We start from the raw sequence: 57,671 nt of genomic DNA on the forward strand, positions 1-57,671 counted from the left end.
TCCAAATAAGACTAGCTACCCACTTTTTTCCTAAAATACTTGATAAAGCTTCCACTGGGCAATGATATTCAATATCCTCTACAATAAACATAATTCCTCCTTTTTTTGGATTCTACTTTACACTTCTTTCATAAAAGCAGGTGTAAATAATTCATTTAAGGCTTCTGTCATTGTAGGATGAGTATAAATATTATCTCTTAAATATCTATAATCAGCTCCCATATCCATTGCTACTTTTATTAAGTTAATTAATTCGCTTGATCCTTCACTTAAAATACTAGCGCCAATTATCTTATCTGTTTCTTTATCAATAATAACCTTAATGAATCCATCTGTAGCTCCAATTTGTTTTGCTCTTGGTATTGCTGCTACTGGCATTTTAGCAACAATTATATTATACCCCTCTTTTTTAGCTTTGGCTACATTTAATCCAATTCTTGAGAAAGTAGGATCTATAAATATTGATGTTGGTATATTTTTTCTATCGCTTACTTTTCTTTTCTTTTCATTATAAAGGTTATCTATAATTATTCTATAATCATCTAAGGAAATATAAGTAAATTGCATTCCTCCATTAACATCACCTAATGCCCATATATTATCTACTGATGTTTTTAATGTATCTGAAACTTCTATAAATCCTCTATTATTCACTTTTACATTTGCTGCTTCTAAATTTAAATTACTTGTATTTGGCATTCTTCCAGTAGAAAGAAGTACTGCATCAGCCTCAAATTTTAAGTTTTCAGAAGTTTCTATTACTACTTTATCTCCTTTATTATAAAATTTATTTATATTAACATTATTAACTATTTCTATTTCTTTAGTATTATATAATTTAACTATTTCTTCTACATCATCATCGTCTTCTCCAACTAATATATCTTTATTATTATTTAATAAAGTTACCTTACTTCCAAAACCACTATATATAGAAGCAAATTCTTGACCAATAAAACCAGCACCTACTATAACTAATTTTTTAGGGAGAACAGTTAAATCCATAAGAGTTTCACTTGTATATATATTTTTTGTTTCTTTAATTCCATCTATACTAGGTATAAATGGAACTGTTCCTGTATTTATAAATATCTTATCTCCATTTATAACTTTTACTTCTTTACTATCTTCCATTATGATTTTAACTGTATTTTTATCCTCAAAAGATGCTTCACCAGTAAATATTGTTATATTCTCATTGGAATTTAATTTGTCAAAGTTTGCTTTTCTTAGAGCTGTAGTTAATTTATCTTTTTTAGCTATTGCATTTTTATATTCTAAATCTAACTCAGAATAGCTATTTAAATTTCTTTTTTTAATTTGTGATGATGAATTTTCTAAACTCTTTGTAGGAATACATGCTACATTTATGCAAGTTCCACCATATCTTAAAGAACTTTTTTCAATTAAAGCTACTTTTAAACCTTTATTAGCCATAAATCCAGCAAGAGTTTTTCCGCCTTTTCCAAATCCTATTATAATACTATCAAATTTTTGTTCCATAAATAAATTCCCCTTTATATAAATATTTTCATTACTGTTCTTTTTTAACTTTATTATACTTTCATACATATAAAAAACAATTAGGAACTTATTAGTAACCTATTTTATAGCTATCTCTATAGCTATTTATTTTTTATTAATTACTTTTACTTGTAATGATTCCATTACTTCTAAAGCTTTTTCATGTAATGATTCATCAAAACTTGCACATAAATCTCCATCTACAAATATTTCTGCATTAGGAAATTGTGATTGAAAAATTATTGAATTACTAATAACGCAAATGTTAGTTACCACCCCTGCTAATTCAATTTTATCTGGTATATAATCTAGTTCATTACTTATTTCTAGCATATCCTTAGGTGATAATCCAAAAGCTTCTTTTTTATAGTGTATAGTATTTTTATTATTTTTAAATTCATTTAATTTACCATATAAATTATGACCATCTGTATTTATTATACAATGTTTTATTGGTAAATTTTCCCCTTCTCTAGTGTCTAGGTAATTTTCAAAATGAGTGTCATAAGTAAATATAACCTTTTCCCCATCATTTAAGTATGACTTAACCTTTGAATATATTCTCCCTTCAAGCTCTTCGGCCTTTTTAAATCCAAGTGCTCCATTTACAAAATCATTTTGATAATCAATTACTACTAATAGTCTTCTCATTTTTCCTCCTTTTAACCTTTTAAATTTAATTTATAGTTTTATATTTTACTAAAGCCTCTAGATACCTAGAGGCTTTAGATAATATTATTTATTATTTTATTTATCCTTTAACATAAGGCTAATTTCTTTTACTATTTCATCCTCTGAATTTAATTTTTTTGCAATTTCAAGATGTAGTTTTGCTTCTTCATAATTATTTAAATTTATATAACACATAATTATATTTGTACATACTTCAATATCTTTCGTTGCTTCAAAAGCTTTCTTAAAATATTTTATAGCTGTTTCATAATCATTTATACAAGCATAATTTAATCCTAATTCTACTATAACTTCTAATATACCACTTTCTTTTGATATACTTTCATTTAAATAATAAATAGCCTTTTCATAATTTTCTAATTTTCTATATGCAACACCTAAATAGTAATAAATAAGAGGGTTTTTTTCAAATTTATCAGTTAAATTTAATAATATTCCAATTGACTTTGCTGGATCATTTTTTAAATATTCTATTGCCACTTCATAGTCTGATATATTACTTATATCCTCCAGTATTATTTTTACATCATTTGTTATAGCTCCACCTTTATTTACATACTCATTTATTGCAACCTTAGCTCCATTAAAGTTACCTTCATCTTTAAGTATTAGTGTTTTATAAAGATACGCATCTGGTATTTTTAATAATTTTTCTTCGCAGTAAGATATATCTTCCATTAATATATCTTTAAATCCACTATCTTTTTCTCTTATACTTTCCCCAACTAATAAAAGCTTCTTCATTATATCTAAGTCCTTTGAATAGCGATAAAAACCCTTTAATAACAAATAAGCATCTATAAGTTTATCATCTTTTATTTTTTTAGATATTAAGCTTTTAATACAATTTTCTGTATCTTTTATATATGTTAATATAGTTTCATAATCATCATTAAACCTTAAATTCTTATCTGCCCCCATAGCAAAAAACATTCCCTCAATAAAATAATATATAGGCAAATTTTTTATTTTTATTTCATCATTTATATTTGAAGTAATATGTTCCGGTGAAATAGGCATATACAAATCTTTATTTTTAAACTCAACATATGATGGAATTCCAATACTACTTTTAAAACCTTCCTTTTTCATTTCTAAAAATAGCATTTTGCCAAGCTTTTCTTTAAATACTGAATTATAATCCAATATAATCCCTCCTTACATAGGTTTCATTATTGATTTTATATTACTTAAAGTTAATTTTCAATATAATTTTCATACTTCTATTTTTAATTTATCCGTATAGTGTATCTTATATTTTAAAAATAAGTATCCTATCTATATAGTATACTAAAAAAATTACCTTTAAGATTGACTTTCAATTAATCTTAAAGGTAATTGGTAAAAATTTTGTAATATTTTAAGCTTTTTAATCGGATTCTATCTCTTCTTTTATATAGTCTTCATTAGATAAATTTTTATTATCGTCGTTTTTCATATTCTTTACTAAATCTATAATATCAATACCCGTTAATGAATTTATAACTTCTGGTATTTCAGATATTATATTTGTAATATTTTTAGTTACCTTTGAAGCACCACCATGCCCTCCATTATCTATAATAACCATTTTTTCAGTCTTTCCAATTGGTTCTGAAACATATTTAGCAACCTCCGGTAATTTATCAGCTAGCATTTGAACTACAGCTGCTTCTCCATACATTTTATATGCTTCTGCCTTTTCCTTCATAGCTTTGGCTTCTGCTTTCATTGCATCTGCTGTAGCCTCACCCTTAAGTCTAATAGCATCTGCTTCTGCCATACCTTTTATTCTAATTGATTCTGCTTCTGCCTCTGCTTGTTTTATAAGCTTATACCTTTCTGCATCAGCTTCTTGTTCTTCTTTATATTTATCTGCTTCTGCAACCTTCTTAATTGTTGCTTCAAGTTCTCTTTCTTTTTTTATAGCTTGTTGCTTTGCTATTTCTGTTTGTCTTTGTTCTTCAAATAATTCAGCATTTTTAAGTGCTTCAATTACTTGCTTCTGAACAATATTCTTTTCAACCTCATATGCAAAATCAGCCTTTGCTTGAGCTTTCTTCTCCTCTTCCTTATATGACTGTACCTTTAATTCTTTTTCCTTAGTAGCTCTAGCTATTTCAGTTTCTGCCTTTATTTGAGCTTCTGTTCCCAATCTCTTTGCTTCAGCAGTTTTTTGCATTTCTTCCCTTTTCGCCTCTGCTTCTGCTATTGCTGCATTCTTTTTAACTTCAGCTATTTGCCTAGCTCCAAGTGCCGTTAAATATCCTTTAGTATCATCTATATCTCTAATTGTAAATGTCTTTATTTCAAGTCCCATTTTTTCAAGGTCTGACTTTGCTACATCTTCAACTTGATTTGCAAACATCTCTCTATCTTGATAAATCTCTTCAATAGACATTTTTGATACTATTTCCCTAAGTTTACCTTCAAGTACATCTTGAACAGTTCCTCTGATTACTTCAATTGTACCCCTTTCTTTACCTGTATTAAATTGTTCCATTGCTAATAGTACACCATCATGAGATGATTTTACTTTTATAATTGCAACGCCATCTGTATCTATTGGGACTCCATTTTTATCTAAAGATTCATGAGTTTTTACTTCAACCTTCATATTTTCTAGTGATATTCTATCGCACTGTTCAAAAAACGGAATTACTATACTACCTCGTCCACTTATCACTCTTCTTTTTAGCCCTGTTACTACTATTGCTTTATCTTGTGGAGCCTTTTTCCACATTGTTAAAATTAAAACTAAAACAATAATAATAGGAACTCCAATTGTAATTGCTTTTGACAAAATTTCATCCATTATTATCTCCCCCTTTAAATTTATATATTTATTATACAATATTTAACTTTTATATAATATAATGTATTTATATTTCTATAAATTTATTTTAAATTAATTTAGAAATATTCTATTATTATAAAAAGAGGTTGTTTAATGAATAATTTAATTGATTTACACACTCACTCATTTATATCAGATGGATCATGTAGTCCATCTAATTTAATAAAGGCAGCATACAAAAATAATATAAAAGCTATAGCCTTAACTGACCATGATAGTATAAAAGGCATAAAAGAAGCTTCTATCATGGCAAAAAATCACAATATTGAATTAATTTCTGGAATTGAAATCAGTGCAGTATATAGAGATAATAGAATATTACATATTTTAGGTTTAGGCATTGATTTAACTAATGAAATATTTTTAGAATCTTACTATAAAATGAAAAAAGCTAGAGAATCTAGCATTCCTAATATACTTAAATATATAAAGGAAAATCAAAATTTAGATATTGATGTTGATATTTTAAGAGAAAGAAAATTAGATGAATATTTATCTAGATATGATATTTATAGATATATTATAGATAATAAAATTTGTACTGATGGGCAAAAAATTTGGAATATATACTTAGATCCGATTCCCTATGGTCCAAATGAATTAATTTCAATAAATGAAACTCTTAAAATTATTAATAAAGCTAACGGACTCTCTTTCTTAGCTCACTATAATAAAAAAATTGGATTAAAGGGATTTAATAAGTTTGAAATTGAAGAACATATTAAATATTTAATTTCTCTAGGACTAAATGGAGTTGAAAGATATTATCCATCATTTTCAAATGATGATCATAATTTTTTAGATTATTTAATAGATAAATATAATTTGATTTCTTGTGGTGGAAGCGATTATCATGGTTCTAATAGACGTAATCTAGATATTGGAATTGCTGACGGTAACTTTTCTGTTCCTTATGAGTTGTATTTTAATATTATTAAAACCTTAAATTCTATGAATAAGTATTAATATCTCTTTAATTTATTTCTATAAAATATATTATTAATAATAATTATATAAAAATATAAAAGTAGGACTTATAAAAATCTTTAAAAGTCCTACTTTTATTATTAAGCTAGTTTTTCATTAATTATTTCTATAACTTTATTTTTAAAGCTTTCTAGTGATATATCGGCATCTTCTAAGCTAGACCCTTTTATAGCAACATAAGCTTTCATTTTAGGTTCTGTTCCTGATGGTCTTACAACAAACCAAGAGCCATTTTCTAATATAAACTTAATAACATTTGATTTAGGAAGTTTTATTTCATTCTTTTCACCAGTTATTAAATTTTCCTCTGTACTTAATTTATAATCAAGTATTGTATTTACTTTAATACCGTTAACTTCTTCAAGTTTTGAGTTTCTAAATGAGTCAATACAGTTAGATATTTTTTCTTGACCTTCTTTACCTTTTAATTCAAATGAAACTAATGTTTCTTTAAAGAATCCATACTTTTCATATAAGTTAACTATTGCATCAAATAAACTCTTACCTTGTTCTTTATAGTAAAGAGTCATTTCTGCTATAAGCATTGCAGCTATAACAGCATCCTTATCTCTTACAAAATCTCCTGCTAAATATCCATAGCTTTCTTCAAATCCAAATAAGTAAGTCTTGTTTTTAGCTTCTTTAAACTCTCTAATTTTTTCTCCAATGTACTTAAATCCTGTAAGTACATCCATTACTTCAACATTATATGCTTCTGCTATTTTCTTAGCCCCTTCTGATGTTACTATAGTTTTAATAACAACACCATTTTCTGGCAACTTATTTTCTGATTTTAAAGCATCTAATAAATACTCTGTTAATAGTAACCCTGTTTGGTTTCCTGTTAATACTTTATATTCTCCTTGACTATCCTTAACAACTACCCCAATTCTATCTGCATCTGGATCTGTTGCAAATATCACATCTGGTTCTTCTGTTTTAGCCATTTCTAAAGCTAATTTAAATACAGCTGGTTCTTCTGGATTTGGATATGATGCTGTTGGGAAGTTTCCATCTGGAGCCTCTTGTTCCTTTACAACATCTACACCAGTATATCCAAGTTCTTTTAAAACTCTTCTAACTGGAATATTTCCAGAGCCATGAATCGGAGTATATATAACCTTTAAATCAGAAGCTTTCTCTTTTACTAAATCAGCTCTTATAGTTAATCCCTTTACAGAATCAATATAAGCTTTATCAACTTCTTCACCAATATAAACTAAAAGCTCTTTAGCTAAGGCTTCTTCTTCTGATATATTCTTCATTTCATCAAAATCTTTAATACTGTTTACTTCATTTATTATTATGTTAGCCTTTTCATCAGTAACTTGACCACCAAATTCATCATAAACTTTATATCCATTATATTGCTTAGGATTATGTGAAGCTGTTATAACTATACCACCTGTACAATTTAAATGTCTAACAGCAAAAGAAAGCATTGGTGTAGGTCTTAAGTCCTCAAAAAGATATACCTTTACATTATTAGCACAAAGATTTAATGCTGCTGCTTTAGCAAATTCCTTTGACATATTTCTTGAATCATATGCAATTGCTACCGCTGGAGATTCAAATCTTCCATTTAAATAGTTAGCAAAACCTTGTGTTGCTTTTGCTACTGTATAAATATTCATTCTATTACTACCAGCACCTATAACGCCTCTTAGCCCACCTGTTCCAAAATCAAGATCTTTATAGAATCTATCTTCAATTTCTTTTTCATCTTTAATGCTCTTAAGTTCTTCTTTAATATTCTCATCAATAATTCCGGATTCTAACCAGTGATTATATTTTTCTCTGTATAACATTATACCCCTCCTACTAATAATTGTCAGATTATATTATACACTAAAAAAAATATTATTGGAATATAAAAATATAAGGAGAAAGTATGTATTTTTTATACTTCTCCTTATAAGCTACTTATTATATTATTTTTCTGGTTCAACTGCAGCTTCCATATCATCTGAAACTGTCTTTCGTTCAAAGCTTATTGATGCTATTACAGTAGATAAGTCATCTATTATTGATATTTCTGAAGCCACTTCTAAATCACCATATCTATATACTGATCCTACCTGTGAACTCTTAATATCAATGTTTATATATTTGGGTAATGAATCTGCTGAGCACTCTACTCTTACACTATCTTTTTCTTTTTGAATAACTATTCCTCTTTTAGTTAAAATTTCTTCTCCTACATAATGTATAGGAACTGATGATATTATTTTTTGGTTTCCTTGTAATTCCTCTAAATCTAAATGAATTATCTTATGAGAAACTGGATCTCTTTGAACATCTTTAACTAAGGCTTTATGTTCTTCTCCTTCAATATTAAAATTTAGTATTCCATGCTCACCTTGAGCTGATATTTCTCTTCCTAATTCTAATTCTCCTACTTCAAACATTAAAGTGTTTATAGCCTTTCCATACAATATACCTGGTACCTTTCCAGCTCTCCTTGCTTTTTTAGCACTATTTGGTATGCTTTCATTTCTTTTATTTACTTGTAAATTTGACACAGGTAAATCCCTCCTTTTAATCTAAATTAACATTCTCTTCAAATATTCTTATCATATAATTAGAAAATTATTCAATATTTCAAAAGACTCTTTAATTAAATATTATTTAAATAATAGAAATTTTTTTATTGCATACCCCTATCTAATAAAATATAATATTAATGTTTGTATAAAATATAGTTAAATATATACACTAGTAATGAAAGAAGGTGTCCTTATTGTATAAATTAAATCAACAAGAAACTCCCCTTTTTAATGCTCTTAAGGAGTATGTAAATAGAGATACTTTACCATTTCACGTACCAGGTCACAAAAAAGGAGTTGGTATTGATAGTGAATTTAAAAATTTCATCGGAGAAAACCCGTTTAAAATAGATGTTACTGTATTTAAATTGGTTGATAGTTTACACCATCCTACTGGACCAATAAAAAAAGCTCAAGAACTTGTAGCTGATGCATATGGAGCTGATGCATCATTTTTCTCTATTCATGGAACATCTGGCGCCATTCAAGCAATGATAATGTCAGTAGTTAATGATGGAGATAAAATAATAGTCCCTAGAAATGTACATAAATCTATAACTGCAGGAATTATATTAAGTGGTGCAATTCCAGTGTTCATGCAGCCTGAATTAGATAAAAAACTTGGAATTGCTCAAGGGGTTTCCCCTGAAACTGTTGAAAGAACATTAAAAGAAAACCCTGATGCAAAAGCTGTTTTAATTATCAATCCAACATATTATGGTGTTGCAACTGATATAAAGAAAATAGTTGATATTGTTCATAGTTTTGATATTCCTATAATCGTTGATGAAGCTCACGGCCCTCACTTAGCATTTTCTGATAAGTTACCTTTATCTGCTCTAGAAGCTGGTGCTGATATGTGTGCACAAAGCACTCATAAAATTATAGGTTCTTTAACTCAAGGATCATTATTACATTTAAAGAGTAAATATATTAGTGCAAAAAGAGTTCAACAAATTCTTAATTTATTACAAACAACTTCACCATCATATATATTAATGGCTTCTCTTGATTGTGCTAGAAGACAAATAGCCCTTGAGGGAAAAGAATTACTTTCAAAAACAATAGAATTATGTAAATATACTAGAGATGAAATAAATAAAATTCCAGGATTTTATTGTTTTGGTGAAGAGGTTCTCTCTAAACCTGGATCATATTCTTTTGATTCTACAAAACTTACAATTTCATGTAGAGACCTTGGAATTACAGGTTTTGAACTAGATATGATATTATCAAATAAATATCATATACAAATGGAACTATCTGATTTTTATAACGTTCTTGCAGTAGGTTCTTTTGGAGATACAAAAAATGGTATGGATAGATTATTATCTGCACTTAAAGAAATTTCTAAAGATTATTATGGAAAAGGACATAAAATACCAGACTTTTTAGATATTCCATCTATTCCAAAGAAAATTTTAGATCCTAGAAAGGCATTTTATAGTGCTAAATCTTCTACACCTTTAAAAGATAGTATAGGTAAAATTTCAGGTGAATTTCTTCTAGCTTATCCTCCTGGTATCCCACTACTTTGTCCAGGTGAAGAAATAACTGAAGAAATTGTTAATTATGTAAATGACTTAAAAAGGGCAAATCTTTATGTTCAAGGAACTGAAGATCCTACAGTGGAAAATATAAACATAGTAATTAATAAGTAATAAAGAAGGCATTGAAATTTAAATTTCAATGCCTTCTTTTATAATCCTAAATACTCTTCTAATGTTAAATCATTATTAGCAAAGTTTTTGCTATGCTCTTTTCCTATATATCTAAAATGCCATGATTCAAATATAAACCCTGTCTTCCATTCTTTTCCTTCAGGATATCTTAAAATAAATCCATATTTATAAGCATTATCTTTTAACCATTTAGCTTCTATTGTATTTTTAAAAGCATTTTCTGCCCATAAAGATCTATCAGCTCCTCCAATATCAAATGCTAACCCGGTTTGATGTTCACTAAATCCAGCTCTTGCTGAAAAAGTATCTGTAGGTTCCTGTCCATAATTTGATGCATAATTCCAATATAATCTATTTTGACTCCAATAGCTTCTGTAAGTAGAAAATGCATTTAAGTATACTCCTTCACTTGCAGCTTTAGCTTTCATTTCTTCAAAAGCAGCTCTTGCTTCAGCACTTTCTCCTGGTGCAAAGGAGTCTGGTAAACCATATTCTTTATTAACAAGTAAAATTCCATTTATATATTTTGCTTCCCTTTTACTTGCATCTTCACTAGACTTTAAATCATATGTTTTTTTAATTCTTCTTTGATTCGCATCTTTTTTAATATCGTTTATATAACCTTGTAGTTTACTTAAAGTATCTTTTGCACTTTTATAATTTCTCTCTTTATAAAAACCATCATAATCATCTATAAAAGAATTAACTTTTTTAATTTCCTCTTCAGTAAATCCCTCTAGTTTGTCCTCATTTATTTTATTAAAAATTGCTTCTAACTCTACTTCATTTGATGCACTAACTTCACTGACTAATGCTTTTAAATCACTTACAAATTTGTTTAAATTATCTGTAATTCCATTTGAAATCTCATTTGAAATTTCATCTTCTAATTTTTGTATTTCTGCTATTTTTTCATCACTAGTATATATATTTTTTTTATTCTCTTTTAAATTTTTATAATCTTCTACCACACTCATTTGTCCACTAAATCTCTCTGTTGCTTTAGCCTCTAATTGTAAAAGATTTTTATGTTTAATTTTTATTGGAGTATAAATAACTAGTCCAACTACTAATCCTGCTACCGTCATTGCTGTTATTCTTCTTCTTATCATCATTTTTCTTCTTAATTTTTTTCTTTTATCATTCAAATTTATCCCTCCAATACTACATTGAATTATAACAAAAATATCACTAAATTTAAACCTAGTATTTATTAAAATATTATTATTTTTTAATATTTTAAAGTTAATTCCTTTTATATTCTTAAATTTTCTTATTAAATTAAAATGAGAGCTATTTAGCTCCCATTTAACTTTACTTCTTTATTACAGCTCTTACTTTTTCCCTTAAAGCCTTATCTAAGCAATATTCACTTAAATAATAAAGCTTACTATTGATGTCATCATCAGTATTATCTAATGTATAAAATGTTATTGTTGCATTTACTTTTAATTCATCACTAATTTTTCCAATATCAATTATTTTTTTATCATTTTTTTCTATTCCCATTATTTCTTCTAAATTTATTATACTTTTTCCCATAGATAAAGTCTTTAAGAATTTTAAATGTCCTTCTGTAAATCTTTCTGCTGCATTTATTAATTTTATAAGAGTTTGATAACCTTTTACAACATCTCCTTCCTTTACGAAAGTTTTGTAAAAATGTTGAATTACTCCTATAACTTTATTATTTCCCTTTATTTGAGACATAAATCCAAATATTATGATTTTATCCTCATCAGAAAAATTTACCAAATGATTCATAAGCCCCTCTAATACTTTATCTGTTTTAACATCTTCAGAAGCTAATTTACATAATAAATTTATTGCCTTTAATTTTATTTGATTATTTCCATATGCAATTTTCTCCAAATATTCTATAGAATCTTCTTTATAGTTAAAGATAATCATTAAAACTACATTCTCAACAACTATATTCCATTCTCCAAGCTCATCATATTTTCCTCTAAATTTGCTTGGTTTAGATACTTTTCCATGAATAAAATTAGGTAATAGACTTAAATACTCTTTTCCTATATTTTTAGAAGCCTCTTTTGCATAGATTTCCATATCTTTAAAGTTATCATAGTTATCTATAACATTAAGAATTTCTCCTATTATTAACTCTTCTATTTCTTTTTCACTTAGGACTTTTAAATTAACTTTTTCTTCTACAGGCTCATTTTTAATTTCTTCTACCTCTAAATTTATATTAAATTTAATCTCTTCTTGTTTTTTTTCTTCTTTAACTTCTTCTATTTGTTCATCTTCATATTCATTATTATCTATTTCATCATACTTATCTATGTAAGCTTTATTTCTTTTAAAAAGATCTAAAAATCCCATTCCTATAGTCCTCCATATCTATATCACTTATAACTTCTATATTAGCACTTTCTAAAATACTTGTAGTTATTCCTCTACCTTCTATCTTGATTCCATTAAATTTCCCATTATATATAAAGTTTACTCCACAAGATGGACTTCCCTCTTTTAAAATTGCAACTTTAACTTTACTTTCCTTTGCAATATGTAAAGTTTCCTTAGCACCTTTTAAAAATTCATTTGTTACATCTCTTCCATCCTTATTTAAAACTTTATCTTTTCCACTTATTACCCCCTCAGCTGTCCCTAGAATCTCAGCTGGAATTCTTGGAGTACTAAGCCCACCTAATTGCTCAGGACATACTAATATAGCTTTTCCAGCTTTAAGTAACTTAACACAATATTTATTTAGATTATTTCCTCCATTATATTTACAATTAACACCGCATAAACAACTGCTAATTAAATACATTCCATCACCTCATTCTAATACTATTATAACACAAAAGAGACTCTAAAACATGAGTCTCTTTTAATATTACTTTAAAGTTACAACAGTAACTCCATCTCCACCTTCTCCATATACTCCTAATCTATAGGTTTTAACATGTGGATGTCTCTTTAACATATCATTAATTGCTTTTCTTAAAACTCCAGTTCCTTTACCATGAACAATTACTACTTCTCCTAAGTTACTCATATACGCTTCATCTAAATATTTGTCAGTTCTAAAGCAAGCTTCTTCCGAATCCATTCCCCTTAAATCAATTCTACTTTCAACAGAGGCTAAATTTAATTTAAGTTCTCTTTTCTTCTTTTCTTTTTTCACAGGAGTTCCACTTACTTTTCTTAAATCTTTAAGTTTTACGTTAATTTTCATAATACCAGCTTCAACTTGTACTTCTCCCTTTGAATCAGGCATTGAAATAATTATAACTTTTTGATTTAACGATGGAAGAAAAGCATCCATTCCTAAAACAACTTTATCTATAACTTCTCCTTGATTTTCTTTCATCTTGTATATAGCTGCTTCTCTTTCTTCTAGGCTATCTTTTAATTTTTTTCTCTCTTCTTCTAATCTTTTTCTTCCTCCAGATTCTATTCCCATCTTCTCTAATTCTCTCATGGCTTTTAGAATATCATCTGCTTCATCTTTTGCTTTAGATACTATATTCTTTGCTTCTCTTCGTGCATCTTCATATGCTTTATCTCTTACTTCTTCTAAACGGCTAATTTTTTCTTCATATTTTTTTCTTAGTAGTTCAGCTTCTTTTTTTGCTTTACTTGCTTCTCGTGCATCTCTATTAGCTATAATACTTTTTTCTTGAAGATCTCTTATTAAATCTTCAAACTGCAAGTTTTCTTCTGATATATAATTTTTAGCTTTACTAATTACATCATCATTTAGTCCAAGTCTTTTTGATATTTCAAAGGCATTTGATTTACCTGGTATTCCTATTAAAAGTCTATATGTTGGTTTTAATGTTTCAACATCGAACTCAACAGAAGCATTTTCTATTCCTTCAGTCTTTAATGCATATCCTTTTAATTCACTATAATGAGTGGTTGCAATTTGTCTTGCTCCTCTATTTCTTAAAGTGTCTAAAATTGCAACTGCTAATCCAGCACCCTCTACTGGATCTGTCCCCGAACCTAATTCATCAAAAAGAATCAATGAGTTTTCATCTGCTAATTCCATAATTTTAACTATATTAGTCATATGTGAGGAAAATGTAGATAACGATTGTTCAATACTTTGCTCATCACCAATATCTGCAAAAATATTAGTATAAAAACTAATTGTAGATGCATCTTTGGCTGGAATAAGCATACCACTTAATGCCATAAGATGTAATAGCCCTACTGTTTTTAATGTTACTGTTTTACCTCCAGTATTTGGTCCAGTAATCATTAATGTATTAAACTCTCTACCTAAATATATATCACATGGTACAACAATCTTAGGATCTATTAAAGGATGTCTTCCTTGAATAATATCAAAGCTTTTATCTTCATTAACATAAGGACATATGGCATTTAATGATGATGCATATTTACCTTTTGCAAATATAAAATCTAATTCCGATAATATTTTTGAATTATTTTTTACTTCTTCTATATTTTCATACACTTTTAAAGATAGCTCCATTAAAATTCTTTCAATTTCCGCCTTTTCCTTTAATTTAAGCTCTTTTATTTCGTTATTTAAGTTAACTAAGCTCATAGGTTCTATAAAAAGTGTTGCTCCCGTAGAACTTTGATCATGAACTAACCCTGGTACTGCACCTTTATATTCCGCTTTAACAGGAAGTACATATCTATCTCCCCTCATTGTATATAGATTGTCTTGAAGATACTTTGAGTTAGCTCTAACAATTCCATTTATTTTTTCTCTTACTGATGAGTTTTTTTCTTTTAGGCTTCTTCTTATTCCATGTAATGTACTACTAGCTCTATCGCTTATCTCATCTTCTGATACTATTGCTAGTTCAATATCATCTTCTAATTTTTTTATTGGAATCAATAAATATGCTAAATCTTCTAATTTAGGGTATTTTATTTCTTCATCACCTCTAGAAATATATTCCTTAAATCTTCGTGTACATCTTAACATTCCGCCAATTCTAAGAAGTTGCCCTGGAGATAAGACTCCACCTTTTTTAGCTCTTTCAACAGATTCTCTAACATCAAATAATCCTTCAAATGGAGGTGCACCTTTTCTTATTAATAAATCTAAGGCTTCATTACTTTCTTGTAACTTATTTTTAACTTCAAATAATGTCTTATATGGCTCTAAATTTTCTACTAATTCTTTCCCACTTGAAGTTACAGCAAAAAATTTTAATTTTTCTTTAACTTTATCGAATTCTAATACTCTTAGAGCTTTTTCGTCCATAATTACTCCTTTTATCTCAATTAATTATTAAATTTAGTAAAAAGTTTAGAAAAACTAACTTTAAACTTATTATAATTTTTTACAGTCATTAATGCTGCTATTACCACAAATATCTCTGATATTATTGTAATACTTGTTTTAACAAATTCCTTTAAATTATCTTCTACAATAAATAAAATAACTAATAAAGTTATAGAAATAGCTGCCATTATTATTTGGTTTTTCCATAAATTTTTAATCAAAGTTATTCCTTTTATTTTATCTTCTTTTGATGCATTTAATAAACTAGGACTATTTTTTATTTTTATAGTACCTATTATAACCATTATTGTTAATATAAAAGTCCCTATCAATAATAGTTTAATTATGTTAATGCTCATAATCGCTCTCCTATCTACTCTATTCCTCTTCTATAGTGTCCTTTTGTATATTTTGCTGTATTTACAGTTTCTTCTCCATTTATCATTTTTATTACTTTTTTTACTTCCTCATAGCTTTCATCTCTAAATTCTACTCTAAAAGAATTTACTCCAATATCAATTAAATCCTTCTTCTCTTCTATTAAATTTAACGGAACTGGATTTAATATATAACTTCTACAATAAATATCAGTCATTACTCTAAAGCTTTCTTTCATTCTATCAACTAGTTTAAATTCATCTCTTGAACATGCTACATTACATTCTCTGCAAGATGATTTTTCTCCAAATGTACTTCCTATAGGACAATACTCACTAATCATAAGTTCTGTTTTACCATATATAATACTTTGTATATTTCCTTTGTTTTTCTTTAAAATTTCTTTTATTTCTCTACGATTTAACTCTAAGCTTAATGTTGGAATATTTATTTCATTTTGATAGAACTTTAATGATTCTGAATTAACTATATTTAATTTATAGTCACCAATAATATATAATTCATCTTGATACTTTTTTATTATACCTGCATTAACTGTAATTAATCCTTTTATATACGGTTTTAATTCATCTACTACCTTTATAACATTATTAAATTCATTTTTAATTATATTAGGAATTTTAATAAATATATTTATTTTATTGTTATTATTATAAAGTTCCTTAACATCTGCTATTCTTAAAGCATCTTTATCTCTACTAAAAATATCTAAAGCAATATTTTCAAAATTACTTTCAACTAATGCTTTTAATTGCATCTTAGTAATACATTGATATACTATATCTAAAGATTTATTACAGTAATTAATAGGCTTCTCGTTTAATTTTTCCGGACGTTTTCTTCTATATGATTTTGTTATACTTTTTTGTATTCCTTCTAAAGCCTCTCTTCTTAAAGCATTTAAATCTGAAATTCTTAAAAATCCATTTTCATATTCTGTAAATTCTATTTTATCAAATTTAAAAGTACAATCTCCTGATTTTTTTAAAGCTTCTTCTATTCTTTCTTTTTCTAACGGCTTCTTTAAAGCTTTTTCAACTTCTGCCCCACTAAACTTATAATCTTTATTTTTATATCTTACCTCAATAGTCATAGGAAAACCTTGCTTAAATATTACTTTAGCATTTAAATTTATTTTTTTATTATAAGGCTTTATATATTCTTCTAAACTATCAAATAACTTCTTATCTAATGATTTAAAAAGTTCATCTCCTTTTTTATATGCTATTGGAAATAGTTTAACCATTTCACCTTCTTTAGCTTCTTTTACTTCAACTCCATTTAATGTTATTTTATTTACTGCAAAACCCTTGTCTTTAAATCTAAATCCATCTCCTAATGATATATTTTCCTTTAATACTATCTCTCCATTACTTTCTACTCTACCTAATGGTACACCAGTATTTCGTGGATGCTTATAACTCATCATATCTTTTCCAACATTTTTATGTAAGTATGCTTTAGAAAATCCACCTCTATTAAATAATTGTAATAATTCTCTTTTTCCATTATAAACATTATATTTTTTATTAAATAATACCTTATCACAAGCTTTTCTGTAATTATCTACAACTCCTGCTACATACTCTGCTCTTTTCATTCTTCCTTCTATTTTTAGTGATGATGTACCTGAAGCTATTATTTCATCCATATCTTCTATAGTACATGTATCTTTTGGACTAAGTAAGTACGCACTTCTCTCTCCTGAAGTTTTTCCTTTAAGTGTATATTCCATTCTACATGGTTGTGCACACCTTCCTCTATTTCCGCTTCTTCCCCCTATCATTGAGCTCATTAAACATTGCCCTGAATAAGAAATACAAAGGGCCCCATGTACAAATATCTCTGTTTCTATTCCTAAGTCTTTTGATATATATTTTACTTCATCTACTGAAAGCTCTCTTGATAAGACTATTCTATGAAATCCCTTTTCTTTAAAAAATAGAGCTCCTTCACCATTATGTATTGTCATTTGTGTAGATGCATGTATTTCAAAATCATTATAGTCTTCTTTTACTCTTTTAAACAATCCTAAATCTTGTAATATTAGCGCGTCTACGCCTATTTCATATAAAAACCCAACATATCTTACTGCCTCTTCAATTTCATTTTCTTTTAAAATTGTATTTAATGTTACATATACTTTAACCCCATAGCTATGTGCATAATCTATAGCCTTTATCATATTATCATTATCAAAATTTGATGCATATGCTCTAGCTGAAAATTTATTTCCACCTAAGTAAACTGCATCTGCTCCTTTATTAATTGCGGCAAAAAGACTTTCCATACTTCCTGCGGGAGCTAAAATTTCTATTTTATTCATACTGTTTTCTCCTACTGCTTATATATTAATTTTATAATATATATTAAAATAATTTCTTACTAAATATATATATCATAAATTCTAATATTTTTCTATTGTTCTATATAATAGCTATAATATAATTAACTTCACTTTATTTTTCTAAAATTATGTATATTTAACATAATTAATGTATATATTTATGATAAATATATTTTTAAAATAGACTTATTGAGGGAGGTTATTATGAAAAAATTATATTTTATATTTTCAACAAGCCTATTATTTATAATAATACTATCACTAAGCCTTATTAAGGCTAAACCAATTTCTGCTATATCAGAAATTTCATCTAAAATTCAAAAAGAAATTTTAATTGAAGACTTTACTGAGGAAAATATACAAATTAAAGAAATAAATTTAAATGAATTAGTTGATCCTGCATTAATATCTATGATAAATAATAAATCATCCGAAAGAGGTATTTATGGATTTACTATTCAAAATGAAGGTAAAGATTATTTATACTTTAATGGTATTAATAATCCATTTATAAACCATAAATTTGATATTAATGATAATAAATTAATTATTAACTGTGATGCTTCTAAAGATTCTAACGAAAATTTTTCAAAAAAATTATTTCTTATAGAAAAGAAAGATAATTCTTTAATTTCCAATATTCAAATAACTGTAAATGAACTTGAAGATAATACATCTACTATATATGAATTTTAACTTTTAATAAGTAAAGCTAAAGATAGTAACCTTTAGCTTTACTTTTTTATTATTTTAATAATGGATTTTTGCTTTTTCTTTCTTTAGCTAATTCTATTTGTATATCTACTAATTTTTTTTCTAAATCTAATACTTTATATTTACAATTTTGCAATTTAAATCTATCATCCTTATTTTTAGTCTTTAGTAGTTCCTTTTCTTTAGAAATCTTTTTATACTCATCTTCAATTATTGTAATTTGACTTCCAAGCTTAAGTATTTCACTTTTATATTTATCTATTTCTTCTTTATTGCAACTTTCTAATACTTTTTTATTCAACTCTTCAATTTCATTTTTATATTTTCTTTCATTATTTAAAAGTTCCCTATTATCTTCTTCTAATGATGCAATTTTTATATATGAATCTTCTACTGCAACTCTTAAGTCATCACTGCTACTTTTCATTATACTACTTTCTCGTTGTAGTTTTTTTATCTCTTTTTCCATTGTTTCTTTAACATTTATAAATTCTTGTTTTAGTTTATCTAATCTTTCTTTTGAACCTGAATTTTCATTTTCCTTTAATAATATTTCATTTTTTAAAGATTTTATTTCATTATTTAAGTCCTCTACTACCTTTGCTTCTTCTGTTAAAGATTTAACCTTTAGCTCTAGTTCATCTACAGATAAATTTCTATCTTCAAAATATTCTAATTTTCTTTTAAGGTTTTCTATTTCCTTATCTTTTTCACTAACAACATTCTCAAACTCTTCTTTTAATTCATTTAATCTTTCTTTTAATGTTATATTTCTTTCTTCTAATGAAGCTTTCTTTTTCATTAAAGTTTCTATTTCTTCATCAGCCTTAAAAAGTTCATCTGCAATATTAAGTGCTGCTAGTGTAGCTACTGCAGTAGAACTAAGTTTTCTATTGTTTCCCATAATATCTTTTATTTTTCCATCCACATATCCTGATATTCTAACTAAGTATTCTTGATTTTCTCTTCCTTTAAGATTATATTCTATTCCATTTATTTTAATTGTTACCGTATTCATCCCCACACCTCGTTAACATAATAATTATCTTTTATTTCATTTTATCATAAATATTTCAAATAATGTATAGTGATAATCAAATGTAATAATAATTTAAATAAAATAAGCTAAAGTATTAAAAATACTTTAGCTTATTTTATTTAAATTATTTACTTTCATTTTTTCCAATTATATATGCAATTACAAATCCTATTAGTAATGAAATTATTGATATTACTCCACTTACCCCAAATGTAAATCCTGGAAAAATAACAAAGACCGATCCTACTACTAATCCAAAAATTGTGCAATATGCAGTTTGAGGATATTTATTAAATAGACCTTCTATAAGTTTAGTCATTAATAAAAATCCACCTATTACACCAACTCCTATTACAGCCATATTTATAATATCAAAATTTTTAACTACTTCAATTATTGGCTCATATAAACCTATTAAAAGCAATACAAATGATCCACTTATTCCTGGCAAAATCATTGTTGCTGCTGCTATAAAACCAGCTATAAAAAATCCTATCATATTTGGTTTAAATAATGTACTTAAAAAAGCTGTATTTGGATTTGTTTTTTCTAATACACCAAGTCCTGCTACTATTATAAATCCAATTACTAATGCTATATAGTTTCCTTTACTTACTTTTTTCTCAGTAGCTTTCTTATAAAGTAATGGAGCCGTACCTAATATTAATCCAATAAAGAAAAAATTAGTTTGCTCATTATAATTTTTTAAAAGATAATCTATAATATTAGTAAATAATAAAATTCCTGTTATAGCACCAATTCCAAGAGATCCTATAAAAATTATACTCTTTTTTATATCCTTGAAAAAATTATTAACAGTATAAATTATTTTATCATAAATCCCCATTACAACAGCCATAGTTCCTCCACTTACCCCTGGGATAACGTTTGAAACACCTATAATCATACCTTTTAATGCATTCATTAAAAATTCCATATATCTTCTCCTTTTATAAAAAATAAATACGTTTATTATTTTATCATAAGTTAACTTTACTTAATATATGTTTTAGATAATATTTAGAAATTCTTTATTTTTAATAAAAAAATCAAACTCAAGAGAGTTTGATTTTTTTATTATCTTAAAGTAGCTCCTAATTTATATTCTAAGCTTCTTAATATTTTATCGTGTACCTTATTTACATCTTTATCTGTTAATGTTTTTGTTTCATCTCTATATGCAATTGCATAAGCTATACTCTTCTTACCCTCTGGTATTTGTGCTCCCTTATATATATCAAATAGTTTTACAGTTTCAACTAAAGCTCCACCAGTTTTTCTTATAGTATCTTCAATTTCTTGAACTAAAGTTTCGTCATTAACTAATAATGCTATATCTCTAGTTACTGCCGGGAACTTAGGAAGAGCTTTATATTTTTTAGTAACTTCTGCATTATTAAATAATATATCTAAATCTAATTCTGCAATATAACATTCAGCATCTATTCCATATTCCTCTGTAACATCTGGATGAACTTCTCCTAAAACTCCAGCTTTTGATTTTCCAATCATTAATGCTGCTATTTTTCCTGGATGATAACTTGAATTTTCACTTTCTCTTATATATGATTCTTTAGTTATTCCAAGTCCATCTATTACATTTTCAACTATTCCTTTAAGATCTAAATAATCACACTCACCATATATACCTATTGTTAATATATTTTTTTCAGTAGGAAGTTTTGTTTCATCATTATTTGGAATATATATCTTTCCAACTTCAAATAATCTAACATAGTCATTATTTCTTGAATAGTTTCTACCTAAACACTCCATCATTGAATGTATAGTTGTTGTTCTCATTACTGAATAGTCTTCACCTAATGGATTTTTAATCTTAACTACATTTCTAAGAGGACTATCTATAGGTAACTTAATTTTATCAAATACTTTAGGAGATATAAATGAATAACTTATTGATTGATTCACTCCACTACCTATCATTGATTTAATAACATTTTCAGTTAATAATTCATTTTTATATTTAGGCTCTCTTTCTGTAGAAACCTTAAATATAGTTGTTGGTATAATATCATATCCATATATTCTCGCTACTTCTTCAGCAATATCTTCTTTAATTGCAATATCAATTCTAAATGTAGGTATTTTAATATTAAGGATATCTCCATTTATAATAGTATTTAAATCTAAAGAATCTAAGCATTTTTTCATTTCTTCTTTAGATATATCTGTTCCAAGGAAAGTGTTAATCCACTTTGAATCTACTTCTATACTTGACTCTTCTTTCTTTTTATTATAAACATCTATAGTTCCTTCCATTACCTCTCCACAGCCTAATTCACAAATTAAAGAGCAAGCTCTATCTAATGCTAATGCTGCTAAGTTAGGATCTATATCCTTTTCAAATCTTGATGAACTTTCTGTTCTTAAGTTTAACTTCTTAGAATTAACTCTTATATTTGTTCCATCAAAGTTTGCACACTCAAAAATAACTTCTTTTGTATCTTCTTTTATTTCTGAGTTTAATCCCCCCATAATACCAGCTAAAGCTATTGTTTTATCACCATCTTTAATACATAAGAAGTTTGAATCTAATTCTCTTTCTATTTCATCTAATGTAGTAAATTTTTCTCCATCTTTAGCTCTTTCAACAACTATTTTCTTACTTTCTATTTCTCTTGCATCAAAGGCATGCATAGGCTCACCAAGTTCAAGCATTACAAAATTAGTTATATCAACTATATTATTTATAGGTCTAACTCCAGCTTCTAAAAGTCTTTCTTGCATCCAAGCTGGTGATGGAGCTACTTTAACATTTTTAACTCCTCTTGCCATATATCTTCTACATAAATCATCCTTAACTTCAACCTTTAATTCATCATTTATATTAGTACTATTTTTAACTATATAATCTAAACTTGGCATTTTGTAAGTTGATCTTATAGTTGCTGCTGTTTCTCTAGCCATTCCAACTATACTTAAACAATCTGGTCTATTTGAAGTTATTTCGAAATCAAGAATAGCTTTGTTTAACCCTAAATATTCTTTTATATCTATTCCAACTTCAGCATCTTGTGGTAATATCATTAGCCCATGTATTGGCTCATCTTCAGCAATACCTAACTCTTCTTCTGAACAAAACATTCCATTAGATACAATTCCTCTTAATTTACCTTTTTTAATTTCTGTTCCATCTGCAAGAATTGATTTATGTAAGGCTACTGGAACCTTATCCATTTCCTTCATATTGGTAGCAGCTGTAACTATTTGTATAGGCTCCTCTTTTCCAATATTAACTTGACATACCTTTAATTTATCAGCATCTGGATGAGGTGTTATTTCAGTAATTTGACAAGTTACAACATTTTTTATTGTATCCCCTTGTATTATTACCTCTTCAACAGCAGAACCTGATAAGGTTAATCTATCTCCTAATTCTTTTGCGTCTATATTAACTTCTACATAATCTTTCAGCCAATTAAATGGTACTTTCATCCTTTTTACCTCCTACTAAAATTGATTTAAGAATCTCATATCACTTTCGTATAATAATCTGATATCATCTATGCCGTATTTAAGCATTACCATTCTATCTACTCCAAATCCAAATGCAAATCCACTATAAACCTCTGGATCAATTCCACAATTTCTTAAAACTTGAGGGTGAACCATTCCACAACCCAAAAGTTCTATCCATCCGCTACCTTTACATACTCTACAACCTTCTCCTCCACAAACAAAACATGTTGCATCCATTTCTGCTGATGGTTCTGTAAATGGGAAATGATGTGGTCTAAACTTAGTTTTTACTTTATCACCAAACATTTTCTTTGCAAATAATTCTAATGTTCCTTTAAGATCAGCAAATGTAACTCCCTTGTCAATTACAAGACCTTCCATTTGATAGAATATAGGTGAATGAGTAGCATCAACTGCATCTGATCTATAAACTTTTCCTGGAGCAATCATCTTTATAGGTGGTGTTTGATTTTCCATAACTCTTATTTGAACTGGTGAAGTTTGTGTTCTTAGTACTAGATTATCATTTATATAAAATGTATCTTGTTCACTTCTAGCTGGATGATCCTTTGGTATATTTAAAGCTTCAAAGTTATATCTATCAAGTTCAACTTCTGGACCTTCTTCAACAGTAAATCCCATTGAAATAAATATTTCTTTCATACTTTCAAGTGTTAAATCTAAAGGATGTCTTTTACCTATAATTTTCTTCTTACCTGGCATAGAAATATCTATTACTTCAGATGCTAATTTTTCATTTTTCTCTTTTTCTTTTATTCTAGTAGAAATTTCTTCTATCTTATCTTCAACTTCCTTTTTAACTACATTAACTAGTTTTCCTACAACTGGTCTCTCTTCAGCTGATAAAGTTCCCATTCCTCTTAAAATTGTAGTTAATTCACCTTTTTTTCCTAAATACTTTACTCTAATCTCTTCAAGTGCTGCGCTAGTATTTACTGATTCTATTTCAGAAAATGCAGCTTCTTTAATTGCAATTAGCTTTTCTTGCATTTTTACTTCCTCCTTTTAATTAATTAAAAATGGTTTTTGGATATAAAAAAACCCCATCCCTACTAAAAGGGACGGAGTATCCGCGTTACCACCCTAATTGGTTCTAAAATTTTAGAAACCCAACTTAATTTAAATAACGGTTAACCCGCTAGCAACTACTATAATTTCATAGCTAGGACTCCTGAGGGAACTTCAATATAGATTCCTTTAAAATGGCTTTCAGTCTAAGACCATTTCTCCCTGAAAATTTCTCTACATCTACTTTCTCATTCATTGTCTTTACATATTTATTTACAACTTATTATACAAATAAAACCTTTATATTTCAATAGTATTTTAAAGTTATTTGTTATAATTAACCTAAAACAATATTTTTTTCTATTATACTTATTGTTTTTGTCTTACTTTTTCAAATAAAATTATTGAGGTTGCTATGGCTACATTTAAAGATTCAGCTCCACCTGGCATAGGTATTTTAACTTTTTTATCTGCCATACTAAAAACTTCCTTACTAATTCCATTTCCCTCATTTCCAACAGATAATATTACCTTACCACCTAAATCTTCATCAAAAAAATTTTTTGACTCTTTAAGAGATGTTGCAACAAGACTAAATCCATCATTTTTGAGCTTATTTATAAATGTATAATTTTCATCTTCATAGATAATAGGTATATGAAATAATGACCCCATAGTTGACCTTATAGTTTTATCATTATATATATCTACAGTTCCCTTAGTAAGTATTATTCCATTAACTCCTGCTGCATGAGCTGTTCTTATAATGGTGCCTAAATTACCTGGATCTTGAACCTTATCACATAAAAGATAAAAGTCTCCTGTTATTTCTTTAGGAACTTCTATATTTTCCACAACTGCAATTACGCCTTGTGGTGTTTCGGTAGATGTTAACTGTATCAATAAACTTTCGCTTATAGTATATATATTAGTATCTTCATTTAGATAATTCCCTATATATTCATAAACTTTTTCTACTAACTTATCTGAAACCATAATATATTCTATTTTAACTTTTGCTTTAAATGCTTCCTCTATTAACCTAAAACCTTCAATTATATATTTACCTTCTTTTAATCTATTTTTTCTCTCTTTAAGTTTTTTTGTTACCTTAAACAAATTATTCTCTTTACTTTCAATATGAATCAAGTCAACACCTCTTTAGTTTAATTTAACTATCATTCCTTCTAACTTACTTAAGTCATCTGCTGATCCAATAGCGACTATTATATCATTTAATGCAATTTTATCCTCTGCTAATGGTGATAAATTTACATCTTCCCCATTTTTTATAGCCATAACATTTATTCCATACTTACTTCTTAATCTTAATTCACTTAAAGATTTTCCTGCCCATTCATCTAAAGCTTGAATTTCCATTATACTATAATCTGATGATAATTCTATATAATCTAAAATATTAGCAGATACTAAATTATGAGCTACTCTAACTCCCATATCCTTTTCTGGTAAAACAACTCTATCTGCACCTATTTTATATAGTACTTTTGCATGTAAATCACTTTGACCTTTTGCAATTATAAACTTAACACCTAATTCTTTTACTAACAATGTAGCCATTACACTTGATTGTATATTATCACCTATTGTAACCACTGCCACATCAAAATTTCTAATTCCTAAAGATCTTAAGGCATTTTCATCTGTGGCATCTAATTGAACTGCATGAGTTACACTATCTGAAATTTCTTGCACAATATCCTCATTCATATCTATTGCTAAAACATCATTTCCTAATTCATATAAAGTCTTTGCTACTGAATATCCAAATCTTCCTAAACCAATTACAACAAACTGTTTGTTTGCCATTTATTTCATCCCCTAACCTATTAATATTTTTCCTTCTGGATATTTATATCCAGTTTTCTTTCTTTTTCTTGTTAATGCTAAGGCTATTGTTAGTGGTCCAACTCTCCCTAAATACATCATTGTCATTATAAGTATTTTACCTATAGAGCTTAAATTAGGTGTTAATCCAGTAGTTAATCCTACTGTTCCTAAAGCTGAAGTAGTTTCATATAATAAATCTAAAAAACTAGTTCCAGTTTCTGTATAAGATAACATCATTGTTACTATAATCACAAGAGCTCCTCCTATAAAGAACAAAGAAAAAGCTTTATATACCACTTCTTTTGTAAATCTTCTACCAAATACTTCAGTATCCTCTCTTCCTCTTATTACTGATATAACAGTTAAAATAAGTATACCGAAAGTAACTGTTTTAAGTCCTCCAGCTGTTGATCCTGGTGAACCACCTATAAACATTAATATTATAGTTAAAAATTTACCTGCCATAGTCATATCACTAGTAGATATACTATTAAATCCAGCTGTTCTTGGCGAAACAGAAGCAAAAAGTGAATTTAACGCCTTATCTTTAAAAGTCATACTTGCTATTGTACCTGGATTTCTATGTTCAAATAAGAACATTAAAATTGCACCACCTATTATTAATACTGTAGTCACTAATATTACTAATTTTGCATGTATAGATAGCTTTTTTAATCCCTTTAATTGATAGATTTCTATTAAAACAGTAAATCCTAAGCCTCCTATTATAATTAATGCACTTATTACTAATATTACAACAGCATTACTGGAGTATCCTACTAAACTATCTCCAAATAAATCAAATCCAGCATTACAAAAAGCGGAAATTGAATGAAATACACTATAAAATAATCCTTTTTTTAGTCCAAACGCTGGAACAAATTGTGTTGATAATAAAAGTGCTCCAAAAAATTGGATTGAAACTGTGAATATTAAAACATACTTAACCATTTTAACTAAGCCTTGTATAGCAAAAGTATTCATAGCTTCTTGCATTACTAATCTTTCTCTTAATGTTATTTTCTTACCTAATATAATAGCTATCAGTGTTGTAAATGACATAAAGCCAAGTCCACCTATTTCTATTAATAATATAATCACTACTTGCCCAAATGTATTCCAATGAGCACTTGTATTTAAGGTAATTAATCCTGTTACACAAACTGCAGATGTAGCTGTAAATACAGAATCTAAAAAATTAGTTCCTTCTCCACTGGCTGAAGAAATAGGCAATGATAAAATTATGCCCCCTAATAAAATTAGAGATAAAAATCCTAATGCTAAAATTTGTACACCTTTCAATTTTATATTTTTCTTTAAACTAAACTGCATATACTCACCTCAAAGGTATTTCTATTTTATTTTGTTAATATTACTTTAACTATTATACACTAATTTTTCCAAATTATAAGTAATTGCATAAAAAATTTATATAAATATACAAAAAAATGCGACCTAGAGGTCGCATTTAAAATTACTTGCTTAACTGACTTTTAGCTACTTCTACTAAATCTGCAAATGCTTTTGGATCATTTATAGCTATTTCTGATAACATTTTTCTGTTCATATCTATTCCAGCTAATTTGATTCCATTTATAAATTTAGAATATGAAAGACCATTCATTCTTGTTGCAGCATTTATTCTTGCTATCCAAAGTCTTCTGAAATCTCTCTTCTTTAATCTTCTTCCAACATAAGCATTTCTTAAAGCTCTTATTACTGATTCATTAGCAGTTTTAAATAATCTGCTTTTTCCACCGTAATATCCCTTTGCAAGCTTTAAAACTTTTTTATGATTCTTACGGCTATTAACCGCTCTCTTAACTCTTGCCATGTTTCTATCCTCCTAATTATATCTTATAGATATGGTAATAATTTCTTCATTGCTTTTTCTTGAGTTGTTGAAACATAAGCAGCTTTTCTTAAGTTTCTCTTTCTCTTAGCACTTTTCTTTGTTAAGATATGGCTTTTGAAAGCTTTAGCTCTTTTTAGCTTTCCTGTACCTGTCTTTCTAAATCTCTTTGCTGCACCTCTGTGCGTCTTCATTTTTGGCATGATAAAAATCCTCCTCTCAGGTTATGCTTTTTTAGGACCTAAAATCATTGTCATATTTCTTCCTTCTTGTTTTGCATGTTTTTCAACTATACAAATATCCTCTAGTTTTGAAGCAAAGTTATCTAGAATTCTTTTTCCTAAATGACCTAATTCTGCTTCTCTTCCTCTAAATCTAACAGTGATTTTAACTTTATCCCCATCTAATAGGAACTTTCTAGCATTTTTAGCTTTAATAGCTATATCGTGTTCTTCGATATTAAGACTACATCTTACTTCTTTAACACTTGTTACTTTTTGTTTCTTTTTGGCTTCTTTTTCTTTTTTTGATTGCTCATAAATAAACTTTCCTAAGTCCATTACTTTGCATACCGGTGGCTTTGCACCTGGAGAAATCATTACTAAATCTAATTCTTTCTCTTCTGCAATCTTAAGAGCTTCACTAGTAGCTATAACTCCAAGCTGACTTCCATCAGCATCTATAACTCTAATTTCTTTCTCTCTTATATCTTCATTAATAGAATAATTTTTACTAATATTATTCACCTCCGATAAGTTATACCAATGAGAAAACATTATATAATAAAAAGGACGGTATATTACCGTCCTTATTATCCTATCTTAAGCTGAACAACTTTCAGCGATAACTCTAGATAATTACCCTACTAAGCATTGCCGTAAGGTGAGAAACGGTTATGTTCCTTCTTAACAATTGATATTTTATCATCGCATATATTAGTTGTCAACATAATTTTAAAACTTAATTTGTTTAATATTACAAAGTGAACATCCTTTACAAAAATGTACTCTTTCTCCAAACACATTAGTTATAGTTTCTAAAAACTCTTTATTCAAACAATTGTTTTCTCCATGAATTATTACACTTTTAGGTGCATTTGTTATTAATCCACTTATTATAATATCTTCCATTTTAGCATCTGTATCTATTCTACATTCTACAAGTTCCTTCATAAATTCATTGAAAATATCATTACCTAATTTATCTTTTAGTAAATAACTTCCTCCCTCAGAAATTATAATATCAACCTCATCTATTTTACTTTCTTGAATTTCAACAAAATATTTAAGTAGCTTTACGAATTCCTTATATTCTTTTTCTACCATATAATTCTCTACAACTTTATCTATTATATTTTCTATATCTTCTCTAAGTTCTCTCATTCTAAATCTTATAAATCCATTTATGTTTATTTCTGAATTTTCTTCTAGGCAATCCTTTATTTTTTCTACTACTGAATTCATCTTATTCATACAATAAATAAGACTATCACATTTTAAAGCTTCTTCACATAGCAAAACCTTCATTATTTCTTCTTCTACTTCAATTATTTCATCTTGTTTTAAGAAGAAATAATTGTCTATTAAAAAGTCAAACATTTCTTTTTCCTTATATTTATCAATAACAATTTTATATAAAATATTACTTATATATAAATCAATTATATCTTTAACCTTTTCAGTATAACTATCATCATCACATAAAATTTTAACTATATGAGAATCTAACTCAACACTCTCTACCACACCAATTGTTATATTTTTTTTCTTAAGAATAGTTCTTAAATCCTGAATCTCTCTAATAAAATCTAAGTCATCGTTGTATACAAGCTTTAGTACGAGCATGGATTCCACTCCCTTCTTAATAATAGTATGTATTAAAATTTTTACTATATTCAAAAATTATTTTCTACAAATCGACAAAAATAGTTTATTTTAATTTATAATAGAAATTGTTTAAATTTTATAATCATAAGTTAAGGAGTATTTTATGTTTTGTTTTATTGACTATAGAACCACCTTTGAAGAAAAATATAACCTTAGAAAATTAGGGTTTTCATGTATAGAAATACCTAAATCTAAATTCGTATATCCTGCAATTGATGGACACGTAGACATACAGCTAAATATTTTAAATAAAAACTCGAAAAAAGTTATAATACATAGAGATATGCCTAAAAATTTTAAAGAAATATTAGTTAAAAATAAAATATCTTTTATAGAGACCTCCAATTCTCTTTCTTCAAAATATCCAAATGACATAATTATTAATGCTTTAATTTTAGATAATTATTTTATACATAATTTAAAATTTACTGATAATTCCTTACTTAAAACTCAAAACTTAAAAAAAATAATTAATGTTAATCAAGGATATACTAAGTGCTCCTGTCTTCCAGTAAATGAAAATGCTATTATTACAAATGATAAAGGTATTTTTAGTAAACTTATTTTAGAAGGATTTGACGTCTTATATCTTCCTCCTGGAGATATACTTCTTCCTACACTATCTTATGGTTTTATAGGTGGAGTTGGTGGTCTTATTAATTCAAACACTATGGCTTTCTTTGGAAACTTAGATGATTATATATATGGCGAAGAGGTTAAGAAATTTTTAAAAAAATATGATGTAAAACCTGTATATCTTAAGAAAGGAAAGCTTTATGATAGAGGTAGCCTCTTAGTGTTATAATACGTTATTAATTAATAAATGTTGATAATATTTATTTAATAAATATCCCTAAAAATATATCACCTCTATAAATTTAGGGATATTTTTAAAATCTTACTTTTTAAATCTTCATAACTCCTATTTTCTCTTTCTTCTATAAATTCTACTATTTTTATTACTTCTTTTATTGTTTCTTCTTTACTCTCTATATTTTGTTTTCCCCGTCCTAATTTATCACATATAAATAGTAGTATTATATCATTAACATTATTTGTTTCTAGCATTTTATCTACATTTCCAAAAGGTAAATTTTTACTTATATATATATGATGCATATGATATAAAACAAGGTCTACAACCTTATTATTAAACTCTTCATTTGAAGAAACCTTATTTAATAGCTCTTTAACTGCCTTTGAACCTGCTACATCATGATTATAAGCTCTCCATTTTCCTTTTATAAATTTTGTATTTGTAATTTTACCAATATCATGTAATAGTGCTGCCCACATAAATTCTTTTTTGTTATTAGAAAACACTTTAACTCTTGCTGCCATATCAACCACCATCAAAGTATGATTCCATACATTTCCTTCTGGGTGATGTTCCTTTTCTTGTTGTATATTCTCTAATTTATTTAAAATATTAAATGGACTTTCTTTTACTTCCTTGGTTTTTACTATTTTTATTAACTCAATTGATGGTATATCACTTTTAATTAATATACTTTCTATAAGTTCAAAAACATTACTGCTCATAATTTCACTCCTAAAATTCTTTCTAAAAATATTATTTGTATTATTTTGATTTTTTATTAGTTTCTTGTATCAAAAAATTTAATTTTGTATATCATATAAGTATAACATTTGAATTTTAAGGCGCTATAGCCAAGTGGTAAGGCAGAGGTCTGCAAAACCTTTATCCCCAGTTCAAATCTGGGTGGCGCCTCCATATTAATATTTCTCAACACTTACCCCCTAACATTCTCTAGTTATATATAAAAAGAGGTGAAATTTTTAAATTTCACCTCTTTTTATATTAAATATATTTTTCTAACTATTCATTTATATATAACTTAGCTTGCTTAATTTCTTTTACCGTATTATTACATAGCCATTGATAATCTACATCTGGTACAAATATATCAACTTTACATGTATTTTCATCTAGCCATACTATAGCTCCACCAGTATCTACAACTTTAAATTTTCCCATATCTTCAATATCTATATATGATCCATATGGAACATCTTGTGGCATTGCTATAATTTTTTCTCCGTGAGATTTTAATGGAACACCTCTTCTATCATTTTGTCCTCCCTGTAATAAATCATCAAAGTTCGTATAATACGTTATATATACAGTTAAATCCTTATAATTCTTTTTTTGTTCTTTTTTAATTATTTTAACATTACTAGACATTTCAGTTATAACTCTAGGATTTTTGCTTTTAATGTCTTCATAAGAAACATTTTGTTTATTAGGTGTAAAGTTAAATAGAAATAAACCTATGGAAGCTATAGTTAAATATTCTAACATAATAATTCTCTCCTTTTACAATATAAATTTCAAAACTACTTATTGGTTATTATTTCCAATTATTTTATTTCTATACTTTTCTATAACAAAAAAGTAGTGAAACCAATATTTCTATTGATTTCACTACTAAAGCACAATTTTATTTATTTATTTATTTATTCTATTTAACAATTCTCCAATTTCTTTATTAGTAAACTTATATGATGTATTACAAAAATGGCATTTAAGTTCTTCTTCTTTTCCTTCTTTATATATTTCTTCTAACTCTTTTTCTCCAATTGAAATTAAAGCCCCTTCTACTCTTTCTCTTGAACAATTACAAGTGTATTCTGGTGTTACTTCTTCCAATATCTTTAAGTCCATTCCTTCAAAAATAAATTCTAATACTTTTTCTATGGTTTTATGTTCTTGAAGCATAGTTGTAATGGATGGAATTTCCTCTAATCTATATGTAATTAAATCTGCTAGTAATTCATCTGCATCTGGCATCATTTGAATAATAAAACCTCCTGATACCTTTATTGATAAATCTTTATCAACTAAAACACCTAAAGCTACAGCTGATGGTGTTTGCTCTGATACAGTAAAATAATAAGCTAAATCTTCCCCGACTTCTCCTGTATATATTGGAACTTGACCAACATATGGATCTTTCATTCCTAGATCTTTTATTACAATAAAATCACCATTTTTACCTATATATCCGCCTACATCAAGCTTACCTTTTGAGTTTAAAGGTAAATTTCCACTAGGATTTCCTATAAGTCCTTTTACCTTTGCACCTTCATAAGCTGTTACTGTTATTCCTTTAGCTTCTCCACCACCATTTATTTTTAAAGACATTACTTCTTTTTCAGACTTTAAAGTAATTCCCATTAAGGCTCCTGCTGTTAACATTCTACCAAGTGCCGCGCTAGCTACTGGAGTACATTCATGTATTTTACTTGCTGTATCTACTAAAGAAGTAGTATCTCCTGCAATTATTCTTACCATTCCATCTTTTGCTGTTGCTCTAATAATCTTATCCATTTTGTTACCTCCACTATACTTCTGTATGTTTATTAACAACATACATTATTCTTTCACTATATTCATTAATTTCTTTATTAGTATATCCATCATATTTTCCTAATACATTAAGGCCAACTTCTTTCAATATAGATTCTAAATACTCTTGCTTATAAGCTTTTTCTAAATGTTCTTCTTCAAATCTTTCATACAGATCTCCTTTTTTTACGAAAAAAGTTAAGAACATACTTAATAACTCTTCCTCAAAAACATTTTCCCAAGTATAAAAAACTTCATCTTCACTATATGTATATATATTATTTCCTAGTATATTAGAAAGCTTATAATAAGAATTTATATCAAAAATAAATATTCCATTATCTTTTAAATGATTTTTTACTCCTTTAAAGTAATTAATTAAAGCATTCTCTTCTATTATGTAATTAGTTGAATCTAATACTGAAGTTATTAAGTCAAATTTTCTATTTAAACTTAACTCACTCATATCTTGACATATAAGTTTACCTTTAATTTTTTCTTTTTTTAATTTGTCAAAAGCCTCTCTTAGCATATCTTCAGATAAATCAACTGCAAATATCTCTTTAAACCTTTTTGCCAGTTTAATAGTTACATTTCCCGTTCCACAAGCTATATCTAAATAATCATTATATTCTATATTTTTCTCTTCACAAATTTCTAAAATTCTAGAAATCATTTCATCATAATTAATATCTTCATTAATTAACTCATCATATATTTTAGCAAATTCACCGTATGCCATCTGTCTCCCCCATTACTCTTATTTCCATTACTAAAACTATATTATAGGTAAATTTTACTTTAGTCAATGACTTATTTTCTTCCTAAAATTTCATCATTTGTAGGTAACTTTAATTCTTTTTTTCTTTTTGTCATAATTCCACCTATTCTCCCTGTTTCTTCTGCTGTTAATCCACCCCATCCATACTCGTCTACCTTATCTTGTAATCCTAATTCACTAGCTATTTCATATTTTATTTTTTCTCTTAAAATCTCAGCTTCTGAAAGTTCCTTATTTGATTTTATTTTTGATTTTATTATTTTTTTTAATGGTGTTTTACTCATGTTAATACCCCCTATGTTTTAATATTTATATTTTTTCCAAAAGCTTTTTTAATATACTATTTAAATTTTATATGAAACTTATATGTATAAACTTTATATATTATATATAAAGTATTGAATTTTTTGAAATATTTAACTATAGTTATAAGTATATAATTTAAAATATTTAGATTATTGCAAATACAGTAATATTAAGGGGGATTCACAATGTATAATGTTGCAATCGTTGGGGCCACAGGCAACGTAGGAAGAAAATTTTTAGAAATATTAGAGGAAAGAGATTTCAAAATCAATAAGTTATATCTTTTTGCTTCAAAAAGATCTGCAGGAACTACTCTTATTTTTAAAGGAAAAGAAGTATTAGTAGAAGAAACTTGTTTAGATAATATAAAAAACAAAAAGATTGATTTTGCATTATTTTCAGCTGGTGGTGATGTTAGCCTAAAATTTGCGCCAATTTTCTCATCATATGGCGCTGTTGTAATTGATAACTCTAGTGCATGGAGAATGGATAAAAATGTACCACTTGTTGTTCCAGAGGTAAATCCAGAGGATATAAAATGGCATAATGGAATTATTGCAAATCCAAACTGCTCTACAATTCAAGCTATGCTTCCTTTAAAGGTACTTTTAGATAATTATGGAATAAAGAGAATAGTTTACTCAACTTACCAAGCTGTTTCAGGAGCTGGTGTCCAAGGTATTTTAGACTTAAAAGATGGTATTAATGGAATTTTACCAAAGAAATTTCCATATCCTATAGCTGGAAATTGTCTTCCTCATATAGATGTATTCTTAGAAAATGGGTATACAAAGGAAGAGATTAAAATGATAGACGAGACAAAAAAAATTCTTCATAATAAAGATTTAAAAATTACTGCTACTGCAGTTAGAGTACCTGTTTTAAATAGTCATAGTGAAAGTATAAATGTAGAGCTTTCTAATGAATATAAACTAGAAGATGTAATAAAACTTTTTAAAAATACTAATGGACTAACTGTATATGATAATTTAGATGAATTAAAATATCCAACACCTCTTTTAGTTTCAGGTGAAGATAATATATTTGTTGGAAGAATAAGAAGAGATTTTAGTATTGAAAATGGCTTAAATCTTTGGGTTGTTGGAGATAACATAAGAAAAGGTGCTGCTTTAAATGCAGTTCAAATCGCTGAATTATTAACAAAGTAAAGGAGGATAATTATGTCTATTTTTAAAGGCTCTGCAGTGGCTATAGTTACTCCATTTAAGGATAATAAAATTAACTACGATAAACTTAAGGAATTAATTGAATGGCATATTTCTGAAGGAACTGATGCAATTTTAATCTGTGGAACAACTGGTGAAGCCACTACATTATCATTAGACGAAAGAAAATCTGTTATAAAATTTACTGTTGATATAATTAATAAAAGAGTACCTGTTATTGCAGGAACAGGTTCAAATAATACAAAGGCCTCTATAGAAATGAGTCAATATGCTGAAAGTGTTGGTGTTGATGCACTTCTTGTGATTACACCTTACTATAATAAAACAACTAATAGAGGGTTAATTAAACATTTTGAAGCAATTAATAATTCCGTTAATACTCCTATCATATTATATAACGTACCTGGTAGAACTGGCGTAAACATTACACCTAACCAATTATTAGAACTTTCAAAATATAATAATATAGTTGCTATAAAAGAAGCTAGTGGTAATATAAGTCAAGTAGCTAAAATGAAAGCATTATGTAGAGACTCCATAGATATATATTCAGGTAATGATGATCAAAATCTTCCTATATTAGCTTTAGGTGGTATAGGCGTAATATCAGTACTCGCTAATATTATTCCTAAAGATGTGCACAACCTAGTTATGGCCTATTTAAATAATAATAATGACAAGTCTCTTTCATTACAATTAGATACTTTAGATTTAACAAATAAGTTATTTATTGAGACTAACCCTGTCCCTGTAAAAACTGCTTTAAATATTATGGGTATGGATGTTGGTAATTTTAGATTACCTCTTTGTGAAATGGAAGAAGATAATAAAAAAGCTTTAGAAAAAGCTTTAAAAGAATATAATTTAATTTAAGGAGTTAATAAATGATTAAGATAATTTTAAATGGTTGCTCTGGCAAAATGGGAAAAGTTATAACAGAGTGCTCCTCTCAATTTGATAATTTAGAAATAGTAGGAGGAATAGATTTATTTAAATCACCTGCCCCTGCATCTTATCCTATATTTGAAAAGGCTTCAGATTTGACATTAGAATATGATGTTCTTTTAGATTTTTCTAGAGCTGAGGCTCTTAACGATTTATTATTGCTTACAGAAAAAACTAAAAAACCTTTAATACTTTGCTCTACTGGTTATTCAGAAGAAGATTTAACTATAATCAATGAAAAAAGTAAGTTTATTCCTATTTTCCGTTCAGCAAATATGTCTCTTGGTATAAACCTTTTAAGTTCATTACTACAAAAGGTAGCTCCTATATTATATGATAATTATGATATAGAAATTATAGAAAAACATCATAATCAAAAAGTGGATTCCCCAAGTGGAACAGCTTTATTACTTGCTGATAGTATAAAAAATTCACTTCCTACAGATATCCACTATATAAATGGTCGAGATGGTCAACGTAAACGTGAAAAATCTGAAATTGGAATCCATGCAGTAAGAGGTGGTACTATAGTTGGAGATCATGATGTAATTTTTGCTGGAACAGGAGAAGTAATAGAATTTTCTCACAAAGCAACATCTAGGGAAGTTTTTGCAATTGGTGCATTAAAAGCTTGTGAGTATATGGGTACTATATCTAAACCAGGTCTTTATAATATGAATGATGTTTTAGGATTATAATATAATTTACTTCTTTTATTTTTCATTTTTATTTGTGATTATTTCCAGTAATATTCCTCTTATTTTAGAGAAAACTAAAATAGAATCATCAATAGAAAGGGGAATATTTATGCCAAAAGATAGTCAACCAGATAATAAAAAAGCAAGAATGGAAAAATGTAATTATCAAACTCCTATAACAGAAGAAGGTCATAATCATAATCCTAATGCTAAACATCATTCTATAAAAAGAGAAGGTTTCTCAAGCAAAAACTACAATCCGTCAGGCAATTAAAATTAAAAGCAAAAAAGAGAGCTAATTAGCTCTCTTTTTATTTAAAATTATTTAGCACCTTCTAAATAAGCTTCATCGAAGTATACTTGACCTAGAGTTGAAACTCTAACACCCTTAACTTCTGGTTTTGCACCCTTAACTTTAGTATAGTAGTAAAGTGGTACTATTGGCATTTCATCCATTAATATATCTTCAGCTTTCTTTAACATTTCAAATCTCTTAGCTTCGTCTGCTTCTGCTCTAGCATCTTTTATTAATTTATCATATTCAGCATTTGAGAATCCAACGTCATTGTTTCCGCCGTTAGTTACCCACATATCTAAGAATGTCATTGGATCAACATAATCTGCTGACCAACCATGTCTAGCAACTTGATATTCACCATTTTGTCTAGTTTTTAAGAATACTTTCCATTCTTGGTTAGTTAATTCAGTTTTAACACCTATTTTAGCCCAATCTTGTTGAATAACTTGAGCAATATCCTTATGTGATCCTTCTGAATTATACATAAATTCAAGTGTTGGAAGACCTTCCCCATTTGGATATCCAGCTTCTGCTAATAATTTCTTAGCTTCTTCTATATTAGCTTTATTTGCATCATAGTATTCTTTATTAGCAAAGTCATTACCCTTTGAATCTAAAATTCCCTTTGGCACAAAGCTATACGCAGGAATTTGAGCCGCTTTAGTAACATTTTCAACGATTGCTTTTCTATCAATAGCAATTGCTAAAGCTCTTCTAACTTTTTTGTTTTCTAAAGCTTTTTGAACTTCTGGAGATAAACCTTTATTCTTACCAACATTGAAAGCTATAAAGTAGTTTGCAAGGTTAGGATAAATTGTAACTAATCCTTCCTTTTGACCATTAGCAATTTCTGCTGGTGGAACTGTATCAACCATATCAAAGTCACCTGATTTTAATGAAGCATATGCAGTATTTTGATCAGTAACTAATTTATAAACTAAACTTGATAATTTCACTGCATCTTTATTCCAATAGTTTTCATTCTTTTCAAATACTAATTGGTCTTTCATATCCCATTGAATTAACTTGAAAGGTCCATTAGAAATATAAGTATCTGCCTTAGTTGCCCATCCTTCTGGATTAGCTGAAACTATATCTTCTCTTAATGGCATATATGTTGCAAAAGTAGTTAATTCTGGGAAGTAAGCAGTTGGTGATTCTAAAGTTATTTCTAAAGTATTATCATCAACAACTTTAATTCCTAAATCTTCTTTTTTAGCTTCTCCATTATGGAATTTTTCTGCATTCTTAATGTAGAATAATTGATATGCATATACTGCTGCTGTTTCTTTAGCTAAAGCTCTTACCCATGAATATTCAAAGTTTTTAGCTGTAACTGGTTCTCCATCAGACCACTTTGCATCCTTTCTTAAGTTGAAAGTATAAACTAACTTATCATCTGATACAGTCATTTTTTCTGCAATTCCTGGAATTGCCTTTTCATTTTTGTCAAGCTTCATTAAACCTTCAAAAGCATTTGATATAATAGTACCTGCTCCTGATGAATTATTTAATGTTGGATCAATTGTTTCAGGATCTTCCCCTAAATTATAAACTAGCTTTTGTCCTTCAGCTGCAGATTTATTTCCACAACCTGCTAATACAGACATTCCTAACGCTAGTGTTAGTGCCACTGCACAAATCTTTTTAAGCTTACTGCTTTTCATTGTTATTTCCCCCTTAATAAATTATTTATCTTATTTGCTATTGCAATAGATATAGCTATTCAAATAAATGACACGCTACAAAGTGACCTGGTTCAACTTCTTTCAGTTCTGGATCTACTTCTCCGCAAATTGGTTTTGCGAATTGGCATCTTCCTTTAAATCTACATCCTGGTGGTGGATCTATAGGTGATGGAATATCACCTTCTAAAACAATTCTTTTATTTGCCTTAGCAACATTTGGATCTGGAATTGGTACTGCTGAAAGTAATGCCTTAGTATATGGATGTTTAGGCTTTAAATAAACATCATCAGCAGGTCCTTTTTCAACCATTCTTCCTAAATACATAACCCCAATATGTGTAGATATATGCTTAACCATTGATAAATCATGAGCTATAAATAAATATGTTAAACCAAATTCTTCTTGAAGTTCTTCTAACATATTAATAACTTGAGCTTGAATTGAAACATCAAGTGCTGAAATAGGTTCATCACATACAATAAAATCTGGTTGAACAGCAAGAGCTCTTGCTATACCTATTCTTTGTCTTTGACCACCTGAAAACTCATGAGCATATCTATTTATATGGCTACCATTTAAGCCAACTTTGTCTAAAAGAAATCTTATTCTTTCTATTCTTTCATCGCCTTTATATAAACCATGAATATCAATAGCTTCGCCAATAATATCCCCTACAGTCATTCTTGGGTTTAAAGAGGCATATGGATCTTGGAATATCATTTGCATATTCTTTCTTAAAGATACCATCTTCTTTTCACTAAAGTTTGTTATATTCTCTCCATTAAATATAATTTCCCCTGAAGTTGGTTCATATAACTTTAATATAGTTCTTCCAGTCGTAGTTTTACCACAACCTGATTCACCTACTAATCCTAATGTTTCTCCTCTTTTTATAGAAAAAGATACATTGTCAACCGCTTTTACAAAGCTTTTTTTTGCGAATAATCCTTTGTTTACAGGGAAGTACTTACAAAGGTTTTTAACCTCTAAAATAACATCATTTTTATTTTCCATTATTCTTCCCTCCTTATTGGTGACTCTACCTTTGGTGCATTTTCGTGACATAACCAACATGCTGCTTTATGACCATTAGATACTTTAAATAGTGGCGGTTGTTTTTCTATACAAACCTTCATTGCATATTTACATCTTGCTGCAAATGGGCAACCAACTGGTGGTTTTAACAAATCTGGTGGTTGACCTTCAATTGGTACAAGTTTTTCTTTTAATTCACTTTTAGGGTTTGGAACACTATTTAAAAGTCCCCATGTATAAGGATGTTTTCCATTGTAGAAGATATCTTCCGCAGATCCTTCTTCTACTATTATACCCCCATACATAACATTTATTCTTGAACAAAGATCTGCTACAACTCCAAGATCATGAGTTATTAATATTATTGAAGTATTTAACTTATCTTTTAAACTTTTCATTAAATCAAGTATTTGAGCTTGTATAGTAACATCTAGAGCTGTAGTTGGCTCATCTGCAATAATTAATTTTGGTTCACAAATTAAGCTCATTGCTATCATAACTCTTTGTCTCATACCACCTGAAAATTCATGAGGATATTGTTTCATTCTCTTTTCTGGACTTGGTATTCCAACCATATCTAACATTTTTATTGCAGTTTCTTTTGCTTCTTTTTTTGAAATTTTCTTATGTTTTATTAAATGTTCAGTTAATTGATCTCCTACAGTAAATAGAGGGTTTAAAGATGTCATTGGATCTTGGAAGATCATTGCCATTTCATTACCTCTTATATTTTGCATATCCTTTTCTTTAGGATTTGTAATATCTTTTTCATTAAACATTATGCTTTCAGCATTAATTATCCCATTTTCACCTAATAATCTCATTATAGACATCATTGTAACTGATTTACCACAACCTGATTCTCCAACAATACCTAATGCTTCACCTTTATCAAGATGAAATGATACACCTCTTACAGCTTGAACATCACCTATATGTGTTCTAAAGGAGGTTTTCAAATTCTTAATTTCTAATAATTTACTCATCCGTCATTTCCTCCTATCTCTTATGCTTAGGATCTAAAGCTTCTGTTAAACCATCACCTAGCAGATTAAATGATAATATAATCAAACAAATCATAGTTGCTGGGAATAGTAATTGATATGGTGCTGTAGTAAGTAATCCACTAGCATCATTTGCTAACGTTCCAAGTGAAGCAAGTGGAGCATTTATACCTAAACCAATGTAGCTTAAAAATGCTTCTGTAAATATTGCTTGTGGAACAAATAAAGTCATAGTAACTAAAATTGATCCCATACAATTAGGAATTAAATGTCTTAATAAAATTCTAGTTTTTGATGCTCCAAGTGTTTTTGCAGCTAGAACAAACTCTTGTTGTTTTAATTGAAGTATATCTCCTCTTACTATTCTAGCCATACCAACCCAATATGAAATAGCCATTGCTAGAATTATAGTAGTTAATCCTGTAGATCCTTCAGTTTTAAATGTAGCCATTAAAATAATTACATATATAGTAGTTGGAATAGAATATAAAACATCAACTATTCTCATCATAATGTTATCTATTCTTCCACCTAAAAATCCTGCTATTCCACCATATAAAACTCCAATAAATAAATTTATAACTGATGCAGCGGCTGCTATAATTAATGAATATCTAGCACCGTACATAACTCTTACAAATAAGTCTCTTCCTAAGTTATCTGTACCAAACCAATGCTTTCCATTTGGTCTTATATCTGTACCTGAAAGATTTGTATCATAATAAGTAAGTCCAAAAGTCTTCTCCATTACAATAGGTCCAAATATTGCAAATAATATAATTACAATTATCATTAATAAAGAAAATAAAGCTACTTTATTAGACTTTAGTCTTCTCCATGCATCTTGCCAATATCCTATACTTGGTCTTACTACTTGTTCAAATTTTTTTTCCTCTTCACTTAAAGGAGTAAATAAACTTTTATCTAACTCTATATCTTTTAAATTAATTTCGCTCATTTTAGTTACCCCCTTTTAGCCTTCTAGTTTAATTCTTGGATCTATTAATACATATACAATATCAACTAATAAATTACATACAACTATTAATGTACAATAGAATGCAGTTACTCCTAATAATGAAGTATAGTCTCTATTTGTTATTGATAATGTAAATTCATTACCTAATCCAGGAATCGCAAATATTTTTTCTATAACAAAAGAACCTGTTAGAACACCAGCAACTAGTGGTCCTAAATAAGTTACAACTGGTATAAGTGAATTTCTTAATGCATGTTTGAATATTATTGTTTTTCCACTTAATCCTTTTGCTTTTGCTGTTCTTATATAATCTGATTTTAATACGTCAATTAACTTACTTCTTGTTAATCTTGTTATAAAGGCCATAGAGCTTCCTGATAATGCTATAACTGGCATTATATAATGCTTTGGTGTACTAAGCCCAGTGGCAGGTAAAATTTTTAGATTTATAGTGAAGATAAATATTAATAATGACCCAATTACAAAGCTTGGAATTGTTATTCCCAAAGTAGCCAGTATCATACAAATTCTATCTGGCCATTTATCAGCATTTAATGCTGCTATTACTCCTAATATAATTCCAAGTATTACAGAAGCTAATATAGCAACCATTCCTACTTTTGCTGATTTAGGAAAACCACTTTTAATAGTATCAAGCACTTCTCTTCCTTTATATTTCATTGACTTACCAAAGTCTCCTTTAAGTAAGTTTTTCATATATAATGTATATTGTTCTCCAACTGGCTTATCCAAACCATATTTTTCGTTTAATTGAGCTTTCATTTCAGGTGTAATTTTCTCCCCATCAAATGGACCACCTGGCATTAATCTCACTAAAAAGAATACTATAGTTACAACAGCCCAAACTGTAATTATACTAGTTAACATTCTTTTTCCTATATACTTTACCATTTGTTTTCAACCCCCATTCATCGTTCTACACTATCTTACAATTTGTAGATATTATTAATTATATTTATTTTATGAAATTTGTCAACGAACTTTAATAAATATATATTCTCTATTTTAATAAAATATCAATAATATTTTATTATTTTTCTCAAATCATTAAAAATACACTTGTCCTCAAGAAAACGCTTACACTCCCATTTTGTCCCATTCTATGCAAGTCAAATTGCAATACCTTCATTTTTCTAATTATTATTAATTAATTTTTTTATTATTATCTTATAATTATATATATTTTTTATTTACGGACAGAATTTCGAATTTGTCCGTATTAGAAAAACATCTATATTTAACATTTTTACAATAACAAAAAGGCTTAGATACATAATATATCTAAGCTTCATCATTTTTTCTACTTCTTAAACTTTCAATATATAACTCTATTTTATCTAAAGCTTCCTTTAATTCTTCAATAGAGTAACAATATGATATTCTAAAATAACCTTCTCCCCCTACTCCAAATGCATTACCTGGAACACAAGCCACCTTACTTTCTTTTAATAAACCATAACAAAATTCTTCTGAACTTATATTTAACTTTTTAATAGATGGAAAGACATAAAATGCACCTTCTGGGTTATTAACTTCTAATCCTATCTTTCTAATTCTATTAACTACATACTCTCTTCTTTTCTTTAGTATTCTCTTCATATTTTCAACATCTTCACTACAATATTTTAATCCTTCCAATACTCCATACTGTGCTAATGATGTTGCACAGGAAACATTATATTGATGAACTTTCATAATTTCTTTCATATATATATTAGCACACGCTACAAAACCAACTCTAAGTCCAGTTACCGAAAACATTTTTGAGAATCCACTTATATATATTATATTATTCTTAATTTCAATATTTTGAGCAACACTTACATAATCTTTATAACATATAGATGAGTATATTTCATCTGTAATTACTATTACTCCTGTTTCCTTAATTATGCTAACAAGCTCGTCTTTTTCTCTACTATTCAATATTGCTCCAGTTGGATTAGATGGAAAAGATAAAACTAATATCTTTATTTTTTCTCTTAATATAGCCTCCTTTATTTTTTCTGTATTTAATATAAACCCATTTTCTAATTCATAAAATATTAATTCTCCACCTAATATTTTGCATATACTTTCATAAGCTGGATATCCAGGTGTTGGAACTAATATTTTATCACCACTATTTATAATTGCAGAAAAAGTAGAGTATAATCCTTCACTTCCACCAACTGTAATACATATCTCACTACTATCATAATTAATGTTATTTTTTTGTAGATTCTTAGAAATTTCTTCTCTAAGTTCTAAAATCCCCTCATTTTCAGTATAAGTTGTTTTATCATTTTCAATTGCTTTTATCATTGCTTCTTTAATTCTTTTAGGACATTTAAAATCTGGCTGACCAAGTGTTAATGAAATTGCCCCCTCTACTTTCCTTACTTTATTAAAAAATTTCCTTATTCCTGATATCTCAATTTCTTCTACCCTTTTATTCATATAAATAGCCCCCATAATATTTAAAAAGTTTATAACTTACTTTTATTCTCTTTAATTAAATAATTAACATCATATTCTTTTAATAATTTTACATTATATGTATATTAAAATCAAATGTAAAGTTTATTTTGTTATTTTTTTACTTGTTTTCTATTGATATACATGTAACTTATTGTTATAATTTCTACATTCAATAACTATAAACTATAGAAAGGGTGATAATATGAATTATGAAAATTTAACTGATCCTTATGAAATAGCCAAATTTATTAAGGATTCTAAAAAAACTACACCAGTTAAAGTATATGTAAATGGTGATTTAAGTGAAGCTGAAATGGGAACTTTAGAATGGTATGGAAATAATGGATTTTATATTATTTATGGCGAATCTGATCCTATAAGCAAAGTTATCCTAGATAATAAACATTTAATTAAACATTTTAGAGTTGAAAATGATAGAAGAAATTCAGCACTTCCAACTTTAAATCTTTTAGAGGTAGATGCTAGAATTGAGCCTGGTGCTATAATTAGAGATAGAGTTTCTATAGGTAAAAATGCAGTTATAATGATGGGTGCTGTAATTAATATTGGAGCTGAAATAGGTGAAGGAACTATGGTTGATATGAATGCTGTTATAGGAGCAAGAGGCAAACTTGGTAAAAGGGTTCATCTTGGTGCTGGAGCTGTTGTTGCTGGTGTCTTAGAGCCACCTAGTAAATCACCTTGTGAAATTGGTGATGATGTCATGATTGGTGCAAATGCAGTTATTCTAGAAGGCGTGAAAATCGGATCCGGTTCTGTTGTTGCTGCTGGTTCTGTTGTTGTATCTGATATCCCTTCTGGTGTAGTAGTTGCTGGAAGTCCTGCCAAAATAGTAAAGTATGTAGATGAAAAAACTAAGGATAAAACCAAACTTTTAGACGATCTTAGGAGATAATTACATAAAGATATAAAGAGGATGTCTCAATCTAATTTAAGACATCCTCTTTTTATTTCCAGCAAGTACAAACTTTTAATATAATCCTTTTAAATATTATAAGTAACTTATTACATTACTCCTTCTTCGCTTACATTACTTTCTATATCTGTATCAATACGTTCTTCTTCTTGAACTCTTTCCATTTTTGATACTGAAACTTCATAAGCGATCTTCTTTATAACATCAGTTTCACTAACCTTCTTTTGATATTCTCTACTTTGAAGTCTACCCCAAACCCTAATATTATCTCCAACTTCTAGGCTTTGACAGAATCTTGAATTCCTACCCCAAGCTATAGTCGGAATATAATCTGATTTGTTATAAGCTCTATTTACAGCTAATAAAACATCCGCAATTTCTCTTCCAAATGGAGTTGTTCTATAAACAGGCTCCTTGCATATATATCCATCTAAGAAAATTTCATTTGGATTTTTACTTCTTTCAATACAAGGTTCTATATTTCTTGCAAAAACAGTTAATATTAACTTATTAGAACCATCTACAAATTTATTATAGGATCTTAATTGTCCCTCTACAATTATTTCCTTTCCTATTGATAAATCCATGTTAGCAATTAATCTTTCTGAAACAGTTATGTTTAAAACATCTACTGAATCACTTAATCTCATTACTTCAATTGAAAATGTATAAAACCCTTCCCCATACATTTCATGACTGAATTCTAATTCAGATATTACTTTTCCCTCTAAATAAATCTTGTTATTTAACATCAAGTTGTCCATCACTAACCCCTCTCTCCCTTAGTAATTAATTTTAATCGATTGCATATTTTTTCTAACCCCACTGGATACATTTCCATTATAATACATAATATCATCATTTTTCAATATTTTTTGAAGATTTATTTTTTTCTCTGTTCTCCTTGATCATCAATAATATAATTATCAGGATATAATATTTCTCCTACTTTAAGAAATACATAGCCATTATCTTGAAGTTCTTTAATTATCCTATCTAAATTTCCAGGAGTATATTTTGCATTATTATGAAAAAGTAATATAGACCCTGGCTTTACCTTTTTCATTACTCTTTCATATTCTATTTCTGCCCCTTTCTGTTTCCAATCTACAGAATCTACATCCCATTGTATACACTTATATCCATAATTTGAAACTATTTTATATGAATTATTATTATAGTCTCCACTTGGAAATCTAAATACATTTGGCTTTACTCCTATTGTTTCCTCTATTATCTTATCTGTCTTATCTAGTTCACTTTTTATTCTTTCTTCACTTATTTTGGTAAACATAGGATGTATATAGCTATGATTACCTATCTCATGACCTCCTTCATTTATTTTTTTTAGTTTTTCTCTGTTATCATCACTATAGTTAACCCATCCTCCCATTATAAAGAAAGTTGCCTTTACATTATATTTATCAAGTACTTCTAATATGCTGTAAAGTTCATCATTTTCTGCCCAATTTATATCAAAAGTTAGTGAAATAGCTTTATCCTCTCTTTGAACTCTATAAATTGGTCCTTCTTCAGTAATATCAGCAGACACTTTTTGATATTTATCTCTTAGCAAAATAGAAGATGTTACTAAAGAAATTAATAATATAACTGATGTGATTACACGATATCTTCTTTTCAAAACTAAACCTCTCACAATTGATAATACTAATTTATATTCTTTTAAAATAATATTAATGACTACAATATTCCACTTTGATAAATTTATGATATAATTAAATAGATACTTTCTAAGATGGAGGTTTAAAATGTACGAAAACTCAGCCGAATTAGCAGAAAACAAATTGCTAGTTTTATATGTAATAAAATCTTTAAAACATCCAATAACTAATACACAGTTAACAGAAATAATATTAGAGAATAATTTTATAAATTATTTTACTCTTCAACAATATATAAGTGAACTTATATCATCTGATTTTTTAAAATACGATGTTATAAATGATAAAAATCTTATTCATATAACTGATAAGGGTTCTAATGTTCTTTCATTTTTCACTGATAGAATTACACCAATAAAAAAGAAGATAATCGATGATTACCTTCTATCAATGATGGATTCTATAAAAAAAGAGCTTACTATTCATAGTGATTATACTCTTGGTAGAGACGATACTTTCATTGTAGATTTACAAGCATTAGAAGATGAAAACTTATTAATAGATCTTAAGGTTTCAGTTCCATCTAAAAAGCAAGCTGTATCATTATGCAGTAGATGGAAGGAAAACCCATCAGATATTTATACTAAAATAATGAACTCACTTTTTAATGATTAAAGCTAATATAAAGTCATAGCATTAGGTTCTTTTCCTATTGTTATGACTTTTTTTTCTTCTTTTAGCAAATCAAATATAACTAATTTCCCCCTTAAATAATCTGATATAAATATTCTATCCTTATATTTAACTATTCCCTTTGGCATACCACCTACATATATTTTATTTACTTCTTCAAAAAGCTTTTTTGAAATTTTACTTATTGTACCATCACTAAAATTAGATATAAATAAACTATTACCATCATCACATATATCAACTGGAGAATTTCCTACTTTTATTCTCTTTATTGATTCTAATGTTTTTAATGAAAAAATTTCAATATATCCGCCTGTATCTTCCCCCATGTAACTCTCACATACATAAAGCATACTTTTATCTTTTGATATTTTTATTTTAGTTGGATATTCAAAGGTCTTTAATCTTTTAATAACCTTATTATTAACTCCATCTATAACACATACACTATCACTTTCTAAGTTTGAAACAAATATTAGTCCATTTTTATTACAAACTTCAATATTATGTGGCCATCTATCAATAGCTATTTCAAATCCAATTCTTTGTTCTTTTATATCATATACTATAACAGTATTAGCCTCTGCACATGCTATATATAAATTATCTTTATATGATACTAAATCATTTGGATATGGTCCTATATAAATACTACTTTTTTCTTTAAACTTTTCTCCATCAATAACAGAAATTGTATTATTATAGTTATTAGCCGTATATATAATATTTTTTTTCACATGAATTTCATGTGGTCCAATTGGTTTTTCACCTAAGCTCAAGGTCAAATTTTCAGCTGAAAAGTCTGATATATTTACTTTTGAAAGAGAATCACTGCCAGTGTTACAAACAATAATTGAATTCATTTTTGCACCCCCTTTATGAAAAACCTTATTATAAATACATACAAATATTATTCTAAAATAATTTATACGTACTTATAATATATGATCTATTTTATAAAATGGGACACATTTTTATCTTTTAAAGCAAATTTCCACATTTACTCTTTTATTATTATTTATATAAATATATAATAGTAATTGATATTTTATTGGAGGTAGTGTATATGTTTATTTATAAAACAAAAGGGGTTTGTTCTACAGAAATACATGTGGATGTAGAAAATGATACAATTAAAAGTGTTGAATTTATTAAAGGATGTCCTGGTAATTTATTTGGAATTGCTAGTCTTGTAAAAGGTATGAAAGTTGAAGAAGCTATAGACAAGCTTAAAGGAATAAAGTGTGGAGCTAAAGATACTTCTTGTCCAGATCAATTATCTAAAGCACTAGAAGAACTTAAATTGAGAGCATAATTAAATAAAAAAAGATATATTATTATGTTGAATTTTTAACTTCACAAAATAATATATCTTTTTTATTATTTTACATCTATTAACTTTCCTTTTAAAATCTTCATAGGATGTATTTTTATATTAAATTCTCTTTCATAAACTCTTATTCCTGCTAAATCTTTACCTGTAGCTATTGATATAGCAACTCCAGCACCTTCTCCTCTAGCTGTTCTACCTGCTCTATGCAAGTAATCATTAGCGTTTACTGGAAAATCTAAATTAAATATATGCGTAATATCTGGTATATCTAATCCTCTAGCAGAAAGATCAGATGAAACTAAGATTTTAATCTTTCCACTCCTGAAGCTATCTAGAGCTTTTTGTCTCTCTTCCTTTGATATATGTGATGAAATATTAAAAGCTGGTTTATCATGATAATTTAGCTTTTTAGTTATAATATCTATTTCTGTACTATTATTTACAAAGACCATAGACTTTTCTGGATTAATAGCTGCTATTAATTTTCTTAATATTTCAAACTTATCTCTTCTATCACCTTCAACATACATATGAGTTATGTTAGGATTTAAAGCTGGTTTCCCTTTTGCTTTAAATATTACAGGATCTTTCATAATATCTTTTGTAATTTTTAGAGTATTCTCGCTTATTGTTGCTGAAAAAGTCATTAACTGTCTATCTCTCATAGTTGTTTTTATTATATCTAAAATTACTTTTGAATTGTTTTTATCTAATAAGTTATCTCCTTCATCTAATACTATCGTTTTTATAGTATGAGCAGTTATCTTCTTTTTTCTTATTAAATCTAAAACTCTTCCAGCTGAACCCACTATAATATGAGGCTTTGCTTCTTTTATTCTCTTAATTTGTTTTTCTATATTTACATCACCAATAACAGCTAAAGATGATACATTCATTTCAGAATTTTTTGCTAGTAATTTAGCTTGATTATCTATTTGCATTACTAATTCATGTGTAGGTGCTAAAATTAAAACTTGCATTTCTTTTTTTTCCGCATTTATCTTTTGAAATAACGGTGCAAGATAAGCTAAAGTTTTACCACTTCCTGTATGAGACTCACCTATAACATCTTTATTTTCCAGTATAATAGGTATTACTCCTTTTTGAATTTCTGTTGGATTAACAATCCCTTGTTTTTCTAACCCTACTACTATATCTGAATTTAAATTAAGTTCCTTAAAATTACTCATTTTTTTCTCCTTTTTTGTTCAAGTTTACATTTCATTATATACTTTATAAAAAATTAATTCTATAAAAATTTATTTTTTATTCTAATATTCGTATCTTATATAATAATGATGTCCTATTCCTATCCATCCTTTTTCTTTATGGTATTTTTCTCTTATACCGACCAAATACTTCTATCTAAGATATGATGTATTATTTTATGATTCCTTAATGCTCACTGGCTCATTAATTAAAACCTTTAAATTTCCCTTCATAACTTCTACTTCACTTTCATCATGAGTTATAATAATTGCTGTTTTTTTATTTTCTTTAATAAAGTTATAAGTAAGTTTTATTACATAGTCTTTACTCTCTTTATCTAATGCTTTAAAAGGTTCATCCATTAAAAATATATTTCCCGCATATAATAATCCTCTAGCTATATTAGCTCTTTGCCTCATTCCTCCACTTAATTGATACGGATAAAGGTTTTTATAATCTAAAAGCTCTAAGTCTTTTAAAATCTTATTTATTTTTGTATTGCATTCTTCCTTACTATATTCTTTTATTAATACTATTTCTAAATTTTTATATAAACTTTTCCATGGAATTAATCTACTTTCTTGAAATATAACACTTACCTTCTCACCATTTTCTAACAATCTATTCTTTATTTCTTTTAATAATGTAGTTTTTCCTACCCCAGTTTTCCCCATTATAAAAGTTATTTCTTTTTCTTTAAAAGAAATTGAGAAGTTATTGTAAATACTTCTATTTCCATATTTTATATTAATATTATCAAATTTAATCAATAAATTCTCTCCTCCCTTTTATTAATTGTTCTCCAATATAAAGTATTACCTTATCTATTAAAAAACATAAAAGAGCAACTATAATAATCCATGCAAATATTCCAGCTGTATTAAAATTCATCTTCTCACCTTGTATGGAAGTTCCTATTCCAAATTTTGGTTGTCCGTATACCTCTCCCGCAATAACTATCTTTAAAATTAAAGAAAAAGTGGATGAAATTATATTTTGTATATTAAAAAATATATTAGGAATATGTATATTTAATAACGTATCTTTAAAACCAATTTTAAAAGCTTCTATCATTTCTAATAAATTCTCCTCAATATTTAAAATAGAGTTTTGTACTACCTCATAAAATATAGGAAATGATACAACTATACCAATAAGTAAAGGTGCATAATCTTTATTAACCCAAATTAATGCAATTAGTATAAAAGCAATATTAGGAATTGATTTCAATATAACAATAAGAGGAAAAATAAAATTATATATATATTTATTAAAAGAAGAAGCTACTCCTAACAGTAAGGCTAATAATAATGAAATTATTAAACTTTCTAAACCTCTAAAAATAGAACTGACTACATCCTTTACAAGGCTAGAGTTAAATACAATTGTATTTAACTCATTTATAACCTCATTAATTTTTGGTAAATATATATTGTTATCTATAAGATTTGATAATAACATCCATATTCCTACTAAAATTAATAGGGATATAAATATTAATCTTCTACTTTTAATAGAAGAAGTTTTCATCTGGTATCTCTCCTCCTATTGATTTTGGATTTTGATCCTTTAACACTTTAAAATATTTATTATACTCATCTTTGCTATCTTTTGAAGTAGAAAATTGTATATTACTACTTTTAATTGACTTTTCTAATATTACCTTTTCTACTTTCGATCCATTATCTACTGAATATTCCGCTGCCTTTTCGGGGTTAGAATTTACCCAATTTATACTTTCTAAAACATTACTTAAAAATTTATTTAAAAAGTCTTTATGATTTTTTATAATATATTCTTTTGCAATTATAGATGCTTGTGGAAACCCCTGTTTTGTTTCAAAAGCTTCCTTCCACATTTTATTTAAATCTGCTATTACAGTTACATTTTCATTTTTACTTTTTATAGTTGTCAGCACCGGTTCTGGTACTACTGCATATTTAGCTTTTCCACCTAATATTGCTGGTGCAAGTTCTGATGGACTACCTACATAATTTAAAGAAATTTCATCTTCCTTTATTCCATTTTTATTTAATAATGCCCTAAAAACTATATCTGGTGTAAGCCCTTTTGCGATATTATAAATTTCCTTTCCTTTTAAATCCTCAATAGATATATTTCCTTCAGTTGATATTAAGTATAAAGCCCCAAATCCTGTAGTTCCTACAAGTTTATATCCTAAGTCCTTATTATATCCTTGAGCGGCTAAATTTGATGGAACTATAGCTATATCTGGCTCTCCCTTCATAACTGTAGTCGCTAAAACTTCTGAAGTATTTTCTATAGTATAATTAATACTATAGTTTTCTTCATTTTTCTTTTCTTTAATTAACTTTGAAATAGATGTTGCTGGTACTCCATTAGGTACTACTATATTAATCTGTGTTGTTTCTTTAATTTCTTTTTTATTTGATTCTTTAGCTCTACACCCTATGAATAATAAAGTTGAAAATACTAGTGTAAGTGCCGTTACTAATACTTTTTTTGTTCTTTTCACTTAAATCCCTCCATATATTAAAACTATTTATATTATACACCAATTGTAATAATTTAACTAATTTATTAAATTAAAAACATTATTAATTTAGATAATTATATTACTTTTCTATTTTTAAAAGAAATAATCCATTCATAGAAAAAACTCCATATAAAACTATGTATGGAGAGTTTTTAATATACTAATTATCTAAAAATTTTAAAGTTTTTATTAATCTATCTGTCCCTAGTATAGTATTGTTAAAATTAGCTTTTGAATTTTCTATATACTTTTCTGGCTCTAACATAGCAGGACTAAAATGAGTTAATAACAATTCTTTAACATTTCCTTTTTTTGCAATATCTCCTGCTTCACTAAAAGTCATATGCTTATTTTTTACAGCTTTATCTATATCATTGTCATCTCCATATGTTCCTTCACAAATAAATAAATCACTCTTTTCTATAAATAAGGGGATTTTCTCTAATGGTCTACTGTCTGTAATTAATGAAATCTTTATTCCTTTTCTTTCTTCTCCTAATACCATTTCATCTTTATATTCTATGTTATCTAAAATTACACTTTTTTCTCTTTGCAATTTACTCCATAATATTTTAGGAACATTTAACCTAATTGCTTTTTCTACATCAAATTTTCTAGATCTCTTAAAATAAAAATTAAATCCAATGCATGGAGATGAATGTTCTAATTCAATAGTTTTAATTATTAAATCGCCATTATCTTTATTTAATAAAAAACCTTCTTTATTTTCATTAAAATACATTGTTCTCTTATTTTCAATTATTTTTATTTCATATGGTAGATATGGTATTATAACTCTTAACCCATCTATAACATCATTAATTCCACTTGGGCCTATAATTGTTAATGGCTTTATTCTCCCACTATTACCAATAGTTGATAAAAGACCTGGTAATCCAACAATATGATCTCCATGACAATGTGTAATACATATAATATCAACTGATTTAAATCCCCAACCTATCATTCTCATAGATACTTGAGTTCCTTCTCCACAATCTATGAGTATTTTCCTTCCTTTATAATTTAAAAGCGTAGCTGAAAGATTTCTATATGGCATTGGCATTCCTCCACCTGTACCTAATAAACAAATATCTAACATTCTTTTCTCCTTTTAAACTTTATATAAAATATTATAATAAAAAAAGATATATAATATATTATTAATATATCATATATCTAAAATTTAATACTATTTTGCTAATTCTAAAGCTATTTCCATCATATCTGTAAAACTTTCTTGTCTCTCTTCTGGAGTTGTTTCTATTCCCTTAAAAATATGATCTGATATTGTTAATATAGCTAAAGCCTCTACACCATATTTTGCCGCTACTGTATAAAGTTCTGCAGCTTCCATTTCTACTGCTAAACACCCATAATCGGCCCATAGTTTTATAGAAACATCTGTGTCATCATAAAAAAGGTCTGAAGATAGTACATTTCCAACCTTAATATTTACACCTTTTTCCTTACCTAAATTATAAGCTTGTAGTAAAAGATCAAAATTAGCCGTTGGAGCATAATCCATCCCCTTAAATCTTCTTTTATTTATTCCAGAATTTGTAGAAGCACTTTGTGCTAAAACTATATCTCTAACATTAACATCATCATGCATAGATCCCGCTGAACCTATTCTTATTAATCTTTTTGCTCCATAAAACCTTATTAATTCGTTTACATATATAGAGTGTGATGGCAATCCCATACCTGTTCCTTGGATAGATATTCTTTTTCCTTTATAAGTACCAGTATAACCATACATTCCTCTAACAGTGTTATAACATACTGGATTTTCAAGATAAGTTTCTGCTATAAATTTAGCTCTTAAAGGATCTCCAGGAAGAAGCACTGTTTCTGCTATATCTCCTTCATTAGCCATTATGTGTAAATGTGTTGCCATAAATATGCCTCCTTTTTTTTGCTTTCTTAATTGAATAGTATCATATTAATTAAAATAAATAAATACTTATATATGACTAAATATCATTAACTTTTTATTATTTATGAATTGTATTATTTATATTTATAAAAACAAAAGAGCTATAAATATTTTTATAACCCTTTATGTTACTTATTTTATATCTCTAACTAACTTCCTTATATCTCCAATCATATAAAGAGAACCTGATGCAATTATTAAATCTTCTTTATTAGCATCCTTTAACGCTGAATTTAAAGCCTCTTTATAATTATTATATGCTATACAATTTTTATTAAATTTTACAATAACATCTCTTAAGTCTTCAGCTAGCTCTGCTCTAATAGAATTAGGTGTTACAGCATATACTTTTTCACAAATAGGCACTATTGTTTCAACCATTTCTTCTACATCTTTATCTGCTAGTATTCCTAATATTAAATATAGCTTTTTATATGTAAAATATTTTTCTATATTTTCTCTTAATTTTTTAATTCCTTGTATATTATGAGCTCCATCAATTACTATTAAAGGATTATTTTTCATAACTTCAAGTCTACCATTCCATGATACCTTTGGAAGAGATTCTTCAATTATTTCCTTGGAAATTTTTACCATATGTTTTTCTTTTAGCACTTCTATAGCTTTAATTGATACTGCTAAATTTATAATTTGATGTTCTCCAAGTAATGGTAAATCTATAATATATTCATTTATCATTCCAAATACTTTTACTTTTTGAAATGGTTTTTCGCATTTAATTATATCAATTAACTCAGTATCACTATTTAAAACTTCATATATCTTAGAATTTTCTTTAACACATTTTTCTTTAATTACCTCATATACCTCTTTTTCTTGAGGATATATAACAACTGGAGTATCTTTTTTTATTATACCAGCTTTTTCTATTGCAATTTCCTTTAAAGAATTTCCTAAAAGATTAACATGATCATAACTTATAGATGTAATTATTGATAAAATTGGTTTTATTACATTGGTAGAATCTAGTCTTCCCCCTAATCCAACTTCAATAACTGCAAAATCTACATTTTCTCTATAAAAATATAAAAACATTAATGCTGTTATTATTTCAAATTCTGTTGGATGATTATATCCTTCTTTTATGACTATATCTACAGCTTCTTTTACTTCATCTATTAAAGAAGCTAACTTATCTTTCGGTATATTACACCCGTTAATTTGTATCCTCTCTTCAAATTCTTCTAAAAATGGAGAAGTGTACATACCTACCTTGTATCCAGATTCTAATAAAATTTTAGTAATCATTGCAGTAGTTGAACCTTTTCCATTAGTTCCTGCAATATGTATTGTTTTTATTTTATCCTGTGGTTTTCCTAAAATATCTAAAAGCCTAAATGTTCTTTCTAAACCATAATTTGATCCAAAATTACCTATAGCTTTTATATACTTCATTGCTTCTTCATATTTCATCTAAATTACTACCTCGTATTTTAACTTTTATTTATATAGATATACTATTATATATTTTACTTATTTTCAATATTTACTAAATATTAAACACTAAGGGCTCTAGTTTTAACTAGAGCCCTTAATGCCTTTTATCTTTTCTTTTATCTTAAATATTTACTTTATACATATTAACATAGAAATATAATAATGTCTTTGCTATTTCAAAAATAAATATTTTTTATTTAAGCCTAAATAACTTTTTGTTGTATAGCAATTATAGCTTAATAATTAAATATTATTTTAAAGAATCTATTCTTACTAGAACTGCTTCAAGCATCTCCTGATATTTTACTTTCTTTTCTTTTTCAGCATTAATTACTGCCTCTGGAGCTTTAGAAACAAACCCTTGATTTGAAAGTTTTTTATCTATTCTCTCTACTTCACCTTGAAGCTTTTTCATTTCTTTATTTAATCTTTCTAATTCCTTTTCTTTATCTACTAAATCTAATAAAGGCATAAATAATTCTCCACCTTTAACAACTAGTGATACAGCATTTTCTGGAACTAAAGTTTTATCTTCTATAAATTCAACTTCTGAAGCTGAGGCTAATTTTTCTATATAAGCAGTTCCTGATGTAAATGCATTTTTAGCTTCCTCAGAAATATAGCAAATAACCTTTGCCTTTCTTGATGGCGGTACATTCATTTCAGCTCTAACATTTCTTAGTGCTTTAATAGCTTCAATTATAAATTCCATATCCTTTTCTGCAATTGTATTAGTTAATTCATCTTTAACTTCTGGCCAATTTGATATAGCTATTGATTCTCCATCTGTTAAAGTAGTATATATTTCTTCTGTTATAAATGGCATTACTGGATGTAATAACTTAAGACCTGTTGTTAATACAGTGTATAATACATTATATACTATTCCTTTTTGCTTTTCATCATCACTAAAGAAAACAGGTTTAACAAGTTCTATATACCAGTCACAGAATTCAGTCCACATAAAGTCATAAACTTTTTGAAGAGCAATTCCAAGTTCAAATTTATCCATATTTTCTGTAACTTCCTTAACTAATGTGTTAAGATGTGATAATATCCATTTATCTGCTAAGCTATACTCT

General features: G+C 27.4%; 57 protein-coding genes, 1 tRNA gene and 1 other annotated feature (2 of these 59 cut by a window edge). Of the genes, 12 read left to right on the plus strand and 46 right to left on the minus strand.

The genetic code is table 11. From position 1 onward, the window contains the following. The 5 genes from ACYQ1T_RS14625 to ACYQ1T_RS14645 all read right to left on the minus strand — a co-directional run. On the minus strand, positions 1-91 hold the start of the coding sequence (locus tag ACYQ1T_RS14625; RefSeq protein WP_459836160.1) for a winged helix-turn-helix transcriptional regulator. The gene continues 239 nt to the left of window position 1, outside the view; only the first 91 of its 330 coding nucleotides appear in the window; its start codon is at positions 89-91; its stop codon lies beyond the left edge, outside the window. A gap of 26 nt (positions 92-117) precedes the next feature. Further along, on the minus strand, positions 118-1,503 hold the full coding sequence (locus tag ACYQ1T_RS14630) for an FAD-dependent oxidoreductase (RefSeq protein WP_459836162.1): 1,386 nt from the start codon (positions 1,501-1,503) through the stop codon (positions 118-120). Positions 1,504-1,629: 126 nt separating this feature from the next. Further along, a complete protein-coding gene (locus ACYQ1T_RS14635; RefSeq protein ID WP_459836164.1) occupies positions 1,630-2,175 on the minus strand; it encodes a cysteine hydrolase family protein in 546 nt (181 codons plus the stop codon). Positions 2,176-2,271: 96 nt separating this feature from the next. Next, entirely contained in the window at positions 2,272-3,363 is a 1,092-nt protein-coding gene (locus ACYQ1T_RS14640) for a tetratricopeptide repeat protein (RefSeq protein WP_459836166.1), read from the minus strand. A gap of 223 nt (positions 3,364-3,586) precedes the next feature. Then, positions 3,587-5,011 carry a flotillin family protein gene (locus tag ACYQ1T_RS14645; RefSeq protein WP_459836168.1) on the minus strand — a complete coding sequence of 475 codons (1,425 nt, stop codon included), beginning with the start codon at positions 5,009-5,011 and terminating at the stop codon, positions 3,587-3,589. A 135-nt stretch (positions 5,012-5,146) separates the two neighbouring features. Here ACYQ1T_RS14645 and ACYQ1T_RS14650 point away from each other — a divergent pair, with 135 nt between their 5' ends. Then, positions 5,147-6,019 (plus strand): PHP domain-containing protein, encoded by an 873-nt coding sequence (locus ACYQ1T_RS14650; protein WP_459836171.1) that lies wholly within the window; start codon positions 5,147-5,149, stop codon positions 6,017-6,019. A gap of 101 nt (positions 6,020-6,120) precedes the next feature. Here the strand turns inward: ACYQ1T_RS14650 and ACYQ1T_RS14655 are convergent, their stop codons facing one another. Together ACYQ1T_RS14655 and ACYQ1T_RS14660 are read right to left on the minus strand one after the other, a co-directional pair. Next, positions 6,121-7,848 (minus strand): phospho-sugar mutase, encoded by a 1,728-nt coding sequence (locus ACYQ1T_RS14655; RefSeq protein WP_459836173.1) that lies wholly within the window; start codon positions 7,846-7,848, stop codon positions 6,121-6,123. A 123-nt stretch (positions 7,849-7,971) separates the two neighbouring features. Continuing rightward, positions 7,972-8,562, minus strand: a complete 591-nt coding sequence (locus ACYQ1T_RS14660; RefSeq protein WP_459836175.1) for a 50S ribosomal protein L25 — start codon at positions 8,560-8,562, stop codon at positions 7,972-7,974. 218 nt (positions 8,563-8,780) lie between these two features. Between ACYQ1T_RS14660 and ACYQ1T_RS14665 the strand changes: the two genes are divergently transcribed. After that, positions 8,781-10,247, plus strand: coding sequence for an aminotransferase class I/II-fold pyridoxal phosphate-dependent enzyme (locus tag ACYQ1T_RS14665; protein WP_459836178.1), 1,467 nt, complete (start codon positions 8,781-8,783; stop codon positions 10,245-10,247). A gap of 38 nt (positions 10,248-10,285) precedes the next feature. Here ACYQ1T_RS14665 and ACYQ1T_RS14670 read toward each other — a convergent pair whose 3' ends face one another. The 6 genes from ACYQ1T_RS14670 to ACYQ1T_RS14695 all read right to left on the minus strand — a co-directional run bounded on the left by ACYQ1T_RS14670 (position 10,286) and on the right by ACYQ1T_RS14695 (position 18,235). Continuing rightward, positions 10,286-11,416 carry a M15 family metallopeptidase gene (locus ACYQ1T_RS14670; protein ID WP_459836180.1) on the minus strand — a complete coding sequence of 377 codons (1,131 nt, stop codon included), beginning with the start codon at positions 11,414-11,416 and terminating at the stop codon, positions 10,286-10,288. Between the two features lie 166 nt (positions 11,417-11,582). Next, a complete protein-coding gene (locus ACYQ1T_RS14675; RefSeq protein WP_459836182.1) occupies positions 11,583-12,614 on the minus strand; it encodes a hypothetical protein in 1,032 nt (343 codons plus the stop codon). Next, the gene (locus ACYQ1T_RS14680; RefSeq protein WP_459836184.1) at positions 12,592-13,065 is read right to left on the minus strand and encodes a 2-thiouracil desulfurase family protein; all 474 of its coding nucleotides are present in this window, start codon (positions 13,063-13,065) and stop codon (positions 12,592-12,594) included. The genes ACYQ1T_RS14675 and ACYQ1T_RS14680 overlap by 23 nt, the downstream gene beginning before the upstream one ends. Before the next feature lie 66 nt (positions 13,066-13,131). Further along, the gene (locus ACYQ1T_RS14685; protein ID WP_459836186.1) at positions 13,132-15,489 is read right to left on the minus strand and encodes an endonuclease MutS2; all 2,358 of its coding nucleotides are present in this window, start codon (positions 15,487-15,489) and stop codon (positions 13,132-13,134) included. Positions 15,490-15,509: 20 nt separating this feature from the next. Then, positions 15,510-15,869: a hypothetical protein gene (locus tag ACYQ1T_RS14690; RefSeq protein ID WP_459836188.1), complete on the minus strand. Its 360-nt coding sequence runs from the start codon at positions 15,867-15,869 to the stop codon at positions 15,510-15,512. 14 nt (positions 15,870-15,883) lie between these two features. Then, positions 15,884-18,235, minus strand: coding sequence for a U32 family peptidase (locus tag ACYQ1T_RS14695; RefSeq protein ID WP_459836190.1), 2,352 nt, complete (start codon positions 18,233-18,235; stop codon positions 15,884-15,886). 225 nt (positions 18,236-18,460) lie between these two features. Between ACYQ1T_RS14695 and ACYQ1T_RS14700 the strand changes: the two genes are divergently transcribed. Further along, positions 18,461-18,952, plus strand: a complete 492-nt coding sequence (locus tag ACYQ1T_RS14700; protein WP_459836192.1) for a hypothetical protein — start codon at positions 18,461-18,463, stop codon at positions 18,950-18,952. Between the two features lie 49 nt (positions 18,953-19,001). On the opposite strand, the gene ACYQ1T_RS14705 is transcribed toward ACYQ1T_RS14700, so the two are convergent. The 11 genes from ACYQ1T_RS14705 to ytxC form a co-directional block, all read right to left on the minus strand. After that, complete coding sequence (locus ACYQ1T_RS14705) at positions 19,002-19,988, minus strand: cell division protein ZapA (RefSeq protein ID WP_459836194.1); 987 nt, start codon at positions 19,986-19,988, stop codon at positions 19,002-19,004. A gap of 145 nt (positions 19,989-20,133) precedes the next feature. Continuing rightward, a complete protein-coding gene (locus ACYQ1T_RS14710) occupies positions 20,134-20,946 on the minus strand; it encodes a DUF368 domain-containing protein (RefSeq protein ID WP_459836196.1) in 813 nt (270 codons plus the stop codon). 140 nt (positions 20,947-21,086) lie between these two features. Beyond that, on the minus strand, positions 21,087-23,465 hold the full coding sequence (pheT, locus tag ACYQ1T_RS14715; protein WP_459836198.1) for a phenylalanine--tRNA ligase subunit beta: 2,379 nt from the start codon (positions 23,463-23,465) through the stop codon (positions 21,087-21,089). Positions 23,466-23,480: 15 nt separating this feature from the next. Beyond that, positions 23,481-24,500: a phenylalanine--tRNA ligase subunit alpha gene (pheS, locus tag ACYQ1T_RS14720; RefSeq protein ID WP_459836201.1), complete on the minus strand. Its 1,020-nt coding sequence runs from the start codon at positions 24,498-24,500 to the stop codon at positions 23,481-23,483. A gap of 64 nt (positions 24,501-24,564) precedes the next feature. Next, positions 24,565-24,783: a binding site (T-box leader), on the minus strand. Positions 24,784-24,887: 104 nt separating this feature from the next. Further along, positions 24,888-25,667, minus strand: a complete 780-nt coding sequence (locus ACYQ1T_RS14725) for a TrmH family RNA methyltransferase (RefSeq protein ID WP_459836203.1) — start codon at positions 25,665-25,667, stop codon at positions 24,888-24,890. A 12-nt stretch (positions 25,668-25,679) separates the two neighbouring features. Continuing rightward, complete coding sequence (locus ACYQ1T_RS14730; RefSeq protein ID WP_459836205.1) at positions 25,680-26,348, minus strand: potassium channel family protein; 669 nt, start codon at positions 26,346-26,348, stop codon at positions 25,680-25,682. 12 nt (positions 26,349-26,360) lie between these two features. Continuing rightward, a complete protein-coding gene (locus tag ACYQ1T_RS14735; RefSeq protein ID WP_459836207.1) occupies positions 26,361-27,701 on the minus strand; it encodes a TrkH family potassium uptake protein in 1,341 nt (446 codons plus the stop codon). 142 nt (positions 27,702-27,843) lie between these two features. After that, positions 27,844-28,203 carry a 50S ribosomal protein L20 gene (gene rplT, locus ACYQ1T_RS14740; RefSeq protein WP_459836209.1) on the minus strand — a complete coding sequence of 120 codons (360 nt, stop codon included), beginning with the start codon at positions 28,201-28,203 and terminating at the stop codon, positions 27,844-27,846. A 23-nt stretch (positions 28,204-28,226) separates the two neighbouring features. Further along, on the minus strand, positions 28,227-28,424 hold the full coding sequence (rpmI, locus tag ACYQ1T_RS14745; RefSeq protein WP_459831081.1) for a 50S ribosomal protein L35: 198 nt from the start codon (positions 28,422-28,424) through the stop codon (positions 28,227-28,229). Positions 28,425-28,445: 21 nt separating this feature from the next. Beyond that, positions 28,446-28,997 (minus strand): translation initiation factor IF-3, encoded by a 552-nt coding sequence (gene infC / locus ACYQ1T_RS14750; RefSeq protein WP_459836211.1) that lies wholly within the window; start codon positions 28,995-28,997, stop codon positions 28,446-28,448. A 177-nt stretch (positions 28,998-29,174) separates the two neighbouring features. Beyond that, a complete protein-coding gene (ytxC, locus tag ACYQ1T_RS14755) occupies positions 29,175-30,065 on the minus strand; it encodes a putative sporulation protein YtxC (RefSeq protein ID WP_459836213.1) in 891 nt (296 codons plus the stop codon). A 145-nt stretch (positions 30,066-30,210) separates the two neighbouring features. Here ytxC and ACYQ1T_RS14760 point away from each other — a divergent pair, with 145 nt between their 5' ends. Further along, positions 30,211-30,912, plus strand: a complete 702-nt coding sequence (locus ACYQ1T_RS14760; protein WP_459836214.1) for a DUF6873 family GME fold protein — start codon at positions 30,211-30,213, stop codon at positions 30,910-30,912. 65 nt (positions 30,913-30,977) lie between these two features. On the opposite strand, the gene ACYQ1T_RS14765 is transcribed toward ACYQ1T_RS14760, so the two are convergent. Continuing rightward, the gene (locus ACYQ1T_RS14765; protein WP_459836219.1) at positions 30,978-31,649 is read right to left on the minus strand and encodes an HD domain-containing protein; all 672 of its coding nucleotides are present in this window, start codon (positions 31,647-31,649) and stop codon (positions 30,978-30,980) included. Positions 31,650-31,768: 119 nt separating this feature from the next. On the opposite strand from ACYQ1T_RS14765, the gene ACYQ1T_RS14770 reads away from it, so the two are divergent. Next, positions 31,769-31,842: transfer RNA gene (locus tag ACYQ1T_RS14770), tRNA-Cys, on the plus strand. Between the two features lie 105 nt (positions 31,843-31,947). On the opposite strand, the gene ACYQ1T_RS14775 is transcribed toward ACYQ1T_RS14770, so the two are convergent. The 4 genes from ACYQ1T_RS14775 to ACYQ1T_RS14790 form a co-directional block, all read right to left on the minus strand. Beyond that, on the minus strand, positions 31,948-32,430 hold the full coding sequence (locus ACYQ1T_RS14775) for a hypothetical protein (protein ID WP_459836222.1): 483 nt from the start codon (positions 32,428-32,430) through the stop codon (positions 31,948-31,950). 147 nt (positions 32,431-32,577) lie between these two features. Beyond that, positions 32,578-33,459, minus strand: coding sequence for an Hsp33 family molecular chaperone HslO (gene hslO, locus ACYQ1T_RS14780; RefSeq protein WP_459836225.1), 882 nt, complete (start codon positions 33,457-33,459; stop codon positions 32,578-32,580). A gap of 13 nt (positions 33,460-33,472) precedes the next feature. Further along, positions 33,473-34,219 carry a class I SAM-dependent DNA methyltransferase gene (locus ACYQ1T_RS14785; protein ID WP_459836227.1) on the minus strand — a complete coding sequence of 249 codons (747 nt, stop codon included), beginning with the start codon at positions 34,217-34,219 and terminating at the stop codon, positions 33,473-33,475. 71 nt (positions 34,220-34,290) lie between these two features. Further along, complete coding sequence (locus tag ACYQ1T_RS14790; protein ID WP_459836229.1) at positions 34,291-34,542, minus strand: alpha/beta-type small acid-soluble spore protein; 252 nt, start codon at positions 34,540-34,542, stop codon at positions 34,291-34,293. A gap of 207 nt (positions 34,543-34,749) precedes the next feature. On the opposite strand from ACYQ1T_RS14790, the gene ACYQ1T_RS14795 reads away from it, so the two are divergent. The 4 genes from ACYQ1T_RS14795 to ACYQ1T_RS14810 all read left to right on the plus strand — a co-directional run bounded on the left by ACYQ1T_RS14795 (position 34,750) and on the right by ACYQ1T_RS14810 (position 37,668). Beyond that, positions 34,750-35,733, plus strand: a complete 984-nt coding sequence (locus tag ACYQ1T_RS14795; protein ID WP_459836231.1) for an aspartate-semialdehyde dehydrogenase — start codon at positions 34,750-34,752, stop codon at positions 35,731-35,733. 12 nt (positions 35,734-35,745) lie between these two features. After that, the gene (gene dapA / locus ACYQ1T_RS14800) at positions 35,746-36,624 is read left to right on the plus strand and encodes a 4-hydroxy-tetrahydrodipicolinate synthase (protein ID WP_459836233.1); all 879 of its coding nucleotides are present in this window, start codon (positions 35,746-35,748) and stop codon (positions 36,622-36,624) included. A gap of 11 nt (positions 36,625-36,635) precedes the next feature. After that, on the plus strand, positions 36,636-37,394 hold the full coding sequence (dapB, locus tag ACYQ1T_RS14805) for a 4-hydroxy-tetrahydrodipicolinate reductase (RefSeq protein ID WP_459836235.1): 759 nt from the start codon (positions 36,636-36,638) through the stop codon (positions 37,392-37,394). A gap of 109 nt (positions 37,395-37,503) precedes the next feature. Beyond that, entirely contained in the window at positions 37,504-37,668 is a 165-nt protein-coding gene (locus ACYQ1T_RS14810) for a hypothetical protein (protein ID WP_459836238.1), read from the plus strand. Between the two features lie 47 nt (positions 37,669-37,715). On the opposite strand, the gene ACYQ1T_RS14815 is transcribed toward ACYQ1T_RS14810, so the two are convergent. From ACYQ1T_RS14815 to ACYQ1T_RS14840, 6 genes are all read right to left on the minus strand, one after another. Further along, positions 37,716-39,359, minus strand: a complete 1,644-nt coding sequence (locus tag ACYQ1T_RS14815; protein ID WP_459836240.1) for a peptide ABC transporter substrate-binding protein — start codon at positions 39,357-39,359, stop codon at positions 37,716-37,718. 55 nt (positions 39,360-39,414) lie between these two features. After that, positions 39,415-40,395, minus strand: a complete 981-nt coding sequence (locus ACYQ1T_RS14820; protein ID WP_459836243.1) for an ABC transporter ATP-binding protein — start codon at positions 40,393-40,395, stop codon at positions 39,415-39,417. Further along, positions 40,395-41,402, minus strand: a complete 1,008-nt coding sequence (locus ACYQ1T_RS14825) for an ABC transporter ATP-binding protein (protein WP_459836245.1) — start codon at positions 41,400-41,402, stop codon at positions 40,395-40,397. The genes ACYQ1T_RS14820 and ACYQ1T_RS14825 overlap by 1 nt, the downstream gene beginning before the upstream one ends. Positions 41,403-41,415: 13 nt before the next feature. Next, complete coding sequence (locus ACYQ1T_RS14830) at positions 41,416-42,378, minus strand: ABC transporter permease (RefSeq protein ID WP_459836247.1); 963 nt, start codon at positions 42,376-42,378, stop codon at positions 41,416-41,418. A 15-nt stretch (positions 42,379-42,393) separates the two neighbouring features. After that, positions 42,394-43,311: an ABC transporter permease gene (locus ACYQ1T_RS14835; protein WP_459836249.1), complete on the minus strand. Its 918-nt coding sequence runs from the start codon at positions 43,309-43,311 to the stop codon at positions 42,394-42,396. Between the two features lie 390 nt (positions 43,312-43,701). Further along, on the minus strand, positions 43,702-44,859 hold the full coding sequence (locus tag ACYQ1T_RS14840) for a pyridoxal phosphate-dependent aminotransferase (RefSeq protein WP_459836251.1): 1,158 nt from the start codon (positions 44,857-44,859) through the stop codon (positions 43,702-43,704). Positions 44,860-45,082: 223 nt separating this feature from the next. Between ACYQ1T_RS14840 and dapD the strand changes: the two genes are divergently transcribed. Further along, positions 45,083-45,796 carry a 2,3,4,5-tetrahydropyridine-2,6-dicarboxylate N-acetyltransferase gene (gene dapD, locus ACYQ1T_RS14845; RefSeq protein ID WP_459836253.1) on the plus strand — a complete coding sequence of 238 codons (714 nt, stop codon included), beginning with the start codon at positions 45,083-45,085 and terminating at the stop codon, positions 45,794-45,796. A 110-nt stretch (positions 45,797-45,906) separates the two neighbouring features. Here the strand turns inward: dapD and ACYQ1T_RS14850 are convergent, their stop codons facing one another. Together ACYQ1T_RS14850 and ACYQ1T_RS14855 are read right to left on the minus strand one after the other, a co-directional pair. Beyond that, positions 45,907-46,581 carry a single-stranded DNA-binding protein gene (locus ACYQ1T_RS14850; protein ID WP_459836256.1) on the minus strand — a complete coding sequence of 225 codons (675 nt, stop codon included), beginning with the start codon at positions 46,579-46,581 and terminating at the stop codon, positions 45,907-45,909. 119 nt (positions 46,582-46,700) lie between these two features. Next, positions 46,701-47,459, minus strand: coding sequence for a polysaccharide deacetylase family protein (locus ACYQ1T_RS14855; protein WP_459836258.1), 759 nt, complete (start codon positions 47,457-47,459; stop codon positions 46,701-46,703). A gap of 127 nt (positions 47,460-47,586) precedes the next feature. Between ACYQ1T_RS14855 and ACYQ1T_RS14860 the strand changes: the two genes are divergently transcribed. Next, complete coding sequence (locus ACYQ1T_RS14860) at positions 47,587-48,114, plus strand: DUF4364 family protein (protein ID WP_459836260.1); 528 nt, start codon at positions 47,587-47,589, stop codon at positions 48,112-48,114. 2 nt (positions 48,115-48,116) lie between these two features. On the opposite strand, the gene ACYQ1T_RS14865 is transcribed toward ACYQ1T_RS14860, so the two are convergent. Next, positions 48,117-48,995, minus strand: coding sequence for a YncE family protein (locus ACYQ1T_RS14865; protein WP_459836262.1), 879 nt, complete (start codon positions 48,993-48,995; stop codon positions 48,117-48,119). A 203-nt stretch (positions 48,996-49,198) separates the two neighbouring features. On the opposite strand from ACYQ1T_RS14865, the gene ACYQ1T_RS14870 reads away from it, so the two are divergent. Further along, positions 49,199-49,447 carry a TIGR03905 family TSCPD domain-containing protein gene (locus ACYQ1T_RS14870; RefSeq protein ID WP_459836265.1) on the plus strand — a complete coding sequence of 83 codons (249 nt, stop codon included), beginning with the start codon at positions 49,199-49,201 and terminating at the stop codon, positions 49,445-49,447. A 65-nt stretch (positions 49,448-49,512) separates the two neighbouring features. On the opposite strand, the gene ACYQ1T_RS14875 is transcribed toward ACYQ1T_RS14870, so the two are convergent. The 8 genes from ACYQ1T_RS14875 to ACYQ1T_RS14910 all read right to left on the minus strand — a co-directional run. Beyond that, positions 49,513-50,655 carry a DEAD/DEAH box helicase gene (locus ACYQ1T_RS14875; RefSeq protein ID WP_459836267.1) on the minus strand — a complete coding sequence of 381 codons (1,143 nt, stop codon included), beginning with the start codon at positions 50,653-50,655 and terminating at the stop codon, positions 49,513-49,515. A gap of 195 nt (positions 50,656-50,850) precedes the next feature. Beyond that, complete coding sequence (locus ACYQ1T_RS14880) at positions 50,851-51,444, minus strand: ATP-binding cassette domain-containing protein (protein ID WP_459836269.1); 594 nt, start codon at positions 51,442-51,444, stop codon at positions 50,851-50,853. After that, on the minus strand, positions 51,437-52,204 hold the full coding sequence (locus tag ACYQ1T_RS14885) for an ABC transporter permease (protein WP_459836272.1): 768 nt from the start codon (positions 52,202-52,204) through the stop codon (positions 51,437-51,439). The genes ACYQ1T_RS14880 and ACYQ1T_RS14885 overlap by 8 nt, the downstream gene beginning before the upstream one ends. After that, the gene (locus tag ACYQ1T_RS14890) at positions 52,185-53,171 is read right to left on the minus strand and encodes an ABC transporter substrate-binding protein (protein ID WP_459836275.1); all 987 of its coding nucleotides are present in this window, start codon (positions 53,169-53,171) and stop codon (positions 52,185-52,187) included. The genes ACYQ1T_RS14885 and ACYQ1T_RS14890 overlap by 20 nt, the downstream gene beginning before the upstream one ends. A 181-nt stretch (positions 53,172-53,352) precedes the next feature. Then, complete coding sequence (locus tag ACYQ1T_RS14895) at positions 53,353-54,294, minus strand: ribonuclease Z (RefSeq protein WP_459836277.1); 942 nt, start codon at positions 54,292-54,294, stop codon at positions 53,353-53,355. Between the two features lie 90 nt (positions 54,295-54,384). Continuing rightward, positions 54,385-55,092, minus strand: a complete 708-nt coding sequence (gene deoD, locus ACYQ1T_RS14900; protein WP_459836279.1) for a purine-nucleoside phosphorylase — start codon at positions 55,090-55,092, stop codon at positions 54,385-54,387. Positions 55,093-55,263: 171 nt separating this feature from the next. Next, entirely contained in the window at positions 55,264-56,565 is a 1,302-nt protein-coding gene (locus ACYQ1T_RS14905) for a bifunctional folylpolyglutamate synthase/dihydrofolate synthase (protein ID WP_459836281.1), read from the minus strand. 274 nt (positions 56,566-56,839) lie between these two features. Beyond that, positions 56,840-57,671: the final stretch of a valine--tRNA ligase gene (locus ACYQ1T_RS14910; protein WP_459836283.1), read on the minus strand. It continues 1,808 nt past the right edge of the window; only the last 832 of its 2,640 coding nucleotides appear in the window; its start codon lies off the right edge, out of view; the stop codon is at positions 56,840-56,842.

It is taken from the genome of Clostridium carnis (assembly GCF_054657435.1).

Coding starts and splice junctions, on each gene's coding strand:
- ACYQ1T_RS14630 (WP_459836162.1), bottom strand. CDS start 1,503: ATGGAACAAAAATTTGATAGTATTATAATAGGATTTGGAAAAGGCGGA.
- ACYQ1T_RS14635 (WP_459836164.1), bottom strand. CDS start 2,175: ATGAGAAGACTATTAGTAGTAATTGATTATCAAAATGATTTTGTAAAT.
- ACYQ1T_RS14645 (WP_459836168.1), bottom strand. CDS start 5,011: ATGGATGAAATTTTGTCAAAAGCAATTACAATTGGAGTTCCTATTATT.
- ACYQ1T_RS14650 (WP_459836171.1), top strand. CDS start 5,147: ATGAATAATTTAATTGATTTACACACTCACTCATTTATATCAGATGGA.
- ACYQ1T_RS14655 (WP_459836173.1), bottom strand. CDS start 7,848: ATGTTATACAGAGAAAAATATAATCACTGGTTAGAATCCGGAATTATT.
- ACYQ1T_RS14675 (WP_459836182.1), bottom strand. CDS start 12,614: ATGGGATTTTTAGATCTTTTTAAAAGAAATAAAGCTTACATAGATAAG.
- ACYQ1T_RS14680 (WP_459836184.1), bottom strand. CDS start 13,065: ATGTATTTAATTAGCAGTTGTTTATGCGGTGTTAATTGTAAATATAAT.
- ACYQ1T_RS14685 (WP_459836186.1), bottom strand. CDS start 15,489: ATGGACGAAAAAGCTCTAAGAGTATTAGAATTCGATAAAGTTAAAGAA.
- ACYQ1T_RS14690 (WP_459836188.1), bottom strand. CDS start 15,869: ATGAGCATTAACATAATTAAACTATTATTGATAGGGACTTTTATATTA.
- ACYQ1T_RS14695 (WP_459836190.1), bottom strand. CDS start 18,235: ATGAATAAAATAGAAATTTTAGCTCCCGCAGGAAGTATGGAAAGTCTT.
- ACYQ1T_RS14700 (WP_459836192.1), top strand. CDS start 18,461: ATGAAAAAATTATATTTTATATTTTCAACAAGCCTATTATTTATAATA.
- ACYQ1T_RS14705 (WP_459836194.1), bottom strand. CDS start 19,988: ATGAATACGGTAACAATTAAAATAAATGGAATAGAATATAATCTTAAA.
- ACYQ1T_RS14710 (WP_459836196.1), bottom strand. CDS start 20,946: ATGGAATTTTTAATGAATGCATTAAAAGGTATGATTATAGGTGTTTCA.
- pheT (WP_459836198.1), bottom strand. CDS start 23,465: ATGAAAGTACCATTTAATTGGCTGAAAGATTATGTAGAAGTTAATATA.
- pheS (WP_459836201.1), bottom strand. CDS start 24,500: ATGCAAGAAAAGCTAATTGCAATTAAAGAAGCTGCATTTTCTGAAATA.
- ACYQ1T_RS14730 (WP_459836205.1), bottom strand. CDS start 26,348: ATGGCAAACAAACAGTTTGTTGTAATTGGTTTAGGAAGATTTGGATAT.
- ACYQ1T_RS14735 (WP_459836207.1), bottom strand. CDS start 27,701: ATGCAGTTTAGTTTAAAGAAAAATATAAAATTGAAAGGTGTACAAATT.
- rplT (WP_459836209.1), bottom strand. CDS start 28,203: ATGGCAAGAGTTAAGAGAGCGGTTAATAGCCGTAAGAATCATAAAAAA.
- rpmI (WP_459831081.1), bottom strand. CDS start 28,424: ATGCCAAAAATGAAGACGCACAGAGGTGCAGCAAAGAGATTTAGAAAG.
- infC (WP_459836211.1), bottom strand. CDS start 28,997: ATGTTTTCTCATTGGTATAACTTATCGGAGGTGAATAATATTAGTAAA.
- ytxC (WP_459836213.1), bottom strand. CDS start 30,065: ATGCTCGTACTAAAGCTTGTATACAACGATGACTTAGATTTTATTAGA.
- ACYQ1T_RS14760 (WP_459836214.1), top strand. CDS start 30,211: ATGTTTTGTTTTATTGACTATAGAACCACCTTTGAAGAAAAATATAAC.
- ACYQ1T_RS14765 (WP_459836219.1), bottom strand. CDS start 31,649: ATGAGCAGTAATGTTTTTGAACTTATAGAAAGTATATTAATTAAAAGT.
- ACYQ1T_RS14775 (WP_459836222.1), bottom strand. CDS start 32,430: ATGTTAGAATATTTAACTATAGCTTCCATAGGTTTATTTCTATTTAAC.
- hslO (WP_459836225.1), bottom strand. CDS start 33,459: ATGGATAAGATTATTAGAGCAACAGCAAAAGATGGAATGGTAAGAATA.
- ACYQ1T_RS14785 (WP_459836227.1), bottom strand. CDS start 34,219: ATGGCATACGGTGAATTTGCTAAAATATATGATGAGTTAATTAATGAA.
- ACYQ1T_RS14790 (WP_459836229.1), bottom strand. CDS start 34,542: ATGAGTAAAACACCATTAAAAAAAATAATAAAATCAAAAATAAAATCA.
- ACYQ1T_RS14795 (WP_459836231.1), top strand. CDS start 34,750: ATGTATAATGTTGCAATCGTTGGGGCCACAGGCAACGTAGGAAGAAAA.
- dapA (WP_459836233.1), top strand. CDS start 35,746: ATGTCTATTTTTAAAGGCTCTGCAGTGGCTATAGTTACTCCATTTAAG.
- dapB (WP_459836235.1), top strand. CDS start 36,636: ATGATTAAGATAATTTTAAATGGTTGCTCTGGCAAAATGGGAAAAGTT.
- ACYQ1T_RS14810 (WP_459836238.1), top strand. CDS start 37,504: ATGCCAAAAGATAGTCAACCAGATAATAAAAAAGCAAGAATGGAAAAA.
- ACYQ1T_RS14815 (WP_459836240.1), bottom strand. CDS start 39,359: ATGAAAAGCAGTAAGCTTAAAAAGATTTGTGCAGTGGCACTAACACTA.
- ACYQ1T_RS14820 (WP_459836243.1), bottom strand. CDS start 40,395: ATGGAAAATAAAAATGATGTTATTTTAGAGGTTAAAAACCTTTGTAAG.
- ACYQ1T_RS14825 (WP_459836245.1), bottom strand. CDS start 41,402: ATGAGTAAATTATTAGAAATTAAGAATTTGAAAACCTCCTTTAGAACA.
- ACYQ1T_RS14830 (WP_459836247.1), bottom strand. CDS start 42,378: ATGAGCGAAATTAATTTAAAAGATATAGAGTTAGATAAAAGTTTATTT.
- ACYQ1T_RS14835 (WP_459836249.1), bottom strand. CDS start 43,311: ATGGTAAAGTATATAGGAAAAAGAATGTTAACTAGTATAATTACAGTT.
- ACYQ1T_RS14840 (WP_459836251.1), bottom strand. CDS start 44,859: ATGAATAAAAGGGTAGAAGAAATTGAGATATCAGGAATAAGGAAATTT.
- dapD (WP_459836253.1), top strand. CDS start 45,083: ATGAATTATGAAAATTTAACTGATCCTTATGAAATAGCCAAATTTATT.
- ACYQ1T_RS14850 (WP_459836256.1), bottom strand. CDS start 46,581: ATGGACAACTTGATGTTAAATAACAAGATTTATTTAGAGGGAAAAGTA.
- ACYQ1T_RS14860 (WP_459836260.1), top strand. CDS start 47,587: ATGTACGAAAACTCAGCCGAATTAGCAGAAAACAAATTGCTAGTTTTA.
- ACYQ1T_RS14865 (WP_459836262.1), bottom strand. CDS start 48,995: ATGAATTCAATTATTGTTTGTAACACTGGCAGTGATTCTCTTTCAAAA.
- ACYQ1T_RS14870 (WP_459836265.1), top strand. CDS start 49,199: ATGTTTATTTATAAAACAAAAGGGGTTTGTTCTACAGAAATACATGTG.
- ACYQ1T_RS14875 (WP_459836267.1), bottom strand. CDS start 50,655: ATGAGTAATTTTAAGGAACTTAATTTAAATTCAGATATAGTAGTAGGG.
- ACYQ1T_RS14885 (WP_459836272.1), bottom strand. CDS start 52,204: ATGAAAACTTCTTCTATTAAAAGTAGAAGATTAATATTTATATCCCTA.
- ACYQ1T_RS14895 (WP_459836277.1), bottom strand. CDS start 54,294: ATGTTAGATATTTGTTTATTAGGTACAGGTGGAGGAATGCCAATGCCA.
- deoD (WP_459836279.1), bottom strand. CDS start 55,092: ATGGCAACACATTTACACATAATGGCTAATGAAGGAGATATAGCAGAA.
- ACYQ1T_RS14905 (WP_459836281.1), bottom strand. CDS start 56,565: ATGAAATATGAAGAAGCAATGAAGTATATAAAAGCTATAGGTAATTTT.